This is a genomic window from Acetobacter sp. AC2005 (assembly GCF_037901235.1).
Taxonomy (GTDB): Bacteria; Pseudomonadota; Alphaproteobacteria; order Acetobacterales; family Acetobacteraceae; genus Acetobacter; species Acetobacter oryzoeni.
Window position 1 is genome coordinate 1,727,405 of record NZ_CP149625.1, and the last position, 57,671, is coordinate 1,785,075.

Here is a 57,671-nt window from a genome sequence, read left to right on the forward strand (position 1 = left end):
GGTTCTACAACAGGCCAGATTTTTAGAATGAGAATGACCAAAGCATTTGATGCTAACCACGTTTGAATGCCATACCACCCAACGGCTATAATTCCGCGTATGAGTGCGGGAATAATGGCACCGTACACGCCAAAGGTCATGCGCGCGACAACAGGGAAAGGGGCCCCAGTTTTAAAACTGGGTACAGCCATCAGGTTGCACGTTAATTGAACGAGCAGAATGGCAAAAAGCAGAGCTGCAAAAACATCGTATAGCGGGAGGCCTAAAGTAAATAAGCTTCCAACCGTGATGTATCCGGCAACACTATGAATGTCTGACATCCATAAAAACAGATAATCTTTCCATTGCCATGTGCGTGTCACAGAGGGCGCTAAATCCTCGTTTGTTAGGCGATTATCATGTGATGCATGATGCGTTCCACCCATAATGTTTCCCTACATTACGATTCGAATCCGAAATTATATTATTGACCAATTAGTCAGAATAACAATACGATTTCGATATGAAATGTATTTTGTTTTTAACGGTTAGAAAATAGAAAGGCAGCCACGTCATGCTCCATGTTAAAGGCGGAACGCTTGTTACGGCGGACGGCAGTAAGCGGGCAGATATTCTGTGTGGTGCAGATGGCAAAATAGCTCATGTGGCAACAACTATAGAAACACCTACAGGGTGCGATGTTGTTGACGCAGCAGGGCTATTGGTTATGCCAGGGGGAATTGACCCGCATACCCATATGGAAATGCCTTTTATGGGTACAATTGCAAGTGATGATTTTTATACCGGAACAGCTGCAGGTTTAGCTGGTGGAACAACCAGTATTATTGATTTTGTTATTCCTGATTCCAGAACATCTTTGGTGGATGCTTGGCAAGCATGGCGGAAAAAAGCCCAGAAATCTGCGGCTGATTATGGATTCCATGTTGCGATTACGCATTGGAATGATCAAATTTACCACGATATGAAAACCCTTGTAGAAGAATGTGGGGTTAATTCATTCAAACATTTCATGGCGTATAAAAATGCATTGATGGTGGAAGATGAGGCCTTTCTACATTCAATGCGCCGTGCCGCAGAATTAGGTGCTATTTGCACTGTCCATGCTGAAAATGGAGATGCAGTTGCTTACCTGCAGCAAGATCTCTTATCTGAAGGGCGCACAGGGCCGGAAGCGCATCCAGTATCACGCCCAGCTGCGGTAGAAGGGGAGGCTGCACATCGCGCCATTACTTTGGCGGGCTTGCTTGGGGTGCCTATTTATATAGTGCATGTTTCAACGCAGGAAGGCGTGAAAGCCATTTCTGAAGCACGATTGCGAGGGCAAGAGGTATACGGTGAAGTGCTGCCCCAGCATTTAGTATTTGATGAAAGTGTTTATGAGGGGTCTGATTGGTTGAAGGCGGCACAGTATGTCATGAGCCCGCCTTTTAGGTCCAAACATCATCAGGCAGCGTTGTGGGGCGGTATGATGTCTGGGCAGCTACAAACAACGGCTACAGATCATTGTTGTTTTTGTGCGCCACAAAAAGAAATGGGCAAAACAGATTTTACCCGGATCCCCAATGGCACGCCTGGAATTGAGGATCGGATGAGTGTTTTATGGCACTATGGTGTTAAAACAGGAAAACTGACGCCAGAACAGTTTGTGGCTTTAACATCTACAAATACAGCGCAAATTTTTAATTTGTATCCACAAAAAGGAAGCTTAGCGATAGGGGCAGATGCGGATATCGTGCTGTGGGATGCCGATGCAGAACGTACAATTTCTGCACAAACACATCATCAGAATGTTGACTATAATATTTACGAAGGAATGACGGTAACAGGTGTTGCAAAGAAAACAATAAGCAAAGGGCATCTTGTCTGGGATGAAGGGGATTTACGCGCAGTGCGTGGGGCAGGGCAATATATTGCACGCCAGCCAAAACGCAGAAATGTGCGTAAACCGCTTTAACCAGATTGTAGGCGTGCAGTATTTAGAGATTCTTCGTTAAAAGCAAAAGGTAAACAGGCATAGCGTTTACCTTTTGTAACGGGCTGAACAGCATGTAAAAGCGCGCTTGAAAAAATAAGCGCTCCTCCAGCAGGTGGACAAAACCTTTGACTGGAAAATTCAGGGAAAGTGAGTTCTCCACCTTCAAAAGTATCATTCAGATTAATAGAAATAGCAAAAAGTCTATGTTTGGCACCTTCCACTGTATTGTCTCTATGTGGAGAAAAGTGCCCTTTATATGCGGCATCATAACAGCTTACAATCATACGATCCATGCCAGTGACAGTGCATTGAAAGGCTTTGCGAATTTCAGGAACAACGCGTCTGATAATACGTGCTTGCAAACCTTTGATTAAATTTTGATTTTGTATTTTACAATCATAACGACGTTTAAAAAATGTATCTACCTTTTCTATAGTTGATCCATGTGCATTTTTTGTAAGCACACCTGAAGGTGTAGGGTTGTTATGATGGTAATAATGAATAAGGGCATGGCAAAATTCTTCCTCAAGAATGTCTGTTAACAAAAGTGCTGGAATAGGGACGTTTTGGTTTGGGATTGTATTTTTTAGAAAACGTTTGATGATGTCATACGCAATAGCATGTTGCGGGAGAACTTCTTTTATTCTTAACATTGGATCTGTTATAACGCATGTAATGTCCTCAATATTAATGCCGAAAATATTGTGAACATTACAGTCTAAGTCGTAAATATAATAAAAATCATCACTCTTTAATTTTTCATCCTGCGGCGATGTTGTAACAATAAAAATTTCTATGGGAACGGATTTTTTTAACTTGAGTAAATCTTTTAGTGTATCGGGCATTTTGCTTGTAAGACACATTTGCACAGCAGGCACAAACACCAGAATATTGTATTTTCCTGCGGCCATATCAAAGCTGTAATGCCCCCAGTTTGTAGAGCATTTTTGGGTAAAAATAGGTGCAGGATCTCCAGGAAGAATCATAAGATAATCCTTATTAAATCTAATAACTTTTTAAAAACCTACCCTATATAGGGGTGGGTTTCAATCATAATTCAGTTTCGTAATAAGTGTGATGCAGGAAAGACACAAAAGGGCAAAACTTAACCAAGCATTCAGATTTATGTTGCGAATTCGAAACATTAAAACATAACGTCTCTGTGTCCCCGCGATTTATCTTCTTTATCAGAGCTGAGAAAAAACATGCCTCATCCTCGTTTTTCAGTTGTTCATTTTCTCTTGGCTGGAACCATCTGTAGTTCAATTGCACTGGAGAATGCTGCATTTGGTCAGTCCATGTCGCATCCTGCAAAAACGGTAAGGGTACAAACTAAAAATACGAATAAAAAAACAGCATCACCTAAAAAACTTGGTGCGGTTGAATCCAAAAGCGGTCCTGAAGAAGTCCATGTGGGTGGGCATGCATTATCTGCTCAAGGTGTGACACGTCGTGCCCCAGGGGGAGGCTTGATGCGACTGGAGACCAGAGCAGGAACCATTCAGTCCGTTACGCGTGATGCTATTGCCAAACAGCCACCATCAGCTAATCCTGTTCAGGTTTTGGCGTTAACTCCCAGTGCATTTGTTACCCTTACAGAACCCTCCGGCATTGCGGGTGGCAACCTGATGTTGCGTGGTTTGCCAGGTGATCACGTAGGCTGGATTTACAATGGAGCTCCTGTAAATGACGTGGGAGATGGCGGATTTTACGCAAACCAAACATCTGATGGTGATAATCTAAAATCCGTTTCTTTGATGCCTGGTTCGGTTGATATTGATACACCCAGTATTTCTGCTGCAGCGGGGAGTGCCTATGCAGAACTTATAGATCCTTCTCATAGAAGGGGAGGGTTTGTAGATTTTTCCTACGGCTCCTACAATATGCATCGCGAATTTATCCGTCTTGAAAGCGGTGATATAGGAAACAGTGGTGTAAGAGCATTCGCTTCTTTTTCTAACACAGAATCCGATAACTGGCGCGGTCCGGGAAAGTTCACGCGTAAGCATGTAGATTTCAAAATGATCAAGGAGTTTACGCCAGAAAGCCGCTGGACTATTAACGCCAGTTATAACACCAATGTTCTACAGCTTGATGAAAACCCCACAAAAGAACAGTTTGGTGAATTTGGGAAAAATTACGATTACGATTCCCATTATCATTTAAATAACAAAACAAATTACTATAAGTATGGGCTTGATGCTTTCCAGAACTTGATAGCTTCAGCGCCCCTATCTGTTAAGCTGGCAGAAGGCTTGCGTTTTGATGATACACCATATCTTTGGTGGGGATCTGGCACTATTGGTGGGGTAAGCACCGTTGAGGATGGTAAAACGTATTCAGGAACGCAGCCTGTTGATGTAGACGTTGCAAATGGTACAAATGTCTATACGCCACTATATTTTAGTTATCATCGCACGGGCAATAATGCCAAGATGACATGGACAAAAGGCATTAACACCTTAACTTTTGGCTGGTGGTACGAATGGTCTCGTACAAACCAATCTACTCCCGTATCCTACATCAATCAGGCAGATGGTGGGCCAGCGAATATCTACGGAGATTACGGACCACATATTTATCGGACATCCGATGGAAACCGATGGTATCTGAATGACCATAATACGTTTACTCAGGTAAACATGTTGTATCTGGGTGATCGGGTGAAATTGCTACATGATAAGCTTGAATTGCAAGCGGGTATAAGGCTGGCTATGGTCAACCGTAAAGTAGACAGCTACGTGCCGAACATTCAGCAGCATCGTGGGCAGAATGTTTTTGAACCTCTTCCACAGTTTAGTGCCAGTTACAAATTTAATGATCACCATCAAATATATGTTCGCGGGGCAACAAACTTTAAAATGCCCAATAACAATACTATGTTTGAGCTGTATAATATTGATGGAAGCATGTCTACAGCCCCATCGGGTAATGTAAAACCAGAATACGCCATTAATGAAGAAATAGGTTACCGCTACCATGATGATCTTCTGGTAGGAGAAATTTCTTTCTTCAATTATAATTTTACCAATAGGCAAATGGGCGTTCTGAGCTATTTTGGAAGCGCTCCGATGTCTACAACAATGAACGTAGGTAACCAGACATCCCGTGGTGTGGATATTCAAATCGGAACACGGCCTATTTTTGGACACTTCAGGCCGTATATGAGTTTTGAATATCTTGATGCAACAATGGATTCAAACATCCAATATCTTAATGATTATCTGCATACAAAGGGCAAGCGTCCGGTAGGCACTCCGCATGAAATGGGTGCTTTAGGGGTTGATTGGGACAATGGGCATATTTTTGCCAACTTGAACCTTAAGTATATTGGCTCTCAGTATTCCACTTTGATGAATGATGAAAAACTGCATCCATATATTATGGATACAGTCACGCTTGGCTATAGATTTTCCAATAAGTGGTATCTGCGCTCTCCCCAGATACAGTTGAATTTTCAAAACCTTGCGGGCTCACTCTATCGGAATGGGGTATATTCTATGTCTCCATTTGCGCATGCAACAACTGGTGTGTACGGCACGCAATTCGCATCAGGAACAGCACCAACCTATACCTTGTCACCTGGGTTTGCCGTTTCGTTTTCAGTATCAACGGGTTTCTAATATCCCCGCGGATATTTTGAATTAAAAACTGACTAAATGGTCAGAAAAATGTTGCGGAAACGAACTTAAATAACATACCATTCTGGTATCGGGGTTGAACGGGAAATCTTCTGATGCATGTCTTGGATCTAAAAAATAGTCGCTTAACAGAGGAGGAGCTCCAGAAAAACTTTTCGGATGCTCATCCTCCTCTTACGCATGAGCAGGCTTTGGTAGAGGCAGAACGTTGTTTTTATTGCTATGATGCACCTTGCACAGAGGCCTGCCCAACAAGCATTGATATTCCCAAATTTATACACGCTATTGCTACGGGTAATATGCAAGGTTCGGCACATACTATCTTGGAATCTAATATTCTGGGGGGATCATGTGCACGTGTTTGCCCGACTGAAATCCTATGCGAACAGAAGTGTGTTCATAATGTTCGGGAAGAAGGAAAGCCCATTCGTATTGGTGCCTTGCAGCGCCATGCCACAGATTGGCAAATGGAGCATGGTGGCCAGCCATTTACTCGTAAACCTTTAACTGGTCGTAAAATTGCAATTGTAGGGGCAGGGCCTGCTGGGCTTGCATGTGCGCATCGTCTGGCTATGCACGGGCATGATGTTGTGATTTTTGATAAGCATGACCACCCAGGTGGTCTGAACGAATATGGTGTGGCCGCCTATAAGCTTGCAGATGATTTTGCGCAGAAAGAAGTAAAATTCCTTTTTGATATCGGTGGAATTTCCTTTGTTGGGGGTAAAACGTTAGGAGTGGACTTCACTCTGGGAGATCTGCAGCGAGATTACGATGCAGTGTTTCTTTCTTTAGGTTTGGCGGGAGTACGCCAGCTGGAAATGGAAGGGGAAGCGCTTGAGGGTGTTCAGGATGCCGTTTCTTTCATTAAAACATTACGATCTAATAACAAAAAGGACATTCCAGTAGGTCGGCGTGTTGTTGTGATTGGAGGAGGGAACACAGCAGTAGATGCGGCTGTTCAGGCGCGCCGGTTAGGCGCAGAGGACGTTACGCTTGTTTATCGTCGTGGTGAAGAAAACATGTCTGCCACTGTTGTGGAACGAGAATGGGCCCAAACCAATGGTGTAACTGTAAGGTTGTGGTCTGCACCAACCCAGATAGTTCAGAAAGATGGTGTGCTGGCAGGTGTTGAATTTGCCAAAAGGCACGGCAATGCGGATGGAAAAGTCATATATAGCACAGAGGATACGTTTTTCATTCCTGCGGATATGCTGCTGAAAGCAGTCGGGCAAGTGTTCCATCATGATCCCGTTAGTGGTGAAGACATTGAAATCTGTAATGGGCGTATCGTTGTGGATTCCTTTTATCGTACGAGCATGCAGGGTGTTTATGCAGGGGGTGATTGCACAGCGGGTGAAGACCTAACGGTGGCTGCTGTACGGGATGGCCGAGATGCAGCAGAAGCTATGAATATAGCCCTACAAAAAGACGCATGAGCAGGAGAGACGTAAATGGCTAATTTAAAAACATCTTTTGCTGGAATTAAGTCTCCCAATCCGTTCTGGTTGGCCTCAGCTCCTCCAACAGACAAGGAGTATAATGTTCGCCGTGCTTTTGAAGCTGGTTGGGGAGGAGTTGTCTGGAAAACATTGGGGGAAGATCCTCCGGTGGTCAATGTCAGCTCGCGTTACGGATCACTTGATTATAATGGCGCGAGAATGATTGGCTTAAATAATATTGAGCTTATTTCTGATCGACCATTGGCTGTAAATATTGCAGAAATTAAATCTGTTAAGAGAGATTATCCAGATCGTGCCGTTATTGTCAGCTTGATGGTGCCTTGTCAGGAGGAAAAATGGAAAGCCATTTTGCCTATTGTTGAAGAAACAGGCGCTGATGGCATTGAATTGAATTTTGGTTGCCCGCATGGAATGTCAGAGCGCAATATGGGTGCGGCCGTAGGGCAAGTTCCAGAATATGTGGAAATGGTAACACGTTGGTGTAAACAAAATACACGTATGCCTGTTATTGTTAAACTTACGCCAAATATCACTAATATTCTTATGCCAGCTCGTGCGGCAAAACGCGGTGGAGCTGATGGTGTTTCTCTTATCAATACGATCCAGTCTGTTATTGGTGTAGATCTGGATGCCATGGCGCCTATGCCCGTTGTGGGCGGAAAAGGAACACATGGTGGATATTGTGGCCCAGCGGTTAAACCCATAGCTCTCCGCATGATTGGTGAGATTGCTCGAGATCCAGAAATGGCAGGTATGCCTATTTCTGGTATTGGAGGCATTGGAACATGGCGTGATGCTGCAGAATTTTTGGCAATGGGCTCAACAAGCCTTCAGGTTTGTACAGCCGCCATGCATTACGGTTTTCGTATTGTAGAGGACATGGTGGATGGATTATCTGCATGGATGGATCAAAAAGAATATGTCGATATTCCTGCTGTAAGCGGTCAGGCTATTCAAAAATTTGTTCCGTGGAACACGCTTAATCTTAAATTCAAAACCATTGCCAATATTGATCAGGATGCTTGCGTGCGTTGTGGCTTGTGCCATATCGCTTGTGAGGACACGTCACACCAGGCAATTTCTAAAACCCGAGTAGATGGTGAACGTCATTACGAGGTTATTGAGGAAGAATGTGTAGGGTGTAATCTTTGTGCACATGTGTGCCCAATTGATGATTGTATTACCATGGAACCTCAACCTGAAGAAGGTGAACTGACATGGAACCAACATCCTAATAATCCGATGAAAATTCCAGCATAATTACAATATTCTATATTCAGGAGAAAATCTGTGTCCGATTTAGCAAAAAATAGCAACCTACACATTGATGGTGCGGCCCTTTGGGCAGATCTTATGGAAACAGCACAGTTTGGCGGAACAGAAAAAGGAGGGGTACGCCGTTTAACCCTGACAAAGGAAGACAAATTGGTGCGTGACTGGTTTATGCGCACGTGCCAGAGCTTGGGCTGTGAAGTTTCTTATGATTCCATGGGTAATCTTTTTGCGCGGCGTCCAGGGCAGGACAATAATCTGCCACCCATCACCATGGGGAGTCATTTAGATACACAACCTACGGGTGGAAAATTTGATGGTATTTTAGGTGTGTTGGGTGGCTTAGCTGTTTTGCGGACACTGCATCAATCCGGATATGCCACACGTCATCCTATTGAATTAATTAGTTGGACAAATGAAGAAGGTTCCCGCTTTTCTCCACCCATGATGTGTTCTGGTGTTTTCGCAGGCATCTTTACAGAAGCAGAGGTGCTTGAAAAAAGAGATCGCGCAGGTATCCGTTTTGGTGATGAGCTTGATGCCATAGGTTATCGAGGGGAAGAGGTATGCGGGCAGCATCCTATTTCTGCTTATTTTGAACTGCATATTGAACAAGGTCCTATTTTAGAAGCAGAAGATAAAACAATTGGTATTGTAACGGGTATTCAGGGCGCCCGTTGGTATGAAGTAACCGTGCGTGGCAAGGATGCTCATGCAGGTTCTACGCCAATGACATTAAGGCATGATGCCTTGGTGGCAACCGCAGGTATGATTGAGGCCGTGAGTAAGGTTGCCAAGGCACATGGTCCAAGTGCTGTGGGAACTGTAGGGTTGATTGAGAATAGGCCCAACAGTAGCAACGTGGTGCCGGGTGAAGTTTTTTTCACAGTGGATATTCGAGATCCAGACGATGCAGTTGTTCTGCGTATGGAGAAAGAACTTAAAACACTGATGGAAAAAATTGCATTAGATAATCAGGTTACTGTTGAAATCGTGCAGATATGGGATGCTCCAGCGGTGCACTTTGATCCAGCCTGCATTGGTATGGTTGAACAGACAACGCAGGAAAAAGGTTATAGTGCACGCCGTATCGTTTCTGGGCCTGGTCATGATGCTGGTTATTTGGCCCATGTTGCGCCAACAGCAATGATTTTTGTGCCCTGTAAAGATGGGCTCAGTCATAATGAAGAAGAAAGTATTCTGGAGGGGGATGCAGAAAAAGGCGCTAATGTTCTTCTTGGTGCAATTTTAAAAGCTGATACTGAACTGAACTTGAAGTAACGGAAAAATACTTAAGAAAATAAATAAGGGTGCAAGATCATAATTCTTGCATCCTTATTTATGTGAATGTGTGCGCGTAATATTTTCCAAAAATGAATATAATTTTTTATTATCCGAGAGCGTTACGTTAAAACGAAACCATTGTGATGGTTCTTGGTTGGGACGGAATAGATAACCAGGAGCTAAAAGAATATTATTTTCTGCGGCTATTTGTGTGATTGTTAAAGGAGAGATGTCATATGCAAATCGTGCCCAGATAAATAAGCCTCCCATCGGTCTATTATAAACCTTAAGTCCAGAAGATTTGAGGGAATTTGAGACTGCCTTCTGGCTTTGAAAAAGTTGTTCACGTAAATCTGATAGATGCGTAATATATAAACCACTTTTTAAAATATTATGTACAATCATTTCATTGATTTGTGGTGTTGTGAGACTGATTGACATTTTATGAGAAAGAATTTTTCGGGTTATTTCAGGAGGAGCAATAATATAGCCAACCCGCAAACCTGGACCAATAGTTTTTGAAAAGCTTCCTATATGAATAACATTATTATTTTCTTGTGATAAAAAAGGTTGGCTAATTGGTGTAAGATCAAGAAAAATATTATCTTCGATTAACGTTATACCAATTTTTTTTGAAATATCGTTTATTTTACGAATATTGTCCGCAGATGTGCAGGAACCAGTCGGATTATGTAAAACTGAAGTTGTAACCATAATGCGTGCTTTTGTCTGATATTGTATTTTTAGCAAAGCATCTATATCTGGTCCTTCTTTGGTGTATGGAATACCAACAGCCCGTAAATTAAGGTTTTTGAGTAAAAGGTAAAGATTACAATAGCCGGGATCATCAACTAATACGATATCTCCGGGACGTGTGCATGCTCGTAAGGAGAGTTCAAGAGCTTGACTGGCTCCATGAGTAAGGGTGATGGCACTTTCTGTTGTATGTACATTCCTGCGTTCTAAAAGGTGACGAATATCTGTTCGCAGTAATCGTAATCCAGCAGGATCTCCATACTCCATAAGAGAAGGAATGAAATTTGATTGTGTAATACATTTTAAAGATTTTTGAATAGATGATGTAAATATTTGCTGTTCGGAAAGCCAGCCACCACCTGCTTTAATGTGCGGAGATGTATCTTCATAAGCATACTGCAAAAGCCATTCAGGATTGAATGATGATTGTGTGTATGTAGATGTAATGGGTATTTTTGTGACGTAATATCCGCTGCGGTTTTTAGAATGAATATATCCTTTTTCAGATAGTTTATTGTACACATTGGCAGCTGTTACATGGCTGATAGAAAAAATATCAGCAAGTTTTCTAATGGAAGGAAGACGTTCTCCTGGAGCGATATGCCTGTGTTCAATTTCTTTTTGTATAAATTGAACAAGATGGTGTGTGAGCGTCTCTCTCTGATCTACTTTGAATTGGAACAAAGGGGGGCGAGAGAAGGGCATTTTATACCTGTACAGATTCCAGATTAAATGGTGCTTCTGTACATATCATAACACATGGTATTTTGTTACGGTTATTTACTGACTTCCGTGCAAGACAGAAGTTCAAACACATCATTATGATGGAACCCATGCTATGGTAGACATGAGCAGCAATTTTGATTCTGTAAATGAAGCGCGTAAGGGCACTTACTGGCAGCCTTTTACAAGCAATAGGCTATTGCGCGCCAACCCAGAACCTCGAATGCTTACAAAAGCTGAAGGTATTTATTATACGTCTATCAACGGCACGCGTTTGCTGGATACGCTTTCAGGCTTATGGTGCACTCCTTTGGGGCATGCTCATCCACGTATTGCAGAAGCTGTTAAAACGCAGGTGGAAACGCTGGACTTTGCACCGAGTTTTCAGATGACGCATTCTGGTGCCATAAGCCTTGCTGAACGCATTGCAGAGATGGCTCCCGAAGGAATGAACCATGTGTTTTTTGCAAATTCTGGTTCAGAGTCTGTAGATACGGCTTTGAAGGTTGCCTTAGGTTTCCACCGCATTAAGGGAGAAGGTAATCGCTTTCGTATGATAGGACGTGAGCGCGGATATCATGGGGTTGGTTTTGGGGGGATGTCTGTTGGGGGCATTGTATCCAACCGTAAGATGTTTGCGCCATGTATGATGCCGGGGGTGGACCATCTTCGGCATCCGTACGAACCAGAATATGCAGCTTTTTCACATGGTCAGCCAACATGGGGAGCTGAACGGGCCGAGGATTTGCAGCGATTGGTTGCGTTGCACGATGCCTCTACAATTGCTGCAGTTATTGTGGAACCTGTGCAAGGGTCAACTGGAGTGCTGGTGCCTCCTGTAGGGTATTTGGAACGTTTGCGTGAGATTTGTACGCAAAACGGTATCCTTCTTATTTTTGATGAAGTGATTACAGGGTTCGGCCGTATGGGTGCTCCGTTTGCGGCCCAGAGATTTGGTGTAAAGCCTGATATCATCACGTTTGCCAAAGCTGTTACAAACGGTGTGGTGCCAATGGGCGGGGTGATTGTTACGGATGAAATTTACAACACATTTATGACAGGTCCTGAAAGTGCCATAGAATTCTGTCATGGATATACGTATTCTGGGCATCCTTTGGCGGCAGCTGTGGGGCATGTTGTGCTCGATATTATGGAAAGTGAAGATATTTTTGCTCGTGTGCGTGAACTGGAGCCTGTTCTTGAAGAAGAAGTGCACAGTTTGAAAGATCTATCTTGTGTTTCTGATATCCGTAATATCGGTTTAACTGCTGCTGTGGATATCAAACCCATAGAAGGCAAAGCTGGCGCACGATGGTCCGCTATTTTTGAAGAAGGCCTACGTCAAGGGCTTTTGCTTCGTTGTACGGGAGATACGGTTTCTTTTGGCCCTCCTTTTGTTGCGTCAGAGCAGGAATTGCGGGGTATGATTGGCTCTTTCCGCAAAGTTCTTGAAACTGTTTGTGAGTAAACTGTTTTTGTTCAGTTGATTTTGTAAAGGAATTGTTATGCCTCTTCTTCACTTCCATCTTGTTAAAGGCCGTAATCCAGAAGAAATTCGCACATTATTAGATGCTGCGCATGGAGCCATGCTGGCGGCCTTTAAGGTGCCAGAGCGTGATCGATATCAGATTGTTTCTGAGCATGATTCTAACCATATGGTTATTGAGGATACTGGGCTGGATATCCCACGTACGAACAAGTTCGTGTTACTTCAGGTTACATCGCGCCCACGTTCTAAGGAGCAGTTTGCAGAGTTTTATCGTTTGCTGGCAGAAGCGCTGCAGCAGAAATGCGGCATAGAGCCTTCAGATCTCATGGTTTCTGTTGTAGAAAATTCTGCGGAACATTGGAGTTTTGGTTATGGGCGCGCTCAGTTTTTAACTGGCGAACTGTAAATTTTATTATTTCCAACATAAATTTCATGACCATGCAGTATTCATATGTATGGTCATGAAATGCTTTTGTTAATATGCAATAATATTTCTAATATTCTATAAATAATTATATGCGCATATCGTATATAATTTCCATTATATTCACAAAGTAAATTCGGAAAATGCACTCTTTAATATTTGATGTCATGAAATATGTAGATTAGCATGTTCATGTTGACGGATTTTTGAGGCTGTATGCCTTAGATGAGGGGGTTTTCGCATACACGTATAAAAAATAAGCAAATACACCATTTTATTAAGATATGAATGAGAGTGGTGTTTCAAGAATTTTCATCAAAAGTCTGGTAGTGCGCATAAGCTTTATCCTGGCAATCATAAATATTTGCTCTGAAATTTATAAATATTGTGCGGATTCCCAAGTCTTCCCAGCTTGACAATATCTATGATTTTCGAGACAGAGCAGCCTGTTTTTCTTTTAGTCTTACTTTGCAGGTGAGGAGCTCTTTTTATCGCGGCAGAAAATAAGGTGTTCTGTGGTTCACTTCAGAACCGGCATGGCAAAATTTTACGGTGTAAAAAGTTTTATTACACTGTTTGCCAGAGCAAAATTTTTTCTGATTGTCAGTCATTAACCTCGTATCGGCCTATGTGCCGGACATTGATATTATTGGAGTGATAAAATGGCTGATATCCAGCCCACAGATCACCAACCACCTTTAGGTGGTATCTATCGCGCTTTTTTCTCTTTAATAAGTTTTCTTGCAGGATGTGCTCTTGTTTATGGAGGGGGGAAACTTCTTCTTTTGGGCGGATCTGCTTATTACCTCCTCGCTGGCTTGGCATATATTGCGGCGGCTATTCTGGTCTTTCTCAAAAATCGTTTCTCTTTGTGGGTAGCTGTAGGCACATTTACTGCAACGTGCTTATGGGCTGTCTTTGATACCCCAGAATTTGGATATTGGGCCCTGCTGCCACGTTTGGTGGTTCCAGCTATTTTATTCACGTTAAATATTTGGGCTGTGGCGACCTTTTCCAATATCAGCCAATCAGTACGGCGCAAAAGCGTTTTTACAGGTTTGGGTATTGTTGGATGTTTGCTGTTTACTCTTGTTGAAGCATTTTACCCACATGGGCAGATTATTTCTCCAGAAGTAGCAGAAAAAAATCCCGAATTGGCACAGACAGATAAAGCTGATGGGCCAGAAGATTGGGAGTTTTTTGGCAGAAATGCAGCCGGAACGCGTTACGCACCGTATACTCAGATTACCCCGCAAAATGTTGATAAGCTGAAAGTCGCCTGGGTGTATCATACAGGTCGGCGGATACATGGTGCGGGAACAGGGGTTGATGAAAATACGCCCGAACAAATTGGGAATGTATTGTATTCCTGCACGCCAGAAAATCTTATCACGGCACTGGATGCTGATACAGGTAAACCGATCTGGAAGTTTGACCCGAAAGCTCATACTGCAGAGCACGTAACATGCCGCGGTGTTGGTTATTACGATATTGATAAAGATGTATCACTTACCGAAGCGGAAAAAACAGCTGGTTCAGCACAGATGTGCCGACAGCGTATTCTGGTTTCAACGGTAGATGCCCGTTTTATCGCGCTAGATGCACATACAGGCACACCATGCGTTGGTTTTGGTGTTGATGGTGCAGTAGACCTCAAGCCCCAGATGGGGCCGGTAGAAGGGGGCAGACGTTACCATCCAACCTCTATGCCTGTTGTTATGGGGCATGTGGCTGTTATTGGTGGCTGGGTGCGTGATATCGTGCACGGTGAGCCGTCCGGGGTTGTGCGTGCATATGATGTGCGGAATGGTTCCTTGGTTTGGGCGTGGGATGTTGGCCATCCGGACAACACTGGCGCACCGCCAGAAGGCCAGACCTATACATTGGAAACGCCTAATGTGTGGACGGTCCCGACATATGATAAAGAACTCAATCTTGTGTATTTGCCTACAGGCAATGGCCCACCAGATTACTGGGGCGGGGACCGTGATGCTGTAAAAGAAAAGTTTGGTGCTGCCATTGTGGCTGTGGATGCAGCAACAGGTAAAACCAAATGGGTTTTTCAAACAGTTCATCACGATGTATGGGATTATGATCTGCCTTCTCAACCTGTGCTGTATACGGTTACAAATGCACAGGGTGAAAAAATTCCAGCACTGATCCAGACTACAAAGACCGGCCATATTTTTGTTGTGGATCGTCGAACAGGCACTCCGGTGACCGAGGTGCAGGAACGCAAGGTTGCCACGTCTCCTTCCGCACAGGGCGAGCATCTTTCTCCTACACAACCTTTTTCGGTTGGGATGCCCGTTATTGGTGCAGATCCGCTTACAGAAAGCGCTATGTGGGGTGTGAGCACGTTTGATCAGCTTTATTGCCGGATCATGTTCAAAAACTCTGTTTATAAAGGGCCGTTTACCCCACCGGGTGAAAAACCTTACATTGAATGGCCGAGCCTTTTGGGCGGGATGAACTGGGGCGGCATCTCTATTGATGAAGCTAAGGGCGTTATGTTTGTAAATGACATGCGTATGCCCTTGCGTATGTCTTTGGTGACGCACGAAGAAGCTAAAAAATATAAATCTTCTACAGATGAAGTGCCGGGCTTTATGGGCACAATACGTCCGCAAATTGCAGGGCCTTATTCTGGTGTAAGAATTGATATTCTGCAGTCACCACTTGCGGTGCCGTGTAACACACCACCTTTTGGCACCATGAGTGCGATTGACCTGCATACCAAGAAATTGCTGTGGCAGGTGCCGATGGGCACCACGCAGGATCTGGGCCCTATGGGTATTAAAACCCATTTGCCAATTCCTATGGGTATGCCCACGCTTGGGGGGCCAACCTCTACAGCTTCTGGGTTAGTCTTTTTTGCAGGAACGCAGGATTATTATTTGCGGGCGCTTAATTCTGCCAACGGCAAGGAAGTGTGGCGTGAGCGTTTGCCAGTTGGAGCCGTGGCAGCACCACTGATCTATCGTTCACCTAAAACGGGTAAGGAATATATTGTTATTTCTGCCGGTGGTATGAGCCATTCTCCAGATGTAGGCGATTATATTATTGCCTATGCGCTGCCTGATGGTGCTGCGCAGAAATAAAGAATGACTAGAATGAGCCTAAGAAAAATCCCCACTTACGAGTGGGGATTTTTTGTGGGCAAAGAGTTAATAAGGAAAGAAGGCTAGGTTTTGTAAATCTGTTCAGTATAACGCGTTAAAGGCAAACTGTGGTGATACAACGCGGGATGTATTATGCCCCGCATAATAAACGGAAACACCAGCAATCACGCCATAATTGGGTGTCCAGTTGTATTCTAATGCTGGGGCAACCTGCCAATCTCCCGAACCCGAGCTGAGTTCATCTACTTTCAGGCCAGAAGCGTAGTGTCCCTTTAGGCGGGAGCCATTGGCCCAATCTCGCGCTACGTCAATTGCAAAAACCCATCTTTGAGTAATGCCATATTCCAAGGAAAATCCTGCTTCACCATACATGCCGGGCTGTCCGTGACCACGGAAACCGCGTGTGGTGCCATAACTTGTAACATCTCTCAGGTGAGCAGAATTAAGTGCTCGGCGGAAGGTTGCCCATAGCCGTAACCGCAACTCGTGGTTATTGGGCATGGTATATGTGGATTGTTCGGTTAATGTTGCGCGGTATGTGTAAACCCCACTGCCAACACCATCCTGCGAGCGTCCCAGATGAGAGTAATCACCCGTAGGAAAGGAAACGCCGGTAATCAGATTGAGTGTGGGAATAAACCGTTTGGGATCTGCCGTCAGATAGCGCCACATCAGATCAACGGGAACATCCCCAATTTTCAGGCCACTACTGGTTGTATCACCATGCTTCCACCGATAGCTGATGGCCGGAGTGGTTTGAATACTCAGGTAATCAGTTAAGGCATATCGGTAAATGGTAAAGCTGGTAACCGATTGCTGCCGTGGGGAGGACATGGGCACATTATTATTGTGCGGCCCGATCATACCTGAGGGCACAGAGTAGTACATATAAGGTTCTAAAAGGAACATACCCTGTTTGGAGAGGGGGCCAGATGGAGAAACAAGAGATCCCGTGTACCACTGATCGGCAGCGTATGCGCTATGAGAGTATGTGGCTGCAGTAATGGCGGATAAGGCAAGAGGTAGAAGGAAACGCAAAGATTTAGAAGAAAAATATCTGATAATGCTGCTCATCAAATGTGCTCCTTGGAAACCTGATTGTTTTCCGCACATGGAAAGTTTGCATCATCAGTAAGTTCCACTGAGGAGAGTGTTTGTGGAACAATATTGTGTGGCTTCTGGCTGGAGGTTTTCCATCCGATAATGAGCACAACAGCCAATAATGGAATAGCGGCGATAGACATGGTGCCGGTTGGATAATCCAGTGCCATCAGCAGTAAAATACAGACGAAAAACACAATGCTTAGCCAGGATGTAAAAGGGGCACCGGGCATTGCAAAACCTGTAGGAGCAATGCGACCAGCCTTAATAGCTTGGCGCAATTTGATCTGGCATAAGAGAATAAAGCACCAGGTGCTGATTATTCCCAAAGACGCCATATTGAGAACGATTTCAAAAATTTGTGATGGCAGAAGGTAGTTTAACCCAACACCAACCAGATAAATGGCAACAGTTGTAAGAATGGCTGCTGCTGGCACAGATTGTTTGTTCATATGTGTGAGGTAACGTGGTGCGGAACCGTTGAGCGCCAGCGCCCGAAGCACTCGGCCTGTGGAATAAAGGCCAGAGTTCAGGCTGGAAAGTGCTGCAGTGAGCACCACAATGTTCATAAGGGAATCTACTCCCGGAACACCCAGCTTGGAAAAAAACGTTACAAATGGACTAATCCCTGCCTGATAAGATGACCACGGCAGAAGCAGCACAAGAAGAGTAACAGTACCAACGTAAAAAATAATAATCCGCCAAATAACATTGTTGATGGCAGATGGCAGGATTTCACGCACATTCTGGCATTCACCAGCGGCAGTGCCAATCATCTCAATGCCAAAATAGGCGAAGACAACACCTTGCATGAGAGCAAGAGCAGGGAGTGCTCCATGAGGGAATAGGCCACCATGCTCAGTAATCAACTGCAGGCCAGTTGTATGCCCATCAATTGGAACGCGCACGCCTAAAATAGCACTTCCCACAACAAGAAAAATTAAAAGTGCGGCAACTTTAATCAGCGAGAACCAGAATTCCATCTCGCCAAACCATTTTACACCAATAAGATTCATTGATGTAATCACCATAAGGGCCATTAACGCCATGACCCATTGTGGAACAGCCGCAAATACGCCCCAGAAATGCATGTAAAGGGCAATGGCGGTAATATCGACAATACCTGTCATGGCCCAACTGAAAAACGACAGTGCACCCGCGACATAAGAAGCACGAGGCCCCAGAAATTCCAGCGCGTAGGAAACAAAACTGCCGCTGGTAGGCCGGTACATAACCAGTTCCCCCAATGCTCTGAGCATAAGGAAGGAAAAAATGCCGCAAACGAGATAAACGATTGCAAGAGAGGGGCCTACAGCCTGAAGCCTGCTTCCTGCACCAAGAAAAAGACCAGTGCCAATTGCACCTCCTATAGAGATCATTTGGATCTGACGTTTGCCTAAAGCTTGTTTATATCCTTCTGAAGTCTGTTGAAGGGGGTGGGATGAAGACGTTTTTGTGTCCAAAATTTCTATCTCCATAACAACAGACAGTGCGAAATCTGCAGTATATTTAATGGAACGCACCTTGTTTCGATAATGCAATAACAGTAATCGCAAGATCAGGGAAGTCATTGCAGAATCGAAATGCCGCAGATTTGATGTATAATTTGTTTTATAAAAATAAACGACATATAGTTTATTGGGGTTTTTATGGGGTGTGTAACCTATTTTATTTGTATTTATTTAAATTAAGCTAAAAATAAAAAAGTAAAAAACTTTTTATATATTATATGGTGTAATTAAAAATATATTATAATATCTAAATAAGGAATTATTTTTGGTAAATACAAATGAATTGTTTATTCATAAAATAAGATAAATAGTGATATTTATTGGATGTTTAAGTGAGGTGTCGTGACGGTCTTACTGTAAATGGCACGACACCTCCTCGAAAAGTTACGCGATGCAGACAGTTGCTTCGCTTGTAAGCACACGGAAAGTGAAGCTTTCCTGAAGATACAATTCAACGGTTTCTGCTGTATGGCTTAGATAGCCGATAGAAAAGTCCTGCCCGATATCAAGCTGTAAATCTCCACCACGTTTGGAGATAACAAAGGCACCTTCAATAGCTGGAGCCCAAATGGGTTCTCCCTCAATCAGGCTTTCAATATGCTTAAGCACGGGGTAGCCAACATCATCTCCGCCACTCACGGCTTGATAAGCTTTTGTGCCAAGAACGAGGGCATAAGGGCCGTTCACACCAGCAAGGCGCAATGTGTCCAGCGCAGTGGTAATAGCCCGAGGGTAATCTTTTGCAGAAGCCGGCAGTTTTGTATGAGGGTTGGATGATGCCTGCCGAATGCCCTTAATGCCAGCGGCGGTATAGCCATCGAAAATGGCACGGTCTTCTGCAAAGGCAATTTTTTGGGCGGCATCCTTAACGGGCTGCCAATCAGAATCCAGAGAGCCACGTTCTACGGCATCAATTTCCGCGCGAGATAAGGTAAAGGGCACGCGCACTTCAATAAGTGGAAGCACTTCGCGCTGTACAGCCTGTACGCCATCACTTGGTGGCTGGATCTGTTTGTTACGGCCCGTGCCAACGCTGGAAAATGCTGTACCTTTGGGTTCTGGTGTATCAACCACGCGTCGGCCAGCCAGATTGCGGCGAATGGTGCGAGAGGCTTCCTGTTCAATTTCAGCCCAAGCTGCGTGAGAAATGGGGGCGAGATGTTTATGCAGGTTGTTCATGTTTTAGGCGTCCTTATTGTTTAATGATCCAATACCAAGAGAACCGTTCAGAGCTTTGGGGTTTTGAGGAGCCGTTACAGGTTCTGGAGATGCCTGTGTATTTTCTGTGCCGAAGTTGGGAGCATCGTCAAGAAACTCACTGGTAGGAATAAAGAAAAGCGACCCTGTTACCGCTGTGCTGACATCCAGAATTCTATCGTAATTGCCCGGGGGCTTTCCGATAAACATATTTTGTAACATCTGCTCTGTGCGTGCAGGAGAACGCGCATAGCCAATAAAGTATGTGCCAAACTCTCCTTTACCCACTTCTCCAAAAGGCATGTTGTCACGCACAATTTGAAGCTGCTGCCCGTTTTCTTCAATGTTGGTCAGAACATTGTGCGCGTAGCTGGGTTTGGCGGCTTCGGGCAATTCTATGTCGGATACTTTTTTGCGGCCGATAATGTGTTCCTGAACCTCAGTGGGTATGGCATCCCATTTTTTCAGGTCATGCAGGTATTTCTGCACAATAACGTAACTACCGCCCGTAAAGGCTGGGTCTTCATCTCCAATAACAGTTGCTGCAAAAGCTGCCTGCCCGGTTGGGTTTTCGGTGCCATCAACAAAACCGAGCAGATCTCGTGCATCAAAATACTTAAAACCATGAACCTCATCTACAACTTTTGCAGCATCTTCTAAGCGGGAGGTAAGGGCCGTTGCCAGTTCAAAGCATAAATCCATACGCGTAGCGCGTATATGGAACAGAAGATCCCCCGGTGTTGAGGGGGCATGATGAACGCCGTTAATTTCCTGAAAAGGATGAAGCTCCTTGGGGCGTGGTGCGCCAAAAAGGAGATCCCACGCGTTTGAGCCAACACCGGTAATACAGCTTAGTTTTCCATCAGGAATACGAAACCCGACACCTCGTACAAGTGAAGAAATATCACCAAGCAGATCCAGAACCTGAGTGCGCACCGTGGGGGCATCATTCAGGGTCATCACAAGAAAAAGGGCCGATTGCGTTAATTTGGTATCAACTGGCTGCGGTGTAACCACTGTGAGGGAACTCCTGAATGCATGACGCGTTATATAATCGCAACTGATGCCTAGCATAGGCAGATGAATATTTGTGGCAAGATGGCAGGTGGTATCTAATAAACACATCCATCAGATAATATTTTTCTATGATAAGCACCTTTTATCATAAGATAAGTAAAAGGTCTTGGACGCACACTTACTGTTGATCTAGGTTTATAACCAAATCATGGTGGTGTTGTTTCCGGTGTATAATGCACATTTATGGCATTAACGGCGTATAGATAGTATTTTTATTAATATCCAACGTCAATTTTCGGTTAAAATACCACAATTATAAGTTTGGAAAGAACCTATGCAACCTGCGCATGATATTGCGCTTCTTTTGGCGCGCTTCCAGTTTGCCTTTACTGTTGGTGTTCATATCATCTTTCCGGCCTTTTCAATTGGGCTGGCAGCTTACTTGGCTGTATTGGAAGGATGCTGGCTGAAAACCGGACGTTCTGTTTTTCTTGATCTATATCGTTACTGGATCAAGGTATTTTCAATCGTTTTTGGTATGGGCGTGGTCTCCGGTCTGGTGATGTCGTATGAATTCGGCACGAACTGGTCGGTTTTTTCTCAAAAGGCAGGACCTATTACAGGGGTTCTTTTGTCTTATGAGGTCATGACAGCCTTTTTTCTTGAGGCTGGGTTTCTTGGCATCATGCTGTTCGGCATGAACAAGGTTGGGCGCAAGCTGCATTTTGCGGCTACGTGCTGCGTATCAGTCGGCACTTTGATTTCCATGACGTGGATACTGTCTTCCAACTCATGGATGCAAACGCCGCGTGGCTACATGATAGATCCCGCAACAGGGCGTTTTATGCCAGCAGATTGGTTGGCCATTATCTTTAATCCGTCTTTCCCATTCCGTTTGGTACACATGGGATTAGCGGCTTTTTTGTCTGTTGCCTTTATTGTTGGCGCAACAGGCGCGTGGCATATGCTCAAAGCGCGGCGAGAAGGCAAAGCTGCTACGGCTCCAGTGCGTACCATGTTTTCCATGGCCATGTGGATGGCGGCTATTGTGGCTCCGTTACAGATCATGGCAGGTGATGCGCATGGCCTGAATACCTTGAAATATCAGCCAGCAAAAATTGCTGCTATGGAAGGGGATTGGGATTCCACAGCCCGTGCGCCGGAGCTTCTGTTTGGTATTCCCAACATGAAAACCGAGCATACGGATTACGCGGTAAAGGTTCCGCTGCTTGGCTCCCTGATTTTAACGCATAGTCTGGAAGGCAAAGTGCCGGGGCTGAAAGACTTCCCGCGCGATCAACGTCCGCCCTCACAGGTTATCTTCTTTTCCTTCCGTATTATGGTTGCACTTGGTGTGCTCATGATGTTGGTTGGCTTCTGGTCTTTGTGGCTGCGGCGTACACGTACCTTGTTTACGAACGCTGTGTTCCATCGTGTTGCGGTGTGTATGGCGCCAGCAGGTTTTCTGGCTTTGCTGTGTGGCTGGGTTACCACGGAAGTGGGGCGGCAGCCTTGGACAGTTTATGGTCTGCTCAGAACATCGCAAAGTGTTTCACCAATTATGCTGCCCAGCATGGCTATAACAATGACAGCCTTTGTTGTGGTGTATGTGATTGTGTTTGGTTCTGGCATTGGCATTTTGGTGCGCCAACTGGGGCACGCACCGCAGGAAGGTGAGCAGGAAACTAGCTCTGCAAACGCATCCGACATTTTGGCAGAACGTATGCATCCGGAAGTTATTGAATCTACTTCTGGTAAAGGAGCTTGAATATAATGGATCTTACATATTGGCTCCCGATTATATGGGCCGTTATTTTGGTAGCGGCTATTTCGATCTACGTCATTCTGGATGGTTTTGATCTTGGCATTGGCATGCTGTTTGCATTGGAGCGTGACCCCGGCCGCCGCAATGTGATGGTGAGCACCATTGCCCCGGTATGGGATGGCAATGAAACATGGATGGTGCTGGGTGGGGCTGTGCTTTACGGTGTATTTCCGGGAGCATATGGGACGCTTTTGCCAGCTTTTTATCTTCCGATCATTCTTATGCTGCTGGCGCTGATTTTTCGTGGCGTGGCATTTGAATTTCGGGTCATGACACATGGTACAGGGCGCGAGAAACTGTGGAATGTCGGTTTCATGGCAGGGTCTGGCATTGCCGCATTTTGTCAGGGCGCCATTCTTGGGGGCGTTGTTCAGGGTGTAAAAGTTGTTGATGGTGCCTTTGCCGGAAGTGCGCTTGATTGGCTGACGCCTTTTAGCATTCTTTGTGGTCTCGCCGTGATGTGTGGTTATGCTTTGTTAGGAGCAACCTGGCTGATTTGGCGCACGACCGGAGCGCTAGAAGCATCTTGTCGTCGCTGGGCAAGTAAGCTGGCCATCGGGTTGTTTGTGGGGATTGTGGCCGTCAGCCTGTGGACACCACTGTTGCATGCACCTTATTTACGCCGTTGGACAGATTGGCCAAATATCGTTTTTGTTCTTCCGGTGCCAGTTCTTGTGGCTGTGTTGGGTGTTCTGTTCGTGCGCGGCTTGAGGCATGAACATTCCAAAGGCCCATTTCTATGTGCGCTCGGCTGGTTCTTTTTATGCCTTTCCGGTTTGGGTATTACGGTTTGGCCTTATATTGTGCCACCCGGTCTGACACTTTGGGATGTTTCGGCCCCCCCAAGTAGCCAATTGTTCCAGCTTGTTGGCACAGTTATTCTGTTACCAATTATCCTAACCTACACAATTTATTCCTATCGTGTGTTTCGCGGAAAGGTGACGGAAACAGATGGCTATCACTAAAATTGTTCAGGGAAATGGCGATGGTGCCCCAAAGAATATTGGGGCACGGATTGGATGGTTTGTAGCTATCTGGACGTTGAGTACCGCAGTGTTTTTTGCCGGGGCCTCGTTATTACACCTGATGATTCCCAAATAGGTAAGTTTGAAACTCCCCTGCTTTGCGAGAAGCAGGGGAATACCTTAAAAATGTATTTTATTTTGAGATAGCAGTATTCTCTTTTGGTTGTTTTGCTGAATTATCCTTGTTGTTTTTTGAAACAGTGTCAGCATTTTCTAATTGGCTGCGTGGTGTGCTTTTAAAGGGCGGGATTTTTTGTCCTGGTAAGTAATAAGGCCCTTGGTAATTTTGATCGAGTTGAGCATTGTTAAGCCTGTCAATCATATTATCGCCCGTTCCATCAGAATAAATGGAAGATTGCGGCGTGGGGCCTGCCCTGTGCGGTTTAGAAGTGCTCTGTGCAAAAGTTGGCGATGCCAAGCATCCTAAAACCATTCCTGTATATATGATCTGTTTTATGCGTGACATGAGGAATTTCTCTTTGCTGAGTATAGGCGAAGGAGAATGAATAGGCCTATCAAAACAGAAGCCTCTTTATAACTGTTTATGGATATGCGGCGTTCCTCAGTGAACGCAAAGAATTTTTCATTTACGGAGAATGCAACATTCATGCTGGTATTTCGTTTCTAAGGCATGACTTTGTTTTGCATTCAATGGGCATACTAAAGTTGTTTAAAGTATTATTTTTTAATGTGTAAATTACTTTACAAAACAAAACATCATAAAATAGTATAATTTAGAAAAATATTGAATAAATTTCTGCACAATGATAATATTTTAGATGCACATTACGTATGAAATAAGAGGTGAGGGAATATTTTATGAAGGATTCTGGAGCGGCGCACGCGCATTTTGGTTGGTTTAAGCGCCGTAAACAGATGAAGCCGCAGGACATTACTGTTGTTGATGCCCAGATGTTAAACAAAGCAGTGGGCGCAGCCGCTTTGGGTAATGCCATGGAGTGGTTCGACTTTGGTGTCTATGGTTATATTGCCGTTACGCTGGGGCAGGTCTTTTTTCCATCGGATGATGCTGCCACTCGTCTGATTGCAACTTTTGCTACGTTTACTGTTGCATTTCTGGTCAGGCCTCTTGGCGGTATGGTTTTTGGGCCGCTGGGGGATCGGTACGGGCGGCAGAAAGTGCTGGCCTTTACCATGATCGCAATGGCAATCGGCACGTTCTCTATCGGCCTGATTCCATCTTATGCTCAAATTGGTTTATGGGCTCCGTTGCTCTTGCTGCTGGCGCGTTTGGTGCAGGGGTTTTCAACCGGTGGGGAATATGCCGGTGCGGCCACTTTTATTGCAGAATATTCTACCGATAAAAATCGCGGGCTTATGGGTAGTTGGCTGGAGTTTGGCACTCTGGCTGGGTATGTGGCAGGCGCAGGCATTGTAACCGCCTTGCAAATTGGCCTGAGCCATACGGCCATGTTGCAGTGGGGGTGGCGTATTCCCTTTTTAATTGCCGGCCCACTGGGGTTGCTGGGGGTATATATGCGCTCCCGGTTGGAAGAAACGCCAGCTTTTCAAGCGTATGCAGAACAGGCCGCGCAGCGGGATGATGAAAAACCGGGCTGGGGTGAACTGCTACGTGTGCATTGGCGTCAGTTGCTCAAATGCATGGGCCTTGTGCTGGTATTTAACGTAACCGACTATATGTTGCTGACGTACATTCCCAGCTATCTGACGGTTGCTTTAGGCTATGCTGAAAGCAAAGGGCTTTTGCTGATTATCATCGTCATGCTGATGATGATGCCATTGAATGTAATGGGTGGGTATTTAAGCGATAAACTGGGGCGTCGCCCCATGATTATCGGGGCCTGTATTGCTCTTCTGGTGCTGTCTATTCCTTCAGTACTGCTGTTGCAGAGTGGGAATGATTGGCTGATTTTTGCGGGCCTTATGCTTCTTGGTCTTGCGCTTGTCTGCTTTACCAGCAGCATGCCATCCACTTTGCCGGCGCTTTTTTATACACCTATCAGATATACGGCGCTTTCTATGGCGTTTAACGTATCTGTTTCCATGTTTGGTGGCACAACACCGTTGGTAACAGCATGGCTGGTGGGGCATACAGGTAACCTGCTTATGCCAGCTTATTACCTTATGTTTGCAGGTGTTGTTGGTATTGTGACAATGCTGACGGTGAAGGAAACAGCTTGCATGCCTTTGCGAGGGTCACCACCGGCTGTGGGGAGCGAGGCTGAAGTTAAAAAGATACTTCAGGGGGATCACCCTATCACGGTAGATTCTACGTTGCCGCCTATTCCTCAGGAATAAAGTGAAGCGGAATAGTGTTTCTATGATGCAGGCTCAGCATGAAACCACTCATGCTGAGCCTGTTTTGCATTCAGGCCAAATGGTCTTTCAACCAGCTTTCAACAGCTTCAAGCAAAGCGCGCCCGCTTGCTTCATCTCTGGCGGGGGCAGGAAAGTGCGGGCCAGTTTGTATTTGATAGCGCATAGGGAGGGGAGGCTGCTTCAAAAAAGGCCATCCTTGAGAAAGATAAGGTGAGTCCGTTTTGATCAGGAGCGTTTGCACGGGCAGGCGTGTGCGCTGTGCAATAGCAGCAAAACCCGGCTGCATGGGGCTGGGTTCTGTTCCTGCGCGGGAACGTGTGCCTTCGGGAAACAGGAGTAACTGATTACCTTCTTTCAGGCGTTCAGAAGCAGGTCCGATCAGCCGCAAAAGGCTATCGTGCCGAATATAACCCGCAGTGCGTAATGTGCTGCCTAAGGTTGGACGCTCCCAAATAGAGGCCTTGGTAACGCAAACCAGATGCGGCAGGGCAGAGGCTAGAATAAGGCTGTCCAACCGTGAGGGGTGGTTAGCAACCAGTATAATATTCGGAACGTTTTTAAGGGTGTTAAGCTCTGCCAGGTCACATTCCAAAATACCGGCTGCTTCAAGGTAACGCACTGCAAGCCGAGCCATAAAACAAAGCCATGCCTGCCCTATTTTACGGCGTTTTGGCCCTTCCGGCAGTGCGTGACGTAGCAGAAAAGAGCCTGCGTCCAATGCCAGAAAAATAATACCAATAACGGCAAGTGATGCATAAAACCGTAAGCTGGTACCAAGTTTTGAAAACAACGACATGAGAATACAGTACAGCTCTGGCAGAAATAAAAAACATGCAGAACATACATTACGCCATCACGTATAAAGCATGGCGTCATGTATTTTAATGTAGATTATTCGCCGTTCTGAGGTTGCATGATGCGGCGCAGGTCTTCCGCCATATGGGCACTATCTGCACGGGCGTCAATCATCCCCTTGTAACGCACCTCCGGCCCCATAACGACAAACTGTGGGGACATCCGCATGGTATATGTCCATTCGGGGTCAGGCACTTTTTCAATAGGAGCATGATATTCCTTTGCCAGATCAGCCAAGGCAAAGGGAGCCGCCGTGCCGCTTACAACCCGTGGGCCAATACTTTCACCATATTGGCGGAGGCGTTCGGCATCATCCCTGTCTGGGTCGAGGCTTACAAAAATGATAACGGCGTTGTGCCTGCCACCTTCTACCTGATCCAATGCGGCAGACATATTGCGCAGGGCAGGGGCGCAGGCATCTTCTGCACAATGTGTGGCGCCAAACAAAACAAGCATCCAACGGTTACGGAAGGTCTGGTCCGTCATGGTGCCTGTTGTGGAATCCATAAGGCGGAAGGAACCCCCAACCTCGTTGCCATAGGTGTTTAGCTGCACACCGTGTTTTAAGGCCAGATGAGTGGCCGTGTAACCTCCGGCGGCCGCCAGAGCCAGCACACCAAAGGTCATGAGGGCTATACGTTTTCCAGCCGGTGTCATGGTTTTAATGTGCCTCCGCCCAATTCTGGCCTATTCCGGTTTCTACCACCAACGGTACAGCAAGATCTGCTGCTGCTTCCATAACGTTTTTAATAATTGCTGCTACTGCTTCGGCTTCTGATTCATCTGTTTCAAACAACAGTTCATCGTGCACCTGCAAAAGCATGCGTGTTTCGCCAAAGCCTGCTTTTTGCAGGGCCAATGGCAAATGCACCATGGCGCGTTTTATAATGTCTGCAGCGCCACCCTGTAAGGGGGCATTAATAGCTTGTCGCTCGGCATATTGGCGTCTGGCAGCACTTTTTTCATGAATGCCCGGCACATAGCAGCGCCGGCCAAAAGGCGTGAGAACATAGCCATGAGTGCGCGCTTCTTCGCGCATGCGTTCCATATAATCACGGATACCGGGGTAACGGGCAAAATAGGCATCTATATAAGTACGTGCTTCGCCCGCAGGAATGCCAAGCTGTTTGCCGAGCCCAAAAGCTGAAATGCCATAAATAATACCAAAGTTAATGGCTTTGGCGCGCCGTCGTGTTAGGGCATCCATACCCTCAAGCGGGATATTGAACACTTCCGATGCGGTGCGGGCATGAATATCTTGCCCAAGCTGAAAAGCCTCACGCAACGCGGGAATATTGGCAACATCAGCCAATAACCGCAGTTCGATTTGCGAATAGTCAGCAGAAATCAGCTTCTTGCCTGGGGGCGCAATAAAGGCCTGCCGGATACGTGTGCCTTCTTCTGTGCGTACTGGAATATTTTGCAGGTTGGGGTCTGTAGAAGATAGGCGCCCGGTGGAGGTGATCGCCATCTGGAAAGATGTATGCACGCGGTCATTCCGGCCGGCTTGGCGTAACAGCGCATCCGTATAAGTGGATTTTAGCTTGGCAAGCTGTCGCCATGCCAGAATGCGCGCTGGCAGATCATGCCCTTGGTCGGCCAGATCCTGCAGGACAGAGGAATCCGTGCTCCATGCTCCAGCCTTGCCGCGTTTGCCGCCTTTCAGGCCCATTTCGTCAAACAGGATTTCCCCAAGTTGTTTGGGAGAACCAATATTGAACTGCCGACCGGCGGCTTCGTAAATATCGTTTTCCATGCCCTGCATACGGGCTTCAAAGTCTTTGGAAAGTCGATCAAGCTCCGCGCGATCTACTGCAATGCCTGCTTTTTCCATGTCAGCCAGAATGGCCGAAAGCGGGCGTTCAATCTGCTCATACAGCGCCAAGGCCTTATTGGTGCGCAGCGTGGGGTGCAGAACATGCCACAGGCGCAAGGTTACATCGGCATCTTCAGCCGCATATTTGGTAGCTGTCTCAACAGGCACTTGTGCAAAAGGCAGGCGGTTGCGGCCAGTGCCTGTCACACTGTCATACGTGATGGGGGTATGATTGAGGTGCAGGGCAGAAAGCTCATCCATGCCTTGCCCATGCAACCCAGCAGACTGGCTGTAAGAGATCAGCATTGTGTCATCTACAGCAGTAATGCTGGAAAGAGGGATGCCCGCATGATCCAGAATGAGCAGATCAAACTTGGCATTATGGAAAATCTTTAAAACGGCCTCATCCTGTAAAAGAGGAGCCAAGAGTTTAAGGGCTGCATCAACCGCCAGCTGTTCGCCTGTTGGGGCTTCCAGAGTGCCTTCATGTTTTAAGGGCACATAGCAGGCTTTGCCCGGAGCCGTTGCAATAGAAAACCCGACAATATTGGCCGCAAGCGGGTCTAGCCCATCTGTTTCTGTATCTACAGCACAGATACCGGCTTCCTGCGCTGCGCTCACCCATTTTTGCAGGGCTTCTGCTGTGCGCACGGTTTCATAATCATGATACGGGGCAGAAAGCACAGATGCATCGGGGGCTGATGCATCATCAGAGGGTGTGGTGGCTCCAGCAACAGAGGCCGCGGCGACTTTTCTGGCAGCACGATGAGCGTGGGCGCCAGAAGGGTGGCCAAGCCCCATACGGCTAAGAATGGAGCGAAAGCCCATGCGGTCCAGCCAGTCTGCCAAAACCAGCATGTCTGGCTCACGCGTGCCAAGCTCTTCTACCGGTACGGGCAGGGGGACATCTGTGGCAAGTGTGACGAGCTGGAGAGAAACCCGTGCGGCTTCAGCATGTTCGATCAGCATGTCACGCCGCTTGGACTTTTTCATCTCCGGTGCAGCGTTCAAAACAGCTTCCAACGTGCCGTATTCCTGCACAAGGGCTGCTGCTGTTTTGGGGCCAATACCGGGCACGCCGGGCACGTTATCTGTGGGGTCTCCCATCAGGGCCTGAACATCCACCACTTTTGTGGGGGGCACACCAAATTTGGTTTCTACTTCAGCGGGGCCAACTGGTGTCTGTTTGATAGGGTCCAGCATGCAAACGCCGTCTCCCACCAGTTGCATCAGATCCTTGTCGGATGAAACGATGGTGCATGTGCCACCCTGCGCCCGAATGGCCGTTGCATAGGATGCAATTAGATCATCTGCCTCCCAGCCGGGGAGTTCGATGCCCGGCACATTGAAGGCCTGCGTGGCTTCCCGGATGAGACTGAACTGAGGGCGCAGATCCTCAGGCGGTTCGGGCCGGTGCGCTTTATATTGCGGGTAGATTTCTGAACGGAATGTCTGGCGGCTGGCATCAAACAGCACAGCCAGATGGGTGCCTACATGGTCTTTAAGCAAACGGGCCAGCATGGTGGTAAAGCCGTAAACAGCATTTACTGGTACACCTTCCGGGCTGGTCATGGGGGGGAGGGCATGAAAGGCGCGGAAAATAAAACCGCTGCCATCTACCAGAACCAGATGGGGTGTTTCTGTCATACTGATGCAAACCGTGTAAGCGGAAGGGAAGGCAGAAAGAAAGCCATAGGGTTTGGATATGCCCCTTGGGTTTTGATGTCCAGCATTGGGCATCTGGCTTTCTGCAAGATGTTGAGGTTCGTAATAGGCAAATACCCCGGCCTAAGCCGGGGTATAAGGGATATGTTTACAGGAAGGATACCTGCAACTTAGCCAATTTTTTTAACCCAGCCATGCGGATCTGCTGCACGGCCAAACTGGATATCGCACAAAGCCTTGCGCAGGCTGCTGGTGACTTCACCAGTCTGGCCGTTACCGATGGTGCAGCCGCCTTCTGTGCTTTTGAATGTGCCAATAGGTGTCACAACCGCAGCGGTGCCGCAGGCAAACACCTCTTTCAGCTTGCCGGAATCAGCATCACCATAAAGCTGATCAATAGCGTAGCGTTCTTCCTTTACCTTCAGGCCACGATCACGCGCCAAAGTAAGCAGGGAATCGCGCGTAATGCCGTGCAGGATGGTGCCGCTATCCAGCGGAGGGGTTTGCAGGGTGCCGTCTTCAAACACCATCATCACATTCATGCCGCCCATTTCTTCCAGCCAGCGGCGTTCCTGCGCATCAAGGAACAGAACCTGATGGCAGCCGTGTTCCTTGCCTTCCATCTGGGCTGTCAGGCTGGCAGCGTAGTTGCCACCACATTTGGCAGTACCCGTTCCCCCGCGGGAAGCACGCACTGTGCGTTCTTCCACCCATACGGAAACCGGGCCAGCATCCTTGGAGAAATATTCACCAGCGGCACAGGCAATCACGATAAACTTGAATTCAGATGCCGGTTTTACGCCAAGGGCAGCTTCCGTCGCAATCATGAATGGGCGGATATACAGCGTGCCAACTTCGGGCTTGGGCACCCAGTCCTTATCCAGCTTCACAAGCTGTGTAACGGCATCCAGAAACAGGTCTTCAGGCACCTGTGCCATAGCCATGCGTTCGGCCGAATGGCGAAAGCGGCGGGCATTTGCATCCGGGCGGAAAAGCTGCACGCTACCATCCGGGGTGCGATAGGCCTTCATGCCTTCAAAAATTTCCTGCGCGTAGTGCAGTACGGATGCAGCAGGATCCAGCATCAGTGGCTGGCGGGGCAGGATTTCAGCAGAATGCCAGCCCTTACCTTCCGTATAGGTGACAACAGCCATGTGGTCGGTAAAAACGCGGCCAAAACCCGGATTGGCCAGCATGGCTTCCCGCTCTGCCGCGGGGGTGATGTCTGTTTTGCGGGTAATCTTGAAGGCGGTGTCAGATTCGGTGGTCATGGGTTCTGCTGTCTCCACGGCGCTGGGGTCTGAACCAGATAGTCTGGCGGCTCCGTTGCCTCGGTTCTTTTTTTGCTTTCAGACGTTCTTATATCTAGGTCTGAGTTGGCAGGCGTGATGGGGCTTTTCCTATCATGTTCAGGCTTTATGTGCCAGAGAGCCAGACAGGCATGCCCCGTGGGGCGGGTTTGCATCTGGCGGAATGGGTGCTGTTTTCAGCAACACAGGCCGTTATTGAGCCACTTGGGCGCTTTCCGTCTTTATTCCGGAGAAATGAGTTATGGCACCACTTCCTTTCCGACAAAGCTATGCAGCATTGCCAGAGCGGTTTTATGCCAATGCTCCTCTTTCTCCTGCGCCAGCTCCTAAGCTGATCCGGCTGAACCATGCTTTAGCAGATCAGCTTGGGCTGGATGCAGAATGGCTGGCCAGCCCGGAGGGCGTAGCCATGTTATCTGGTAGCGCCATGCCAGAAGGGGTGGAGCCACTCTCTACAGCGTATGCAGGTCACCAGTTTGGCAGCTTTAATCCGCATTTGGGGGATGGCCGAGCCCTATTGCTGGGGGATGTGCGGGATGCCCAAGGCCATGTGTGGGAAGTGCAGCTTAAAGGTTCTGGCCCCACGCCGTTTTCGCGCAGGGGAGATGGCCGCGCTGTGTTGGGGCCTGTGCTGCGTGAATATGTGGTGAGCGAGGCCATGCACGCCTTGGGTATTCCCACAACCCGTGCATTGGCTGCCGTAAAAACGGGCATGACTGTTTTACGTGAAACCATGTTGCCCGGGGCTGTTCTGGCGCGTGTGGCATCCAGCCATATCCGGGTTGGCACATTTCAGTATTTTGCATCACGGCAGGATCTAGCAGGGTTACGGCTTTTGGCAGACTTTGCCATTGCCCGCCATTACCCACATTTAGCACGAGCTCCAGCACCGTATCTGGCGTTTCTTCAGCAGGTTATTGAGGCCCAAGCCAAGCTTATTGCCCAGTGGATGCTGGTTGGCTTTATTCATGGTGTGATGAATACGGATAATATGGCCGTATCGGGGGAAACCATAGATTATGGCCCATGTGCCTTTATGGATCAGTATGACCCGAATACCGTGTTCAGCTTTATTGATGAACGCGGGCGTTATGCCTTCACCAATCAGCCGACAATCGCCCTGTGGAATCTTACGCGCCTGGCGGAAGCCTTGCTGCCGCTGCTTTCTGAAGATGAAGAAGAAAGTGTTGCTTTGGCAGGGCAGGCGCTTGAGCAGTTTGGAGGGTTATTTCATGGCGCATATTTTGCGGGATTGCGTGCAAAGCTTGGTTTGAAAACACAGCAAGCAGGGGATGAAGCATTCTTTCACGCCTTGTTTGCTCAAATGCAGGAACATCAGGCAGACTTTACCAATACATTCCGCAGTTTGAGTGATGAGCGCGTCATAACAGGTGAGCATGTGCCCAATATATTGGAAGGCATGCAGCCGTGGCTCACCCAATGGCGGCAGCGCTTAATGCAGGAAGCGGAGGAAGCTCCAGCTATACGGGCGGAAAACATGCGCCGCGTAAACCCATGTTATATCCCGCGTAATCATCTGATAGAGGCCATGATAAGTGCTGCCGTGAATAATGATGACTACACGTTGTTTGAGGAAATGCTGCAGCTTACAGCTTCACCCTATACAGAACAGGCAGATATGGCGCGGTATGCACAACCTCCGCAGCCTGAAGAGCGGGTAAGATACACGTTTTGCGGGACGTAATAAGGGTAAAGAGTAGTCTCTTATATACAGTCGGTAATCACGATAAATCGGTGGTTATCGGCTGTCGTTTCAATGCGTGCCTCTACGCGGTACACGGTGCGGAGCAGTGCTGGAGTTAAAACCTCCGCCGGAGGGCCAGAGGCAATAATTTGGCCTTGATGCAGCACACATACCAGATCGCACAAGTTTAATGCGATGTTCAGGTCATGCAGTACCATCAACGTGACAAGGTTATTTGCGCGGGTGATCTGCGTGAGCAGTTTTGTAACGGCATACTGATAATGCAGATCCAGAGCACTAAGTGGCTCATCCAGCAACAGGGCGTGCGGTTGGCGGCCAAGTGCCTGTGCCAGACCAATAAGCTGGCGTTGGCCTCCAGAAAGTTCGTTCAATTTGCGCAACGCTAAATGGGCAATGTTAAATTGCTTCAGAAGATCCAATGAAGCTTGAATATCTGCCTCATGCGGAGCATCCGCAAAACTTAGTCCTTGTCTGCCAAGCGTAACACGTTTTGCAGCCAGCATGGCTTCCAGCGCAGTAATGTTGACGGGCGCGGGAAGTGCTTGCGGAAGATATAGGCAGTGTTGGGAGCGTTCAGGCAAGCGCAGGCTGCCAAGTTGAAGACCATCTAGTGTGATACAACCCTTAGCTGGCAAGAGGCCGCTCATGGCACGCAGTAAGGTAGATTTGCCGCTACCATTTGGCCCGAGCAGGGCGCAGATACGCCCATGTGGAAAGCAAGGTGTTGTCAGATCATCCAGCGCCGTATGACGTCCGTAATGGACGGTAAGATTTTGCGCTATCAGGCCTGAAAAAGGTTTATCTGCCATCATACCATTGGCCGCTGTTTAAGAATGATGGCCAGAAAGAATGGAATGCCCACCAGTGACGTAATAATGCCAAGAGGCACAACAATGCCCGGCACTAGAATGCGTGCGACCAAAGAAGAAACAGATAGAATAAGTGCGCCAGTCAGTAAGCTGCCAGGCAGGCTGAAGTGGTGATCTTCTCCCACCAACCGGCGTGCGATGTGTGGGGCTACTAACCCTATAAATCCGATAACACCTACAAACGCTACGGAAAGAGCGCATAAAAAACTGATACGTAAGAGGGCCGCCCGACGCAACCGAGGGACATCCACCCCAAGGCTGGCTGCGCGTTCTTCCCCCATTCTTAAAAGGGTTAGCTCACCAGCAGAGCGTAGAGAAAGCGGAAAGATAAGAGCCAGACTTCCAGACAATAAAGCCAGAGTGGCCCATGTGGCACGGCTTAGGCTACCAAGCGTCCAGAATACCAGATCTTGCAGCGTATCTTCACTGGCAACAAATTGCATGAGAGCAACAAGCGCCTGAAACGAAAAAACAAGCGCAACACCACACAGAATAACCGTGCTGGTATCCGCCTGCCGGAGGCGTGTCAGTATATCCAATGCAAAAACAGAGGATACGGAAAACACAAAGGCACATCCTGCTACCAGCCAGTTATCGGGCACGCCAGCAATGTGCCATTGCAAAACAATAGCCAAAGAAGCCCCAAAAGCTCCGGCGGCAGAAACGCCCAATGTAAACGGGCTGGCTAATGGATTGGCTAGAACTGTCTGCATTTCTGCGCCAGCCAGGCCAAGAGCGCCCCCTATACAGGCAGCCATTAGGGCATAAGGCATACGAATCTGCCACACAATAATGGCAGTTTGCTGCGGCACAGAAGCTGAATGGAACAGTGTCTGCAAAAACAGCCGAGGGGAGAGATGAGCGGGCCCAATCAGAAAATTGGCACCAAGTGAGAGTACAACGCCAACGGCCAGACAACCAAGGATAAACAGCCGTTTGTAGATGCTGGCCCGATATGTAGTTTGCACAGCAACAATATCTGGCAGCGTATCCTTGTAGTCCGACATGGTATCCTGAGCTTGACGGTATGCAGTGGAAAAGGCTTTGTGCGTTTTCATCTTTTCCTTCTGCATGAAACTTGAAAAACGGGTGGGTGTTGGCACAGATGGTTATAATGCAAAATGGTTATGATCCATCTTTGCCTGTAAAGGAAACATCCATCTCCTTTACAGTAACGCCAGAGCAGGCAGGAGAACGGATTGACCGCTTTCTGGCTGCCACAATGGAAACGCTTTCACGCTCACGCATCAAAAGCCTGATTGAAGAAGGGCATTTGGCATGTGATGGCGTATGTATAAGGGAACCCGCAGCCATAGCCCGTGCTGGTATGGAAGTGGTGCTTACCATTCCGCCCGCTGCTCCCGCAGTGCCGCAGGGTGAGGATATTGCTTTCACTGTTTTGTATGAAGATGATGATCTGATTGTGCTGGATAAACCGGCCGGTCTGGTTGTGCACCCCGCGCCGGGGAATGAAACAGGCACCCTTGTAAATGGTCTGATTGCGCATTGTGGGGAAAGTCTGAAAGGCATTGGTGGGGAACGCCGCCCCGGTATCGTGCATCGGCTCGATAAAGATACTTCTGGCGTAATGGTCGCTGCCAAAACAGAAATGGCGCATCAGGCCTTGTCAGAAGATTTTGCGGCACGCCGGATAGACCGTGCCTATCTAGCTTTTTGCTGGGGGCTACCCAATCCGCCAGAAGGAGATTTTGAAGGCGCTATCGGGCGCGATAAGCGCGACCGCAAGCGTATGGCGCTCACGCCCAAAGGTGGGAAATGGGCGCTAACGCATTACCGCACGTTGCAGGCTTTTGGCACAGGGGCGGCCCTTGTGGCTTGCAAGCTGGCAACAGGACGCACTCACCAGATTCGTGTGCATTTTTCTGCGAATGGGCACCCTTTGATAGGTGACCCACTGTATTTGCGTCGGATTCCCGCAGCTTCTCGTGTTCTGCCATCTGCAGCCCGTGCGGCTGCGCTGGATTTCCCGCGTCAGGCCCTACATGCAGCGCGGCTGGGTTTTACACACCCCAGAACGGGTGAAAAACTACTGTTCGAAACCCCTATGCCTGAAGATATGCAGGTGTTGGAACGCAGCCTCAAGGCAGATCAGGAATAGGTTTTTCGATTCGGAAACAGTAAACAGGACCGTACAGGTCCAGAAATCTGGCTGTCTTCTGCCATGCATCTTAGAATTCTTGACACATGTGCTTTTTCCAGCGCACCCTGTTGCACCCACTAGGCCTTGGAAACCGTAGCCGAACTGGTGGGAGAGCCTCTTTTCAGTTTGTCGCTCATACGGAGGGCAGAGGGATTGAGGATTAAGACATCTGTCCATCGCATGACTGGATCTTGCCTCTTTTTATGAATGTTTTGCGGGCGTTACGGGAACCTAAAGCATTCAAGGGAGTTTCCAGTTCAGGGGAGTAGTCAACACATGGTATCTTCCGTTATCAATGTTGGGCCTGAAAACAATCTTTCAAGGTACCTTCAGGAAATCCGCAAATATCCTCTCCTTACACCAGAAGAGGAACTCAGCCTTTCACGCCTGTGGCGCGATAAGGGAGATGTTAAAGCAGCGCATCAGCTCGTTACCTCCCATCTGCGTCTGGTTGCAAAAATTGCCATGGGTTACCGTGGTTATGGCCTGCCGATTAATGAACTGATCAGCGAAGGCAACATTGGCATGATGCAGGCCGTAAAGCGGTTTGACCCTGAAAAAGGGTTCCGCTTGGCCACATATGCCATGTGGTGGATTCGTGCAGCTATTCAGGAATACATTCTGCATAGCTGGTCTTTGGTGAAAATGGGCACAACTGCGGCTCAGAAAAAGCTGTTCTTCAATCTGCGCCGCCTGAAAGGGCAGATGCAGGCCATTGATGATGGTGATCTGAAACCAGAGCAGGTGAACAAGATTGCCACAACACTGGGTGTATCTGAACAGGATGTGGTGGATATGAACCGCCGCATGGCTGCGCCAGATCATAGTCTGAATGCGCCCATGCGGGCCGATCAGGATAGTGAATGGCAAGACCGACTGGTTGATGATCATACCAATCAGGAAGACGTTTACGCTGAGAATGAGGAGCTTTCAGGCCGGAAAGCACTGCTTTCTTCCGCCATGGAAAACCTTAATGAGCGCGAACGCCGGATTTTCACGGAACGCCGGTTGAAGGATGATCCTTCCACCTTGGAAGAATTAGCGCACGAATATGGTATCTCGCGCGAGCGGGTGCGCCAGATTGAAGTGCGTGCCTTTGAAAAAGTGCAGGCGGCCATGAAAAAGGAAGTTCAGGCCCGGCGCGAAGAAACGGCCCAGAATACGTAAGAGGGTTCAGGCGTTTCCTACTTGCAGATCATGCAGGCAGGGAGCGCCTATACGCTTTATTTGTTACGTAAGGGTAGGCTTGTTATCAGGCAGCTGCAGCATCCTGAATAAAGAATGTAGCGTCTGTTCTGCCATTCCAACTTTCTGCCCGCAGATACCCGGCAAGATGTAGGGCAGGGCGTGTTGTATCTTCCAGCTTGGCCGCTAAAGGGTTTTCATGCGCTCGGAACAGCAGCGCTTTCAACCGGCCATTATTTTCACCCTTTAGAAGCAGACGTAGTGTGTTGCCATCTCGGCCAATGCGGTCTGCCCGTATCACTGTTACACGTGGTATAGCTAACAGAGGTTCCGGGTTTCCGGCTCCAAATGGGGCAAGGGCTCCCATATCCTGCGCCAATTCTGCTGTGGCGCCAGAAATAGCTACCACCGCATCTACAGTAAGAGGCACTTTTTCTGGCAGCGTGGCTGCTTGCGCCAACCGAGTATCCAGAAAAGTATGAAATTCTTCTAGTTTGTCTGCGGTAAGCGAAAAACCTGCGGCCATGGCGTGGCCACCGCCGGTTTTCAGCATTCCTGCTTGGCGTGCCGCAATAATTACGGTGCCAAGATCTAAACCGGGAACAGAACGGCCAGAACCTTTAATGGTGCCATCTTCCTGTTCAGCCCCAACAAGGGCAGGTCGATTGAACCGCTCCTTAATACGCCCCGCTACAATACCGACAACACCGGGGTGCCAATCTTTTCCGGCCAGCAAAATAACAGCATGTCCCGCTTCTTTCTGGGCTTCTGCCTGTTGCATGGCGCGGTCCAGAATATCGGCCTCAACACCTTGTCTGCGGCGGTTTACGGCATCCAGACGTTCGGCCATCTGGCGTGCTTCAAAACTATCCGGGCAACGGAGCAGGCGCAGGCCTAAAGCTGCTTCTGCAATACGGCCACCGGCATTGATGCGCGGGCCCAATGCAAAGCCGCAGGAAAAAGCATCCGGGGCTTTGGTAACGCCAGCAATTTCCATAAGGGCATTCAGGCCAGTACGTTGGCGGCGGGCCATAATTTTTAGCCCTTGCGTTACAAAGGCGCGGTTAAGCCCATGCAGGGGCATAACATCACAAACCGTTGCCAAGGCAACCAGATCAAGCTGACGCATCAGATCGGGTGGGGGTTGGTCTGCTGTAAACCACTCTGCACGCCTTAGGTCTCGCGTGGTTGCAACCGCGGCAAGAAAGGCGAGGGCTGCCGCGCAAATATGATGCAAGCCAGAAGAACAGTCAGGCCGATTAGGGTTAACTGTTGCCAGAATTGGGGGAAGGGCATCTTCCGATTTGTGGTGGTCCAGCACAATCACATCAGCTTTGTCTGTCACTTGAGACAGAATATCAGCAGAAGCGGTGCCGCAATCCACGCAAATCAGTATGGAAGCGCCTTGCGCCACTAAGTTATCCAGCGCGGCTACGTTAGGACCATATCCTTCGGTCATTCTATCCGGGATATGGGTATGGACAGTGCAGCCGAGTTCTTCAAAAAATGAGGCGAGAATGGCGGAAGCGCAGGCACCATCCACGTCATAATCACCAAAAATACCAATTACTTCACGGTTCTGGACAGCTTTTGCCATGCGGTTGGCAGCTTTATCCATATCCGTGAGACTGGAAGGATCAGGCATAAGTGCCCGTAACTTAGGCTCCAGAAAATGAGGGGCCTGATCTGGTGTGATCTGACGCATGGCCAACAGACGGCCAACAATTTCTGGAATGCCCAGTTGTTGTGCCAAAGCAGCACCCAGACGCATCAGAGCAGGGTCTTCCGCTCCGGCACGCCAAACCCAACGCCGCCCAATAAAGCTGGCTTCCACCCCCAATACAGCAGGAGTGGAAGTTTCTTCAGTGGGTTCAGAAAGTTGCAAGGTGCTGCTTTGCATCAAAATTCAGAGCTGCTTATTGCGGAGCCCATGTTTTGGTTTTGAAGTTATGGTGGCCTTCAATAAAGCGCACCGTGCCAGATTTGGAACGCATGACCAGAGAATGCGTAATAGCCTGATGCGGTAGCTGCCGAACGCCACGCAGCAGTGTGCCAGTGGTAACACCGGTGGCAGAAAACAGCACAGATCCAGCAGCCAGATCATGCAGCCCCAGTTTACGGTCTGGGTCTTTTCCGGGGTTCATTTTGCGGGCACGTTCGCGCTGCCCATCATCTTCAAACAGCAGGCGACCCTGCATCTGCCCTTCTACGCAGCGGATGGCAGCAGCAGTCAGCACACCTTCAGGTGCACCACCAGAACCTACGTAGATATCAACCTGGCTGGTATCAAGACAGGCAGCAATGCCGCCAGCCACATCGCCATCTGTCAGCAGGCGCACCCGCGCACCCGCAGCGCGGGCGCGGGTGATCATTTCTTCATGCCGTTCACGGTCTAGCGTGCAGAGCAGAAGATCCTGAACGCTCTTGCCTTTGGCTTTAGCCAGATTTTTCAGGTTGGTTTCAATGGAGTTATCCAGATCAACAACACCATCGGGCAGATTGGGGCCGACCACAATCTTGTCCATATAAATGTCTGGCGCATGCAGGAAGTTGCCACGCTCAGCCAAAGCCACCACGGTAATGGCGTTTGGCATATCTTTGGCGCAAAGGTTAGTGCCTTCCAGCGGGTCCACGGCAATATCCATGCCGGGGCCGCCAGAGCCAACTTTCTCACCAATATAAAGCATGGGGGCTTCATCCATTTCCCCCTCACCAATTACCACCATGCCATCAATGGCGACGGTATCAAATGCCGTGCGCATAGCTTCTACAGCTGCGCCATCAGCATCGTTCTTGCGTCCGCGGCCCGTCCATCGGGCAGAAGCCAGAGCAGCGGCTTCCGTTACACGCACCAGTTCAAGCGCGAGATTGCGGTCAGAAACAACAAAAGGAGAGGGGCCTATGGAATCAGACATCAGAAACAGGATCCTTGCTTAAAAGTCTATGATACCGGAAAAGGTGGCTAGAATCAGGCTGTTTCGATCCGAATCATCACAGGGCTGTCCGTCACCACGCTCAAGGCATCTATTTTGGTGATAGCTTCCTGCATGGCGGATTCTGATGTCTGATGCGTAACCAGAACAAGCGGAACGTACGGAGTTGTTTCATTTTCCGCAGGATGCTGGAGCATGCTGCGCAAGGAAACACCGCAATCGCGCAAGACTGCTGTAATATCTGCAATAACGCCGGGGCGGTCTTCTACCATCAAGCGCAGATAGAAAGCACCGGCGCCAGTGCCAGCCGGGCAAGCGCGCAACGCCGGTTCTGAACTGGCTTGCACACCCCAGACCGGAATGGTGTGGCCACGAGCAATATCAACCAGATCCGCTGTTACAGCACAGGCCGTTGGGCCAGCACCGGCACCGCGGCCTTCCAGCATGATACGGCCCACAAATTCGCCTTCAGCCACAACGGCGTTAAACACACCATCCACCTGCGCAATAGGTGCGTTGTGGGGTAGCAGGCAAGGGGCAACACGTGCTTGAAGTCCGGCATCTGTCAGGCGGGCAAGGCCCAGAAGTTTGATGCGATAGCCAAGGGTGCGCGCAAAAGCGAAGTCAATGGCGCCAATCTGGCGGATGCCTTCTACCTGCACGGAATCAAAGGCTACAGGGCGGCCAAAAGCCAAGCCAGCCAGAATTGTCAGCTTATGTGCGGCATCAATGCCATCAATATCGGTGGAAGGATCAGCTTCTGCATATCCGAGATCCTGCGCATCTTTCAGCACCAGATCGAAATCCTTACCCGTTTCACGCATTACCGTAAGGATATAGTTGCATGTGCCGTTCAGAATGCCGCCAACATGCAGCAGTTTGTCTGCAGCCAGACCTTCCCGCACTGTTTTAATGGCAGGAATGCCACCAGCTACGGCTGCTTCAAACAGCAGAGGTGCGTTGTTGTCTGCACTAAGCTGGGCAAGGGCGGAGCCATGCACAGCAAGAAGCGCTTTGTTGGCGGTTACAACGGGTTTGCCTGCAGATAGCGCTTTTTCTACCAGCGCACGGGCCGGACCTTCGCTTCCGCCAATCAATTCTACAACAACATCCACATCGGGGTCAGAAACCAGATCCAGCGGGTTTTCATGCCAACGCAGAGTGGAAACATCTATACCGCGGTCGCGCGTGCGGTCTCGGGCGCTTACGGCTACCACTTCCAGTTTGCGGCCTGCGCGTGCACTTAGCAGATCTGCATTCATACGCAGCAGGCGAATAACGCCAGCACCAACCGTGCCCAGACCGGCAATACCAAGACGAAGAGGAGAGGAATTGGAACAGGATGTCACGGTGCAACAGGCTCCGGCTTTTTAGGAGAGGAAGAGGAAGACGGCGAGATACCATGCGCAGATAGAAACCCACGAATGGAACGCAGGGCCTGACGCAGGCGCTGGGTATTTTCAACCAGCCCGATGCGAACATGGTCATCACCATATTCGCCAAAGCCAAGGCCGGGGGCTACAGCCACGCCAGCTTCTTCAAGAAGAAGTTTGGAAAAGGCAACACTGCCCATTTCACGGAATGGTTCAGGAATAGGTGCCCAAGCAAACATGGAACCTTCTGGGGAAGGAACATCCCACCCTGCCGCATGCAGGCCGCGGATCAGCACATCGCGCCGATCTTTATAAAGAGCGCGCAAATCAGCCACACAATCCTGCGGGCCATTAAGGGCCGTTACAGCAGCCACCTGAATAGGCGTGAAGGCGCCGTAGTCCAGATAAGATTTAATGCGGGTAAGGGCGGCAATCAGGCGTTCATTGCCTGCGGCAAAGCCAACGCGCCACCCTGCCATGGAATAGGTTTTGGAAAGAGATGTGAATTCTACAGCGATATCTTTCGCACCCGGCACAGCCAGAATGGAAGGTGGCACAAGATCGCCAAAGTAGATTTCAGCATATGCCAGATCAGATAGAATCCAGATTTCTTCCTTCCGGCAGAAGGCAACCAGTTCTTTATAAAAATCCAGATCAGCCAGATATGCAGTTGGATTGGATGGGAAGTTTACAATCAATGCCGTGGGTTTGGGCACAGAATGGCGCACAGCCCGTTCCAACGCACGCAGCATGTTCTCATCAGGCGTGGCCGGAATGGAGCGGATGGAAGCTCCGGCGATAATAAAGCCAAACTGGTGAATGGGGTAGGAAGGATTGGGCACCAGAATGGTGTCCCCCGGGCTGGTGATGGCAGAGGCCAGATTGGCCAGCCCTTCCTTGGAACCCAGTGTGACAATCACTTCCTTGTCCGGGTCTAACCCCACATGGAAGCGGCGTTCATAATACCCGGCAACAGCCTTGCGCAGCCCCGGAATGCCGCGGCTGACGGAATAACGGTGGGTGCGTGGGTCCTGCACCGTTTCCAGCAGTTTGTTGACAATATGCTGCGGGGTGGGAGTGTCCGGGTTGCCCATGCCGAGGTCAATAATATCCTCGCCCCGCGCGCGGGCTGCTGCCTTGGCCTGGTTTACCGAGGCAAATACATAAGGCGGCAGGCGGCGGATACGATGGAACTCTTCGGTCATGGGCTTTTGATGCTCTAAAGAACCGGGGGTAAGGAACCCCCGCAGGTTTGTGGGAAGAAGCATAGTAATCGTCAGAACAGAACAGGCAACTCCTCACTCTGCCTAAAATGTGGGAATGGCGTTTTTTCGGTAGGTTTTAGGGGCTGGTAGCCACTTTGGCACCTGTGCCAAAGGCATCACCGCGCACATGAATGCTGGCGGAAGGCACACCAAGCTTTGCCAGTTCCGTTGCCAGACGTTGCGCCCGCAAAAGCCCCAGTTTTACGGCATCAGATTGATCCTGCGCGCTAAGGGATAAGGCATTGCCAAACCCACGAATAAAGAATGGCCCATTGGGGTGATCAGCTTTGAGCTTGCTGAGAATATTTTCCTGCCCACTGGAAAGCACATCGGACTGCGGCACAAAATGGAACGAAGTGCCTTTTACATCAACCAGATCATAGTTTGGTTTGATGGTATCCGGCACGTGCGCATCAGAGGGTACATCAAAACCCGGGAATGATGGTGCTGTGGGGGGCGCATCGGGAATCTGCGGGATGTCAGAAGCTGGTATTTCTGTTTGTGCGGCTTTTGGGCGCACTTCTGGCATACCAACTTCAGGCTCGGTTTCTGCGGTTTCGTCTTGCTTCTTACTGGTATGGCTATCTTTGGAAGACGCTTTGCCGGTTTGGGAGGCGGAGCTTTGTGAGCTTTGGTCTGGCGAGGAATCTGCAGCATCCATAATGGCGCCACTTACACCTTCTGGCAGGCTGGCTTGTTGAGCAGCATCCTGTGCAGTGCCATTTGGCTGAGTGGATGAGCCAGCTGCGGGTGTAGCACTTTTTGCAGGAGGCTGCGCCGCGGCAGAAGGTGGGGGCGGAATATCGGGAATAAGGCTGCCATTGGCGGCCACTGTCCGATACGCCAGATTGCGCTCACGAATAAGTTCCTGGGTTACAAGCGCACGGTCTTGGGGCGAGGGCATTTCTGGCGCTTGTGTAGGCGTAAGGCCAACATGCGGGTAGGGATCATAAATACCTGGCGGCGGTGGGCGTTGGGAGGCAATAACCCCACCGCGCATATGCTGCATCCATGATAGCGTTCCATCAATTGCATCTTTATGGGGGCTGCAGCCGCCAAGCAGCAGCGCTCCAGAGGCCATGAGCATTCCAAGCCGTACAGCAGGTTTTAAACCTATGGCGCTGCGGAGTGTCCGCTTGTGTTCTAAGCAGGGTTGCGGCATGGCAGCGCGGATACTCCGACTAATGGAAACCAGACAGTAAGACGGAGCGCACCTTACCCTTTTCCGCCCCGGCTGGCGAGACAGCACATGATTGCCCCTTGGCAGGCAGGCTTAGGCAGCGCAGGATAAGGGAATGTACACAGATACAGAACATGCGGAGAAAGCAATGACGGGCATTTTCCCCCGTAACGCCATCAAGATGGATGACGAACCGGAAACTCCGGCAACCCCGGAGAAGGCAGAAGAAAAAACAGCCGGCGCCCCGCATGGCGAACTGGAACACAAGTTGTTCAAGCAGCGGAAAGTGCTGATTTTTGGCGGGATTGATGACAAAATCGCCCGTGATGTAACGGGCCGCCTTTTGGCGCTGGCTGGTGAATCTGATCAGCCGATTGATGTTTACGTTAACTCTCCCGGTGGGCATGTGGAAAGTGGTGACACAATCCATGACATGATCCGCTTTGTCGATTCGATTGCGCCAATCAACATGATCGGAACAGGCTGGGTGGCATCTGCGGGTGCGCTGATTTTTGCCGCCGGGCACAAAGATCGCCGATTCTGTCTGCCGAATACGCGCTTTTTGCTGCATCAGCCGATGGGTGGCGTACGTGGCCCTGCAACGGATATCGACATTGAAGCGCGTGAAATTATCAAGATGCGTGAACGGCTGAACCGGATTTTCGCCAAGGAAACCGGCCATAGCTATGAAAAAGTCGCAAAAGATACGGACCGCAATTACTGGATGTCCGCCAAGGAAGCGATTGATTACGGCTTAGTGACCAAGATCATTTCAAAGCTGTCTGATCTGCACTAATACACATCGCGCCTGCTTCGCATTCCTATCTTTGGGCTGTGCGAGGCAGGCGCGTTTGCGTTACTGGATCTGCCAGAATGTCTGCCCAAACGGTTGGGTGTCGTATCAGGCGAGATCCCTAGAAAACAGGTTCCTCACATGGGTTCTCTGAGCGATATCTATTCTCATCTGCCTGAAAGCATGGATGATCTGCCCCCGCCGCCCAATGAGGCAGCTGTGGAAGAAGCTGATTATCGTGCCCGCCATTGGGTAAGCCCTCTAAAGGGGCCGCTTAAGCCGGGGTCTGAGGCGCATAAACACGCCTTGGCGCAAATGTTCCGTGAAACGTTTAATCCTTACAGGCCATCTGTCATCAACTGGCCTAAGCTGGATCCAGAAACGCTCAAGCGCGTAACTTCCTTGCCTATCTGGGATATCGCTGTGCAGACAGAGGGCAAGGCCCGCCTGCGCATGGCAGCTTATGCCAATCTGGTGACAGACCCGGATATGAAGGATGCCATCTCCCGCAATGCGTGGGAGGAAAACCGGCATAAGGAAGTGCTGTCCAAAATGGTGGCAGCCTATGACATCCCTATGGCACCGGAACCGCCCTACATTGAGCCCAAGGATGTTGAATGGGCGTATCTGGTGACGGGTTTTTCCGAATGTGCGGACAGCTTTTTTGCTTTTGGCATGTTTGAACTGGCCAAGCGTTCTGGCTATTTCCCACCTGAACTAACAGATACATTTGAGCCCATTATGCAGGAGGAATGCCGCCATATCCTGCTGTTTGCCAACTGGTTGGCATGGAACCGGGCTGTTATGCCGTGGTGGCGGCGGCCTTACTTTGAGCTGAAGGTTCTGGCTGTTTGGGCTTTCCTCGGTTACGAGCGCTTGTCTTTGGTGCGCACGGTGGATGATGAAGGCCATGTGCATACGCAGGATAACAACTTTACGGTAACTGGCACCAAGGAAGTAACTAACATTCAGATCAATCTGCCTGATTTCATGCAGCTTTGTCTGGATGAGGATGATCGTCGGTTCTCTGGCTATGATCCCCGTTTACTACGCCCCACAACCACGCCAGCCATTGCACGAGTTATTCGTGACGTTGGGCGGTGCTGGGAATTTGCAAGTGGTGTTTTCAAGGCAAATCGTAAAACAGCAGCGTAATCTGCTTTGAAGTTATCCCAACCAGCGAGATTATTTTATCTGGGCTGGTTGGGTGATTTTTTTTACCCGCCTTACACTTTGGCGTTGCCATAGCGCCTGTAATGGAAAGCCGGTGGGGCTTCTGGCCGCTCAGTTATGGCTTGGGTAATAAGGTCATGATCCGGGGCACGGTGGCATACTGGGTCAGTTGCCGTAGCATCTCCAGCTAGTGCCAAGGCTTGGCAACGGCATCCGCCCCAATCGTCTTCCTTGAATGCACAGGACTGGCATGGTTCGGGCATCCAATCTGTGCCACGGAATAAGCGGAACAGGGGCGCATTTTCCCAAATATGAGCGAGAGATTCTTCTGTAACAGAAGGTATCTGAACGCCCGGAATACTTTCTGCCGCATGGCATGGCAGCACTTTGCCTGCGGGGGAAACGTTTAGAAAGCGCTGGCCCCACCCGCCCATGCAGGGTTTGGGCCTGTCTGCATAATAATCTGGTGTTACAAAATCTATGCTCATGCGGCCCGCAAGGCGGGTGCGTGCTTCTGCAACTACCTTTTCTGTTTCTTCTACCTGAGCGTGGCTGGGTAATAACGCATTACGGTTGAGCAGCCCCCAGCCGTAATACTGCGTATGCGCAATTTCTACGCGTCTGGCCCCAAGTTGTTCCGCCAAGGCCAGCATGGCAGGCACACGTTCGCAGTTTTGCCGATGGATTACAAAGTTAAGGGTAAGTGGTAGGCCTTCGGCTTTAATAAGCTGTGCGGCTTCAAGCTTTTTGGCGTGAGCCCCTTTCATATGGGCAATACGGTCTGCGCTTTCAGCTTCGGCGTCCTGAAAGGAAAGCTGGATATGGTCTAACCCGGCATCAGCCAGTTCTTGCAGGTTTTGGGCGTTGAGCAGCACACCGGAGGTGATCAGATTGCTGTATAATCCTGCTTTAGCTGCGTAAGCTACAAGTTCGGGCAGATCTGGCCGCGCCATAGGCTCGCCTCCAGAAAAGTGAACCTGCAATACGCCCATTGCAGCAGCTTCATCCAGCACACGTTTCCAGTCCTGAGTGCCAAGTTCCTGTGTGCGTGGTTCCAGTTGCAAGGGGTTGGAGCAGTACGGACATTGCAGAGGGCAGCGGTGCGTGAGCTCTGCAAGCAAGCTCATGGGAGGCGGCGGCGCACTCATATGACTTGCAAAACCTGTTTGGTAGCCAGATCCTGTAGAAGGGTCAGCACATCCCGAGCAATAATCTCCCGTGGGGCTGAAAATTTCTGGCAAAGCAGATCTAGTATATCCCCCACATTGCGGGTGCCATCTATAAGTTGCAGCACTGCAACTGCGATAGGGTCTGCATGAAAGGCGCGTTCAGGCGCTTGAATGAACCATACATCCCGCACGCGGTCATGTTGTAAGCGTGTGCCCCGCGCAAAGCGGAGGATACTGTTTTCAGAAATCATTGGAAGCATCAGCTACTTGGTTCATACCGCAGCTTCTGGGCGGAAAGCACCCGGTGGAATGCGGGCGGGTGTGACATAAGCGTAATCCAACGCATCCAGCATGGACCACAACACCCCACATTTAAACTTCAGCGCATTGAGCACGCTTTGCTGTTGCTCAACCGTGCGGGCATGCTCCTTCACATAAGCAAGCGCAAAAGCGGAATCCTGCGGGGCCTGTGTGAGGCGTGGCTTAAAGTAAGCCAGTGTTTCTTCGGTAATGAAGGCATAGTTCTGCAACATGCCCGAAACACGTTCGCTGATAATGGTGGGGGAAAACAGTTCTGTCAGGGAAGAGGCAATGGCTTCCAGCACAGACCGTTCACGCACAAAATGCACATAGGCTTCTACAGCAAAGCGCGTGCCGGGCAGCAATCCTTCGAGTGACTCTACATAGGCACGGTCCAGCCCAAGCCCATCTGTTAGTTTCAGCCAGCGGGCTACACCACCAGAACCAGGTTCTGTGCCATCATGGTCTTCCAGCCGTCGCCGCCATTCACGCCGCAGTTCAGCGGTGGGAAGGCGCGCAAGAAGAGAGGCATCTTTAGCGGGAATGCTGGCCTGATAGTAATATCTGTTCAGCGCCCATGCCTGAACCTGCCCTTTATTCAGTTTGCCGTCATGCAGCGCACGATGGAAAGGGTGCAGGTTATGGTAGCGTTCTGCGCCTATGGCACGCAGAGCTTTTTCCAGTTCATCAGGGGTGAGCTGTTGGTTGGTCATAGCGAGACTTTCATTCCATCAAATGCAACATCCCATCCGGCTTGCTCTACGGCACGGCGTTCTGGTGAATCGGCCAGCAGAATAGGGTTGGAATTGTTGATGTGGATGAGAATTTTACGTTTCACATGCAAGGGGCGGAAGGCAGCAATGGTGCCATCAGGTTCATCCGCAATGGACATGTGGCCCATGCGGTGGCCGGTTTTGCTGCCCAGTCCGGCACGGATCATTTCATCATCCGTCCACAACGTGCCGTCAAAGAACACAACATCTGCGCCGTTTATGTGGTTGCGTAGGGTATCCGTCATCATCGCGCATCCGGGGATAAACAGGGCGCGGGCGTGGCCATCCGTTATTTCCAGCCCGATATTTTCCCCATTGCTCATGATTTCAGCGGGGTTCTCGGCCTTTTCTGCGTAAAGGGGCACTTTGCCCGGCACAATAAAAGGCGTGATGCTAAACCCGGCAGGCGCTAAAGGAATAGGGTGTTCTGGCTGCATGGCATGGCGCGGCACAAGTGTGCGGTCCAACGCATTAAAAATAGGGTTTGCGTTGAGCTGGTCGAGTACTGGTTGTGTGGCATACAGATCAAATTGCTGCCGTTCCCGCAGGGTTAGCAGGCCCGTAATGGCATCAATTTCCCCACTTGTGAGCACAACGCCAGAAATGGGGGTGGAGCGTAGCCCCTCATGCGGGAACATATCCGGTGTCTGATTGATCTGGGTACGCAGATCGGGCGAGGCATTGAGCACATACCAGTGCTGGCCATCTCCGCTTACAGCAATGGAGGCTTGAGTGCGGGAAGGGGCTGCGGGGTCTCCCGCACGGGCGCGGCGGCAAGCAGGAGCGTTAGAATTCCATTGCGGAAAACCGCCACCTGCACCTGCACCAAGAACAACAATCTCAAGCATAACAACACATCTAAATAAAAAAGCCGCCAGTGCAAAACCGGCGTTCACACCGGTAATGGCTGGCGGCTAAGCTTGGGTATAACCCTGACTTATTTCTTCTGGCCGCAAACGTAGCTGTTGATTTCGGCGCCCAACGGAATTTCGGTTACTTTTGGTGCGGTCCAAGCCATGAGCCTGTCTCCTTGATTGAGTTGAAACAGGGCCGTTTCCTACAGGGTCTTGAGATAAAGATCCGCAGGAAAAAGCCGCTTTTGCGCCTTGCAGTGTGAGGAAAAATAGCTATCACGCAAGTGTTTTACCCTCCAAACAGGCGGGTAGAGGGCCTATTTTCACGCAACTGTGAATAAAAGAGGGGCTGTACACCGCAACCGCACAAAATCTGTGCAAGATTTGTCTTGGCGGGCGGAGTCTTCTAAAGCAGCCCACACAGGCAGGGCCCCAGCCCAGCGGGGAACTATGCCGGGGAGGAAACAGATGAGTGACCAGATACGCGGTTGGGGTAAGACACACGCATGATGAGTAGTCAGGTTAAGGCGCTGTTTGTCCGTGTCTTTCGCAATACCGGGTATATTCTGGGGGGGCGCGGGTTTTGCGCCGTTCTGTCCCTTATAACCACAGCTGTTTCTGCACGTGCGTTGGGTTTGCAGGATTACGGTGTTCTGCTGCTTATCAATTCCTTTGTTCTCTCCTGTTCGGCTGGGTTGCGGTTTCAGTCCTGGCAACCTTTGCTGCAATACGGCAGCAGTTTGTACCGTAATGGAGATAGGCATCCGTTCCAGATGCTCTTACGCCATTGCATGTTGCTGGATGGCATAGGGGCCGTGGCCGGTATGGGGCTTGCCCTGTTGCTGTGTGAATGGTTCGGAAATCTTTTGGGTTGGGGAGATGCCTCTTCTGCCACGCCGTTTTGGTACATGACTGTTATTTTGTTCATGAACACAGGCGGCGCCATGGGCGTGATGCGGCTTTTGGACCGGTACGAACTTTCTGTGCTGGCAGATAGTGGAAGCGGACTGATCCGTTTGGTTGGCAGCCTTGCCGGGCTGTTCTGGCATTGGTCTTTTACCAGCTTTTTGGTGATCTGGTATCTTTCAACAGCAGCATCATTCTTTATCAATTACGGAATGGGCGCGTATCTGCTTTTGCGCTCTGATAGTTTGCAAAACTTCCGTATATTCGGTGTGCCTTGGGTAAGCCCTATCAAGGGTATCTGGCGCTTTATTTTTTCTGTCAGCATCAATCAGGCGCTTGCGCGGCTTTCTTCACGCTTAACGGTTATGATTGTAGGTGCTGTTCTTGGGCCGCAAAGTGCTGCCATTTACAACGTGACATGGCAGATTTCTGATGGTCTGGCCCGCCCGGCCCAGATGATGACACCTGCCTTGTATCCAGAACTGGTGGCTCTGAAAGATAAGCGAGACTGGACCTCCATTCGGCAGGTCACGCACCGTATTCTGCAAGTGCTCGGCGTGTTCTCGGCGGCGGTGCTGGCTATTGTGTTTGTGCTGGGGCCTTGGTTGTTGCATGTGCTGCTGACTGTACCGTGGTCTGGCACCCGCACACTTTTGCTGTTGATGACATTAACTGCCATTCTGGATTTGTGGGATGTGCCGCTGGAGCCCTTGCTGGTTTCTCTCAACCGCGCCCATCAGATTTTGCTGGGCCGGTTGTTTACAATGTGTGTGACACTGCCCTTGCTGTATTTCCTAACTTCAGGATTGGGGATGACCGGGGCTGGGCTGGCAACGCTGATAGGTGAGTTGGTGATCTTCCTGACCCGTTTGGTGCCGTACATGTTGATGAGCCGAAAGCAGGATTTTGGAAGAGGTAATGGCTAAGGCAACTCCAGTTTCTGATACATCTGAGGTATGGATACTGGATACCCACCGCGTTGGGGAAATGGCGCAGTGCAAGGCCTTGGCAGATATGCTTGGGTTACCGTGCCGGATTATTTCGCTTCAGTCAGATTTCAGCCTGCCTGAGCAGATTCCTAACACCCAAAACCTTCGGTTGATTCTGTCTTTTGGTAACGCAGTGCAAGCCGCATTGGCATTGCGTGGGCGTTGTAAAAACACGCCCGCCATTGTGCAGTTGGGGCGTCCCAGCCACGTGCCTGCAGCCGAGTTGGATCTGATAATCATTCTGCCGCAGGATGATTATCCGGTAGCACCCAACGTATTACACTTAAGGTTTCCCTTAAACGGTGCGCATAAAAGCCAGACATTCATCCCGCAAATAGACCCCAATATGCGGCATGGTGGCACTGTTGTTTTATACGGGGCACCATCACGGCAGTTTTTTCTGGATAAGCAGGATACGTATAAACTGCTACGCTTCAGCCATGAACTTGCACGGGTGAATCAGGAACCTTTGCATGTGCTGACCAGCCCAAGAACGCCAGTTGAGGCTGAAGGATGGCTGGAAGATATTAGCAAAACTATTCCAATGCAGATGTATATATTCCGCAAAGGCGTTAACCCGTTCCAGAAGTTTTTGCACGAAGCCAACAGGTTTGTGGTAACCGGAGACAGTGCATCCATGTTGGCAGATACGTGCCGCACAGGTGTGCCTGTATGGCTGTTTCCATTACGGCCCAAACACAGCTTCATGACACGTTTGCAAGCCAGCGCAGATTGGCTGGGGCTGCAAAATATCCGCAACGGGCTCGTGCGGCGTGGTTGGCTGGGGAGCGGAACATGTTTTGGTAAGTGGCACGCCGCTTTGGCCAAGCAGAATTATATCCGTTTGGTAACGCCAGAGCTTTCCCCCCAGATGTTGAAGTGGCAGCCCAATGCATTGCGGCGGGATGATGATATGCAAAAATGTTATGCAAGTATCATGAAACTGCCTTTGTTTATTGCCAGATAAGCAGCAGCATTAGATATGCTGGGGGCGTGGCAGTGTTTGCCACGTTTATGGTTTCTGCCATTGGGAAGTTTGTTTCGGCTAACGACTTATAACGGCATTTCACAACGGGCAGACATGTGCATGCACGATAATCTTGAATGGAATGAGCAGACAGTTCTGCAAGGAACATGCGCAGCCATTGTTACGTATGGTAACCGCGTCCATTTTCTAAAACAGGTTTTAGAAGGTGTTTTTGGCGCAGGAGTTGGGCATGCCATTGTTGTAGATAATGGCACAGAAAAAAGTGTGGCGGCAGAAATTGCCAGCTTGCCAGAAATATTCGGAGCCAGTCAGCTTACCATTGTACGCTTACCAACCAACACAGGGTCTGCGGGTGGTTTTCATGCGGCTATTCAAGCTGCTGCAGCGCGTGAAAATACGCAGCATGTCTGGGTGTTGGATGATGATAACAGGCCTGAGCCTGCTTCTCTTACTGCGCTTGCCAAAGCATGGAACGGCATGGGGGCAGATACACAAATATGCCTCAGCAGCTTTAGGGAAGATAAAACAACATATAAAAAACTTTTCAAAACCTGTAAGTTTCACGGCATTACAAAAAACTCATTTTTTGGTTTTTCCATGCAGACTTTGCTGCGGAAACAGAAAGCAAAGATTTGGCAGAAAGACGGGCTGAAATGTTTGCAAATGCAGATGTCGGCTTATGGTGGGTTCTGGTTTCATAAAAGTTGGATTCAAAAAGTAGGACTGCCGGATACACGGCTTTTCCTTTATTTTGATGATTATGATTTTACATTACGAATTACTGCAAATGGCGGGCAAATTTGGGCGTGCCAGAACAGTGTGCTGAAAGATCTGGAACTATCATGGCAGGTTCATGATTCTGCATTACAGCATTGGCTGCGTGAAGAAGAAAACTTCTCTCGTACTTATTTTTCTATCCGCAATCGTGTTTATATTGAGAGAGGTTTTGTAAAAAATAAATATATTTATGATGCGAATATCATTTTATATTTTTTATCAAAGATTATTTTTAAAAATAGGCAGAGCGTTTACTATCATTTACAGCATCCACGTTTGGTATACAAAAGGTGGAAATTGATTCTACAGGCCATAAAAGCAGGCAAAGCTGCAGATTTTCAAACACCCCCTCCGAAGGTTTGAAAAAAGTTTTGTATATCTGGCATGATCCACACTGGATGGGTTGTTATAACAAAAATAGAACCTAAATTACTAAAGTGAAACGGGCAGAAAATGTGTCCCGTTACATTGTGATTTAAGGAGAAGATGCGTGTCTGATCGTAAGCATCTGCGTTGGCAAACTTTGCCAGCAACGCCAGCTCCCTTGGCTAATTTCAAGGGGCAGCATGCTCAGATCAATGGGTGTTCATTATATTATGCAGTAGGTGGCGTGGGGGAAAATACTGTCATCATGCTGCATGGTGGTATGGCAAATTCAGATTATTGGGGTTTGCAGGCGGCATTTCTGGCCCAAACGCATCGTGTCATTCTTGTTGATAGCAGGGGGCATGGGCGTAGCACGCTTGGTGATAAACCTCTTGGTTACCACCAGATGGCGCATGATGTTGCACGGTTAATGGAGCATCTGGAAATTTCCAAAGCCAGCATTGTTGGCTGGAGCGATGGTGGCGTGCAAAGCATTATTCTGGCAGCAACTTACCCAGATAAAATTGCACGTATTTTTGCATATGGCCCGCATATGTCCTTGGCCGGTTTGAACACGCAATGTGGTGATAACCCGGTGGTAGATGCATTCATGAAGCGGGCAGAGCAGGATTACAAACGTCTTTCCCCAACGCCTGACCAGTTCGGAACTTTTTATAAGGACGTTTGGAACCTTTGGCAGTGGCAGCGTGATGCACTGTTTACGGAAGATCAGATGGCTGCCATCCGTTGCCCAGCATGGATTGTGGATGGAGACAGGGACGAGATGATTAACCGCTCACACCTGAATTATCTTGCCGCACATATTCCCGATGCTTCTTTGATGCTGCTGCCAGATACAAGCCATTTTGCCTTTTTGCAGGCACCAGAATTGTTTAATGCGGCTTTAAAGGACTTCCTCTCTGTACAATAAAACAGAACAGAACCAAGATCTTTTTAGTCGCATATTGCAATCCCGGCGCAATGAAGAATTGCGCCGGGGTTTTTGTATTCTTAAACCTTTGTTTTTGCTGGATCTTTTAACGTTACAATAAATGGCACATGGTCAGATGGGCGCGGCATTGCGCGTTCATTTCTGTCTGGCTCAGCGCTTTGCAGACGTTCAGCAAGGCGGGGGGAAAGCAGCATATGGTCAATCCTCAGCCCGCAATCGCGTTCCCACGCGCGGGCCTGATAATCCCAGAATGTATAAGCTGCGCCTGTGGGGTGTAATGCCCGTAAAGCATCTGTTAGCCCCAACCATAGCAGGCGACGATACGCAGCCCGGCTTTGTGGGCGTACGAGCGCATCTTCTGGGCCAAGGGCTCCGGGGGCGCAATCTATGGGGGCAGGGCAGATATTGTAGTCACCCGCCAAAGCAAAATCTGTTTCTTCCGCCAGCAAAAGGCGTGCGCGTGCTGTGAGAGCGTTTAGGAACTCAAGCTTGGTGGCATAGCCCTGTTCTCCGCCCGAATTGCCGTTGGGCAGATAGAGATTGCCTAGCACCATGCCTTGGGTGCGCACTTCTACATACCGTGCAGCCGGGTCTGAAAAACCGGGAAGGTGGTCTGTTGTGACGCTAAAATCTCCGCGCACAAGGGTGGCAACGCCATTGTAGGATTTCTGCCCCACTACGGCGCAACCATAACCAGCATCCTCAAACGCAGCTTTGGGGAACTGATCCGTCTCGCACTTTATTTCCTGCATCATCAGCACGTCTGGCTGTTCGCGCTTCAGCCAATCCAGAACCAGATCCAGACGTTGCCGGACGGAGTTTACATTCCAGGTTGCGAGTTTCATGCCACAGAAAAGCTTGTGCCACAGCCGCAGGAAGACGCTGCATTGGGGTTGTTTACCGCAAAATGTGCGCCCATCAGCTTGTCTGCAAAATCAAGCTCTGCACCGGCCAGTAAATCCATGCTGGCTGGGTCTACTACCACCAGCGCACCGTTTCTTTCTATGCGCGTATCATCGGCAGCAATATCAGCCGCAGGAATAAGCGTGAAGAGATACTGAAAGCCGTTACATCCCCCGGCTTCTACAGATACCCGCATGGCAACCGGTGCAGGGTTTTCTGGGGTGGCAGTTGCCTGCTTTTTGTCAATCACGCTGGCAATGCGGTTTGCTGCAGATTCCGAAACGGAAAAGGGTGTTGGCTGTGTCATACTCTCTTAAATAGCTTGCGTGCCTTCTGGTTTGAAGGGGCAAGATAGCAAGAATAGTCAACTTTGGCGGAATATTCTAAACTCCTATAAGTTTCACTCGGATTAGATACCGGCAACGCGCTGGTGGACCGTGCTGCAAAGGAAACCGCAGGAGTGCCAGACACGACAGAATGCAGGGATCTGATGCCCTATGCCGTTCAACCGGGAGAAGGCCGGGCGCGCCGCCTTTATGATGAGCCGGAATCTCTGACACGTTCACCATGGCAGCGTGATCGGGATAGAGTCATCCATTCTTCAGGCTTTCGTCGCCTGCAATATAAAACGCAGGTGTTTGTGAACCATGAGGGAGATTTCTTTCGCACACGCCTGACACATTCCTTGGAAGTGGCTCAGGTGGCCCGTTCCATGGCCCGGTTTCTAAAGCTGGATGAAGATCTGACAGAAGCCGTCGCTCTGGCGCATGATCTGGGGCACACACCCTTTGGGCATGCGGGGGAAGATGCACTGGCAGCCCATATGCAGGAATGGGGCGGGTTTGACCACAACACGCAGGCTCTCCGTCAGGTGATGCTGAAGGAACGCCGCTATCTGGCGTTTGATGGGTTGAATCTGACATGGGAAACATTGGAAGGGCTGGCCAAGCATAACGGCCCGGTCAAACGTCCATCTGCACGGTTGTTGGAACTGGACGCGCTGTTCCCACTGGAACTTTCCACATACGCCTCAGCCGAGGCACAGGTGGCAGCCTTGGCAGATGATATTGCCTATCACGGGCATGATCTGGATGATGGTGTGAAGTCAGGCCTGCTCTCGCTGGATGATCTGGTGGATGTGCCAGTGGTAGGGGAAGAACTGTTTGAAGTGCGGAAGGCTGCGGCTGATCTGCCTTCTCAGGATAAGCGGACCTTACAGCGTATCCGGCATGAAATGGTGCGCCGCGTTATTCATAAGTTGGTGACGGATGTACTGATCTGCACGCGCGAACGTCTGCAGGATCTGGCGCCCCGGCATGTGGAAGATATACGGGCGGCTTCCGGTCCGGTTGTGGCGTTTCATGAACCCATGGCCCAAGCCAATAAAGGTATCCGCAAGTTTCTGTTTGCGCATCTGTATCGCCATTGGCGTGTAAACCGTATGACGCATAAAGCACGGCACGTTACGGCCGAGCTTTTTGATACGCTTACGGAGTCGCCATCTCTGTTGCCGGCTGAATGGCAGCGTGAGGCAGAGGGAAAAGATGCCACAGGGTTACGGCGTGTGGTGGCGGATTATGTGGCTTCCATGACAGATCGCTACGCCATGGAAGAACATAGACGGTTGACTGACCTGTCTGTTGCAGGCTGATAAACGCGCTTCCAGCGCTTTCTTACTATTACGGGGTTAAGTGTTTTATGTCTGACTGTGTGTTTCAGCGTTACCGTCAACATGTTCTGGCCATTGTGCAGGAACTGCTGCCCAATGTGCCGGAAGAAACGCTGGCCCGCGTGGAACTGACCCCAACGCGAGACCCCTCGCACGGAGATATGGCAACCAATGCCGCTCTGCTGCTGGCCAAGGTGGCACGGCGCAAACCGGCAGATATTGCGGCTGATCTGGTAACCGCCCTGCAAAAGGTAGAAGGTGTTGCCTCAGTAGCCGCGGCAGGGCCGGGGTTTGTAAACATTACGCTCAAGCCCGATGTTATGCGTGGCATTCTGCCCGCAGTGTTGAATGCAGGTGAAGCCTATGGGGCATCTCAGGCAGGCAAGGGCTTACGGGTGAATGTGGAATATGTTTCCGCCAACCCAACTGGGCCAATGCATGTTGGGCATTGCCGTGGCGCCGTGGTGGGGGATGCCCTTGCCAACCTTATGGCCAAGGCAGGCTTTGCCGTTACCAAGGAATTTTACATTAATGATGCCGGCGCACAGGTAAAGGCGCTGGCATGGGCAGCCTACTGGCGTTACCTGCAAGCCCT

Annotated in this window: 48 protein-coding genes (2 of these 48 running past the window's edge); 22 read left to right on the forward strand and 26 right to left on the reverse strand. The window is 49.3% G+C overall.

What is annotated here, in order from left to right; translation table 11 throughout:
- Positions 1 to 425: the 5' end (the start) of an NCS1 family nucleobase:cation symporter-1 gene (locus QQM41_RS08375; RefSeq protein WP_339076838.1), read on the reverse strand. Its footprint begins 1,033 nt before the window's first position; 425 of the gene's 1,458 nt are visible here — the first part of the coding sequence; the start codon lies at positions 423 to 425; its stop codon lies beyond the left edge, outside the window.
- Positions 426 to 553: 128 nt separating this feature from the next.
- Between QQM41_RS08375 and hydA the strand changes: the two genes are divergently transcribed.
- The gene (hydA, locus tag QQM41_RS08380; RefSeq protein WP_339076839.1) at positions 554 to 1,954 is read left to right on the forward strand and encodes a dihydropyrimidinase; all 1,401 of its coding nucleotides are present in this window, start codon (positions 554 to 556) and stop codon (positions 1,952 to 1,954) included.
- On the opposite strand, the gene QQM41_RS08385 is transcribed toward hydA, so the two are convergent.
- Positions 1,951 to 2,961, reverse strand: a complete 1,011-nt coding sequence (locus QQM41_RS08385; RefSeq protein WP_339076840.1) for a 2OG-Fe(II) oxygenase — start codon at positions 2,959 to 2,961, stop codon at positions 1,951 to 1,953. The two genes, hydA and QQM41_RS08385, sit on opposite strands and share 4 nt — an antisense overlap.
- A gap of 219 nt (positions 2,962 to 3,180) precedes the next feature.
- Between QQM41_RS08385 and QQM41_RS08390 the strand changes: the two genes are divergently transcribed.
- The 4 genes from QQM41_RS08390 (at position 3,181) to QQM41_RS08405 (ending at position 9,632) form a co-directional block, all read left to right on the forward strand.
- Positions 3,181 to 5,598, forward strand: a complete 2,418-nt coding sequence (locus QQM41_RS08390; protein ID WP_339076841.1) for a TonB-dependent receptor — start codon at positions 3,181 to 3,183, stop codon at positions 5,596 to 5,598.
- Positions 5,599 to 5,711: 113 nt separating this feature from the next.
- Positions 5,712 to 7,055: an NAD(P)-dependent oxidoreductase gene (locus QQM41_RS08395; RefSeq protein WP_339076842.1), complete on the forward strand. Its 1,344-nt coding sequence runs from the start codon at positions 5,712 to 5,714 to the stop codon at positions 7,053 to 7,055.
- A 15-nt stretch (positions 7,056 to 7,070) separates the two neighbouring features.
- Entirely contained in the window at positions 7,071 to 8,339 is a 1,269-nt protein-coding gene (preA, locus tag QQM41_RS08400) for an NAD-dependent dihydropyrimidine dehydrogenase subunit PreA (protein WP_339076843.1), read from the forward strand.
- Between the two features lie 30 nt (positions 8,340 to 8,369).
- The gene (locus QQM41_RS08405; RefSeq protein WP_339076844.1) at positions 8,370 to 9,632 is read left to right on the forward strand and encodes a Zn-dependent hydrolase; all 1,263 of its coding nucleotides are present in this window, start codon (positions 8,370 to 8,372) and stop codon (positions 9,630 to 9,632) included.
- A gap of 54 nt (positions 9,633 to 9,686) precedes the next feature.
- Here the strand turns inward: QQM41_RS08405 and QQM41_RS08410 are convergent, their stop codons facing one another.
- The gene (locus QQM41_RS08410; protein ID WP_339076845.1) at positions 9,687 to 11,096 is read right to left on the reverse strand and encodes a PLP-dependent aminotransferase family protein; all 1,410 of its coding nucleotides are present in this window, start codon (positions 11,094 to 11,096) and stop codon (positions 9,687 to 9,689) included.
- 133 nt (positions 11,097 to 11,229) lie between these two features.
- Between QQM41_RS08410 and QQM41_RS08415 the strand changes: the two genes are divergently transcribed.
- The 3 genes from QQM41_RS08415 to QQM41_RS08425 all read left to right on the forward strand — a co-directional run bounded on the left by QQM41_RS08415 (position 11,230) and on the right by QQM41_RS08425 (position 16,128).
- Positions 11,230 to 12,582 (forward strand): aspartate aminotransferase family protein, encoded by a 1,353-nt coding sequence (locus tag QQM41_RS08415; protein WP_050818465.1) that lies wholly within the window; start codon positions 11,230 to 11,232, stop codon positions 12,580 to 12,582.
- A gap of 37 nt (positions 12,583 to 12,619) precedes the next feature.
- Positions 12,620 to 13,009: a tautomerase family protein gene (locus QQM41_RS08420; protein ID WP_128105897.1), complete on the forward strand. Its 390-nt coding sequence runs from the start codon at positions 12,620 to 12,622 to the stop codon at positions 13,007 to 13,009.
- A 680-nt stretch (positions 13,010 to 13,689) separates the two neighbouring features.
- Positions 13,690 to 16,128, forward strand: coding sequence for a membrane-bound PQQ-dependent dehydrogenase, glucose/quinate/shikimate family (locus QQM41_RS08425; RefSeq protein WP_339076846.1), 2,439 nt, complete (start codon positions 13,690 to 13,692; stop codon positions 16,126 to 16,128).
- Between the two features lie 102 nt (positions 16,129 to 16,230).
- Here the strand turns inward: QQM41_RS08425 and QQM41_RS08430 are convergent, their stop codons facing one another.
- The 4 genes from QQM41_RS08430 to QQM41_RS08445 form a co-directional block, all read right to left on the reverse strand.
- A complete protein-coding gene (locus QQM41_RS08430; RefSeq protein WP_339076847.1) occupies positions 16,231 to 17,223 on the reverse strand; it encodes a hypothetical protein in 993 nt (330 codons plus the stop codon).
- Positions 17,223 to 18,713: an amino acid permease gene (locus QQM41_RS08435; RefSeq protein ID WP_408874559.1), complete on the reverse strand. Its 1,491-nt coding sequence runs from the start codon at positions 18,711 to 18,713 to the stop codon at positions 17,223 to 17,225. The genes QQM41_RS08430 and QQM41_RS08435 overlap by 1 nt, the downstream gene beginning before the upstream one ends.
- A gap of 432 nt (positions 18,714 to 19,145) precedes the next feature.
- Entirely contained in the window at positions 19,146 to 19,940 is a 795-nt protein-coding gene (locus QQM41_RS08440) for a family 1 encapsulin nanocompartment shell protein (protein ID WP_339076848.1), read from the reverse strand.
- A 3-nt stretch (positions 19,941 to 19,943) separates the two neighbouring features.
- Positions 19,944 to 20,975, reverse strand: coding sequence for a Dyp-type peroxidase (locus QQM41_RS08445; protein ID WP_339076849.1), 1,032 nt, complete (start codon positions 20,973 to 20,975; stop codon positions 19,944 to 19,946).
- Between the two features lie 334 nt (positions 20,976 to 21,309).
- Between QQM41_RS08445 and QQM41_RS08450 the strand changes: the two genes are divergently transcribed.
- On the forward strand, positions 21,310 to 22,743 hold the full coding sequence (locus tag QQM41_RS08450; RefSeq protein WP_050818459.1) for a cytochrome ubiquinol oxidase subunit I: 1,434 nt from the start codon (positions 21,310 to 21,312) through the stop codon (positions 22,741 to 22,743).
- 5 nt (positions 22,744 to 22,748) lie between these two features.
- A complete protein-coding gene (gene cydB, locus QQM41_RS08455) occupies positions 22,749 to 23,765 on the forward strand; it encodes a cytochrome d ubiquinol oxidase subunit II (RefSeq protein ID WP_196332581.1) in 1,017 nt (338 codons plus the stop codon).
- Positions 23,766 to 23,958: 193 nt separating this feature from the next.
- On the opposite strand, the gene QQM41_RS08465 is transcribed toward cydB, so the two are convergent.
- Positions 23,959 to 24,291, reverse strand: a complete 333-nt coding sequence (locus QQM41_RS08465) for a hypothetical protein (RefSeq protein ID WP_339076850.1) — start codon at positions 24,289 to 24,291, stop codon at positions 23,959 to 23,961.
- A gap of 353 nt (positions 24,292 to 24,644) precedes the next feature.
- On the opposite strand from QQM41_RS08465, the gene proP reads away from it, so the two are divergent.
- Positions 24,645 to 26,105 (forward strand): glycine betaine/L-proline transporter ProP, encoded by a 1,461-nt coding sequence (gene proP, locus QQM41_RS08470; RefSeq protein WP_050818458.1) that lies wholly within the window; start codon positions 24,645 to 24,647, stop codon positions 26,103 to 26,105.
- A 70-nt stretch (positions 26,106 to 26,175) separates the two neighbouring features.
- On the opposite strand, the gene QQM41_RS08475 is transcribed toward proP, so the two are convergent.
- The 4 genes from QQM41_RS08475 to QQM41_RS08490 form a co-directional block, all read right to left on the reverse strand.
- Complete coding sequence (locus tag QQM41_RS08475) at positions 26,176 to 26,922, reverse strand: 1-acyl-sn-glycerol-3-phosphate acyltransferase (protein ID WP_339076851.1); 747 nt, start codon at positions 26,920 to 26,922, stop codon at positions 26,176 to 26,178.
- Positions 26,923 to 27,017: 95 nt separating this feature from the next.
- A complete protein-coding gene (locus QQM41_RS08480; RefSeq protein ID WP_339076853.1) occupies positions 27,018 to 27,638 on the reverse strand; it encodes an SCO family protein in 621 nt (206 codons plus the stop codon).
- A gap of 4 nt (positions 27,639 to 27,642) precedes the next feature.
- Positions 27,643 to 30,444: a DNA polymerase I gene (gene polA, locus QQM41_RS08485; protein ID WP_339076854.1), complete on the reverse strand. Its 2,802-nt coding sequence runs from the start codon at positions 30,442 to 30,444 to the stop codon at positions 27,643 to 27,645.
- A 188-nt stretch (positions 30,445 to 30,632) separates the two neighbouring features.
- Positions 30,633 to 31,733, reverse strand: coding sequence for a branched-chain amino acid aminotransferase (locus tag QQM41_RS08490; protein WP_050818455.1), 1,101 nt, complete (start codon positions 31,731 to 31,733; stop codon positions 30,633 to 30,635).
- Positions 31,734 to 32,013: 280 nt separating this feature from the next.
- Between QQM41_RS08490 and QQM41_RS08495 the strand changes: the two genes are divergently transcribed.
- A complete protein-coding gene (locus QQM41_RS08495; protein ID WP_339076855.1) occupies positions 32,014 to 33,477 on the forward strand; it encodes a protein adenylyltransferase SelO family protein in 1,464 nt (487 codons plus the stop codon).
- Positions 33,478 to 33,497: 20 nt separating this feature from the next.
- Here QQM41_RS08495 and QQM41_RS08500 read toward each other — a convergent pair whose 3' ends face one another.
- Positions 33,498 to 34,310 carry an ABC transporter ATP-binding protein gene (locus tag QQM41_RS08500; protein ID WP_339076856.1) on the reverse strand — a complete coding sequence of 271 codons (813 nt, stop codon included), beginning with the start codon at positions 34,308 to 34,310 and terminating at the stop codon, positions 33,498 to 33,500.
- Complete coding sequence (locus tag QQM41_RS08505) at positions 34,307 to 35,374, reverse strand: iron ABC transporter permease (protein WP_339076857.1); 1,068 nt, start codon at positions 35,372 to 35,374, stop codon at positions 34,307 to 34,309. The genes QQM41_RS08500 and QQM41_RS08505 overlap by 4 nt, the downstream gene beginning before the upstream one ends.
- Before the next feature lie 98 nt (positions 35,375 to 35,472).
- Between QQM41_RS08505 and QQM41_RS08510 the strand changes: the two genes are divergently transcribed.
- Both QQM41_RS08510 and rpoH read left to right on the forward strand, forming a co-directional pair.
- Positions 35,473 to 36,486: an RluA family pseudouridine synthase gene (locus QQM41_RS08510; RefSeq protein ID WP_339076858.1), complete on the forward strand. Its 1,014-nt coding sequence runs from the start codon at positions 35,473 to 35,475 to the stop codon at positions 36,484 to 36,486.
- 249 nt (positions 36,487 to 36,735) lie between these two features.
- Positions 36,736 to 37,695, forward strand: coding sequence for an RNA polymerase sigma factor RpoH (gene rpoH / locus QQM41_RS08515; RefSeq protein WP_019087846.1), 960 nt, complete (start codon positions 36,736 to 36,738; stop codon positions 37,693 to 37,695).
- Between the two features lie 85 nt (positions 37,696 to 37,780).
- Here rpoH and recJ read toward each other — a convergent pair whose 3' ends face one another.
- From recJ to QQM41_RS08540, 5 genes are all read right to left on the reverse strand, one after another.
- Positions 37,781 to 39,613, reverse strand: coding sequence for a single-stranded-DNA-specific exonuclease RecJ (gene recJ / locus QQM41_RS08520; protein ID WP_339076859.1), 1,833 nt, complete (start codon positions 39,611 to 39,613; stop codon positions 37,781 to 37,783).
- A 16-nt stretch (positions 39,614 to 39,629) separates the two neighbouring features.
- The gene (gene glpX / locus QQM41_RS08525; RefSeq protein ID WP_087651774.1) at positions 39,630 to 40,628 is read right to left on the reverse strand and encodes a class II fructose-bisphosphatase; all 999 of its coding nucleotides are present in this window, start codon (positions 40,626 to 40,628) and stop codon (positions 39,630 to 39,632) included.
- 53 nt (positions 40,629 to 40,681) lie between these two features.
- Positions 40,682 to 41,995 carry a homoserine dehydrogenase gene (locus QQM41_RS08530; protein ID WP_339076860.1) on the reverse strand — a complete coding sequence of 438 codons (1,314 nt, stop codon included), beginning with the start codon at positions 41,993 to 41,995 and terminating at the stop codon, positions 40,682 to 40,684.
- Positions 41,992 to 43,224, reverse strand: a complete 1,233-nt coding sequence (locus QQM41_RS08535) for an LL-diaminopimelate aminotransferase (RefSeq protein ID WP_050820258.1) — start codon at positions 43,222 to 43,224, stop codon at positions 41,992 to 41,994. The genes QQM41_RS08530 and QQM41_RS08535 overlap by 4 nt, the downstream gene beginning before the upstream one ends.
- A gap of 136 nt (positions 43,225 to 43,360) precedes the next feature.
- Positions 43,361 to 44,533, reverse strand: a complete 1,173-nt coding sequence (locus QQM41_RS08540) for a hypothetical protein (protein ID WP_339076861.1) — start codon at positions 44,531 to 44,533, stop codon at positions 43,361 to 43,363.
- A gap of 46 nt (positions 44,534 to 44,579) precedes the next feature.
- Here QQM41_RS08540 and QQM41_RS08545 point away from each other — a divergent pair, with 46 nt between their 5' ends.
- Both QQM41_RS08545 and QQM41_RS08550 read left to right on the forward strand, forming a co-directional pair.
- On the forward strand, positions 44,580 to 45,260 hold the full coding sequence (locus tag QQM41_RS08545) for an ATP-dependent Clp protease proteolytic subunit (protein WP_019087840.1): 681 nt from the start codon (positions 44,580 to 44,582) through the stop codon (positions 45,258 to 45,260).
- A gap of 138 nt (positions 45,261 to 45,398) precedes the next feature.
- Positions 45,399 to 46,412 (forward strand): hypothetical protein, encoded by a 1,014-nt coding sequence (locus QQM41_RS08550; RefSeq protein WP_050818446.1) that lies wholly within the window; start codon positions 45,399 to 45,401, stop codon positions 46,410 to 46,412.
- Positions 46,413 to 46,483: 71 nt separating this feature from the next.
- Here QQM41_RS08550 and pqqE read toward each other — a convergent pair whose 3' ends face one another.
- From pqqE to pqqA, 5 genes are all read right to left on the reverse strand, one after another.
- Positions 46,484 to 47,578, reverse strand: a complete 1,095-nt coding sequence (pqqE, locus tag QQM41_RS08555; RefSeq protein WP_339076862.1) for a pyrroloquinoline quinone biosynthesis protein PqqE — start codon at positions 47,576 to 47,578, stop codon at positions 46,484 to 46,486.
- Positions 47,575 to 47,850 (reverse strand): pyrroloquinoline quinone biosynthesis peptide chaperone PqqD, encoded by a 276-nt coding sequence (pqqD, locus tag QQM41_RS08560; RefSeq protein ID WP_339076863.1) that lies wholly within the window; start codon positions 47,848 to 47,850, stop codon positions 47,575 to 47,577. Before pqqD ends, pqqE begins: the two co-directional genes overlap by 4 nt.
- 21 nt (positions 47,851 to 47,871) lie before the next feature.
- The gene (pqqC, locus tag QQM41_RS08565) at positions 47,872 to 48,612 is read right to left on the reverse strand and encodes a pyrroloquinoline-quinone synthase PqqC (protein ID WP_339076864.1); all 741 of its coding nucleotides are present in this window, start codon (positions 48,610 to 48,612) and stop codon (positions 47,872 to 47,874) included.
- Positions 48,609 to 49,520, reverse strand: coding sequence for a pyrroloquinoline quinone biosynthesis protein PqqB (gene pqqB / locus QQM41_RS08570; protein ID WP_339076865.1), 912 nt, complete (start codon positions 49,518 to 49,520; stop codon positions 48,609 to 48,611). The genes pqqC and pqqB overlap by 4 nt, the downstream gene beginning before the upstream one ends.
- Positions 49,521 to 49,609: 89 nt before the next feature.
- Entirely contained in the window at positions 49,610 to 49,690 is an 81-nt protein-coding gene (gene pqqA, locus QQM41_RS08575; protein ID WP_014457297.1) for a pyrroloquinoline quinone precursor peptide PqqA, read from the reverse strand.
- 342 nt (positions 49,691 to 50,032) lie between these two features.
- On the opposite strand from pqqA, the gene QQM41_RS08580 reads away from it, so the two are divergent.
- The 4 genes from QQM41_RS08580 to QQM41_RS08595 all read left to right on the forward strand — a co-directional run bounded on the left by QQM41_RS08580 (position 50,033) and on the right by QQM41_RS08595 (position 54,483).
- A complete protein-coding gene (locus QQM41_RS08580; protein ID WP_339076866.1) occupies positions 50,033 to 51,358 on the forward strand; it encodes a lipopolysaccharide biosynthesis protein in 1,326 nt (441 codons plus the stop codon).
- Positions 51,351 to 52,388 (forward strand): ELM1/GtrOC1 family putative glycosyltransferase, encoded by a 1,038-nt coding sequence (locus tag QQM41_RS08585; protein WP_339076867.1) that lies wholly within the window; start codon positions 51,351 to 51,353, stop codon positions 52,386 to 52,388. Before QQM41_RS08580 ends, QQM41_RS08585 begins: the two co-directional genes overlap by 8 nt.
- A 15-nt stretch (positions 52,389 to 52,403) precedes the next feature.
- A complete protein-coding gene (locus QQM41_RS08590; RefSeq protein WP_339076868.1) occupies positions 52,404 to 53,549 on the forward strand; it encodes a glycosyltransferase in 1,146 nt (381 codons plus the stop codon).
- A gap of 127 nt (positions 53,550 to 53,676) precedes the next feature.
- Positions 53,677 to 54,483: an alpha/beta hydrolase gene (locus tag QQM41_RS08595; protein ID WP_339076869.1), complete on the forward strand. Its 807-nt coding sequence runs from the start codon at positions 53,677 to 53,679 to the stop codon at positions 54,481 to 54,483.
- Between the two features lie 80 nt (positions 54,484 to 54,563).
- On the opposite strand, the gene QQM41_RS08600 is transcribed toward QQM41_RS08595, so the two are convergent.
- Both QQM41_RS08600 and QQM41_RS08605 read right to left on the reverse strand, forming a co-directional pair.
- Positions 54,564 to 55,349: an exodeoxyribonuclease III gene (locus QQM41_RS08600; RefSeq protein WP_339076870.1), complete on the reverse strand. Its 786-nt coding sequence runs from the start codon at positions 55,347 to 55,349 to the stop codon at positions 54,564 to 54,566.
- Positions 55,346 to 55,714 (reverse strand): iron-sulfur cluster assembly accessory protein, encoded by a 369-nt coding sequence (locus QQM41_RS08605; protein ID WP_128105873.1) that lies wholly within the window; start codon positions 55,712 to 55,714, stop codon positions 55,346 to 55,348. The genes QQM41_RS08600 and QQM41_RS08605 overlap by 4 nt, the downstream gene beginning before the upstream one ends.
- Before the next feature lie 123 nt (positions 55,715 to 55,837).
- Here QQM41_RS08605 and QQM41_RS08610 point away from each other — a divergent pair, with 123 nt between their 5' ends.
- Positions 55,838 to 57,058, forward strand: a complete 1,221-nt coding sequence (locus tag QQM41_RS08610) for a deoxyguanosinetriphosphate triphosphohydrolase (RefSeq protein WP_080986701.1) — start codon at positions 55,838 to 55,840, stop codon at positions 57,056 to 57,058.
- 47 nt (positions 57,059 to 57,105) lie between these two features.
- Positions 57,106 to 57,671: the start of an arginine--tRNA ligase gene (argS, locus tag QQM41_RS08615; protein WP_339076871.1), read on the forward strand. 1,234 nt of this gene lie beyond the right edge of the window; the window shows 566 of its 1,800 coding nt (coding positions 1–566); it begins with the start codon at positions 57,106 to 57,108; its stop codon lies off the right edge, out of view.

Excerpts from the sequence above, each read along its gene's own strand:
- QQM41_RS08605 (WP_128105873.1), bottom strand. The coding sequence starts at position 55,714 with ATGACACAGCCAACACCCTTTTCCGTTTCGGAATCTGCAGCAAACCGC.
- rpoH (WP_019087846.1), top strand. The coding sequence starts at position 36,736 with ATGTTTTGCGGGCGTTACGGGAACCTAAAGCATTCAAGGGAGTTTCCA.
- QQM41_RS08585 (WP_339076867.1), top strand. The coding sequence starts at position 51,351 with ATGGCTAAGGCAACTCCAGTTTCTGATACATCTGAGGTATGGATACTG.
- QQM41_RS08495 (WP_339076855.1), top strand. The coding sequence starts at position 32,014 with ATGGCACCACTTCCTTTCCGACAAAGCTATGCAGCATTGCCAGAGCGG.
- QQM41_RS08415 (WP_050818465.1), top strand. The coding sequence starts at position 11,230 with ATGGTAGACATGAGCAGCAATTTTGATTCTGTAAATGAAGCGCGTAAG.
- pqqD (WP_339076863.1), bottom strand. The coding sequence starts at position 47,850 with ATGATTTCTGAAAACAGTATCCTCCGCTTTGCGCGGGGCACACGCTTA.
- QQM41_RS08490 (WP_050818455.1), bottom strand. The coding sequence starts at position 31,733 with ATGACCACCGAATCTGACACCGCCTTCAAGATTACCCGCAAAACAGAC.
- polA (WP_339076854.1), bottom strand. The coding sequence starts at position 30,444 with ATGACAGAAACACCCCATCTGGTTCTGGTAGATGGCAGCGGTTTTATT.
- QQM41_RS08580 (WP_339076866.1), top strand. The coding sequence starts at position 50,033 with ATGATGAGTAGTCAGGTTAAGGCGCTGTTTGTCCGTGTCTTTCGCAAT.
- QQM41_RS08590 (WP_339076868.1), top strand. The coding sequence starts at position 52,404 with ATGCTGGGGGCGTGGCAGTGTTTGCCACGTTTATGGTTTCTGCCATTG.
- QQM41_RS08385 (WP_339076840.1), bottom strand. The coding sequence starts at position 2,961 with ATGATTCTTCCTGGAGATCCTGCACCTATTTTTACCCAAAAATGCTCT.
- proP (WP_050818458.1), top strand. The coding sequence starts at position 24,645 with ATGAAGGATTCTGGAGCGGCGCACGCGCATTTTGGTTGGTTTAAGCGC.
- QQM41_RS08450 (WP_050818459.1), top strand. The coding sequence starts at position 21,310 with ATGCAACCTGCGCATGATATTGCGCTTCTTTTGGCGCGCTTCCAGTTT.
- QQM41_RS08510 (WP_339076858.1), top strand. The coding sequence starts at position 35,473 with ATGGTTATAATGCAAAATGGTTATGATCCATCTTTGCCTGTAAAGGAA.
- preA (WP_339076843.1), top strand. The coding sequence starts at position 7,071 with ATGGCTAATTTAAAAACATCTTTTGCTGGAATTAAGTCTCCCAATCCG.
- QQM41_RS08440 (WP_339076848.1), bottom strand. The coding sequence starts at position 19,940 with ATGAACAACCTGCATAAACATCTCGCCCCCATTTCTCACGCAGCTTGG.
- pqqE (WP_339076862.1), bottom strand. The coding sequence starts at position 47,578 with ATGAGTGCGCCGCCGCCTCCCATGAGCTTGCTTGCAGAGCTCACGCAC.
- glpX (WP_087651774.1), bottom strand. The coding sequence starts at position 40,628 with ATGTCTGATTCCATAGGCCCCTCTCCTTTTGTTGTTTCTGACCGCAAT.
- QQM41_RS08420 (WP_128105897.1), top strand. The coding sequence starts at position 12,620 with ATGCCTCTTCTTCACTTCCATCTTGTTAAAGGCCGTAATCCAGAAGAA.
- QQM41_RS08465 (WP_339076850.1), bottom strand. The coding sequence starts at position 24,291 with ATGTCACGCATAAAACAGATCATATATACAGGAATGGTTTTAGGATGC.
- QQM41_RS08390 (WP_339076841.1), top strand. The coding sequence starts at position 3,181 with ATGCCTCATCCTCGTTTTTCAGTTGTTCATTTTCTCTTGGCTGGAACC.
- QQM41_RS08535 (WP_050820258.1), bottom strand. The coding sequence starts at position 43,224 with ATGACCGAAGAGTTCCATCGTATCCGCCGCCTGCCGCCTTATGTATTT.
- hydA (WP_339076839.1), top strand. The coding sequence starts at position 554 with ATGCTCCATGTTAAAGGCGGAACGCTTGTTACGGCGGACGGCAGTAAG.
- QQM41_RS08475 (WP_339076851.1), bottom strand. The coding sequence starts at position 26,922 with ATGTCGTTGTTTTCAAAACTTGGTACCAGCTTACGGTTTTATGCATCA.
- pqqB (WP_339076865.1), bottom strand. The coding sequence starts at position 49,520 with ATGCTTGAGATTGTTGTTCTTGGTGCAGGTGCAGGTGGCGGTTTTCCG.
- QQM41_RS08500 (WP_339076856.1), bottom strand. The coding sequence starts at position 34,310 with ATGATGGCAGATAAACCTTTTTCAGGCCTGATAGCGCAAAATCTTACC.
- cydB (WP_196332581.1), top strand. The coding sequence starts at position 22,749 with ATGGATCTTACATATTGGCTCCCGATTATATGGGCCGTTATTTTGGTA.
- QQM41_RS08425 (WP_339076846.1), top strand. The coding sequence starts at position 13,690 with ATGGCTGATATCCAGCCCACAGATCACCAACCACCTTTAGGTGGTATC.
- QQM41_RS08480 (WP_339076853.1), bottom strand. The coding sequence starts at position 27,638 with ATGACACCGGCTGGAAAACGTATAGCCCTCATGACCTTTGGTGTGCTG.
- pqqA (WP_014457297.1), bottom strand. The coding sequence starts at position 49,690 with ATGGCTTGGACCGCACCAAAAGTAACCGAAATTCCGTTGGGCGCCGAA.
- recJ (WP_339076859.1), bottom strand. The coding sequence starts at position 39,613 with ATGCAAAGCAGCACCTTGCAACTTTCTGAACCCACTGAAGAAACTTCC.
- QQM41_RS08545 (WP_019087840.1), top strand. The coding sequence starts at position 44,580 with ATGTACACAGATACAGAACATGCGGAGAAAGCAATGACGGGCATTTTC.
- QQM41_RS08600 (WP_339076870.1), bottom strand. The coding sequence starts at position 55,349 with ATGAAACTCGCAACCTGGAATGTAAACTCCGTCCGGCAACGTCTGGAT.
- QQM41_RS08395 (WP_339076842.1), top strand. The coding sequence starts at position 5,712 with ATGCATGTCTTGGATCTAAAAAATAGTCGCTTAACAGAGGAGGAGCTC.
- pqqC (WP_339076864.1), bottom strand. The coding sequence starts at position 48,612 with ATGACCAACCAACAGCTCACCCCTGATGAACTGGAAAAAGCTCTGCGT.
- QQM41_RS08505 (WP_339076857.1), bottom strand. The coding sequence starts at position 35,374 with ATGTCGGACTACAAGGATACGCTGCCAGATATTGTTGCTGTGCAAACT.
- QQM41_RS08410 (WP_339076845.1), bottom strand. The coding sequence starts at position 11,096 with ATGCCCTTCTCTCGCCCCCCTTTGTTCCAATTCAAAGTAGATCAGAGA.
- QQM41_RS08430 (WP_339076847.1), bottom strand. The coding sequence starts at position 17,223 with ATGAGCAGCATTATCAGATATTTTTCTTCTAAATCTTTGCGTTTCCTT.
- QQM41_RS08550 (WP_050818446.1), top strand. The coding sequence starts at position 45,399 with ATGGGTTCTCTGAGCGATATCTATTCTCATCTGCCTGAAAGCATGGAT.